Genomic DNA, 57,218 nt, shown 5'->3' on the forward strand with positions numbered 1-57,218 from the left:
CCAGCTTAACGCGAACCCAAGGGCTGAAATGGCAAGGCGCTGTGGGGAGGCCAGAGGCGGGCATGCAGGGTTCAGGAAAAATAATCAACCCTGCATGAGGCCAGAAGATGATTGAAACAAACCCTATCGTGAACAGTGCCGCTATTTTCCATTGAGAAACACCTGAAACTTTCTTGATTGTGCAGATCAAGAAGACGACTAAGGCGAACGACAGCAGCAGTGGCGTTACTATCTCTTCGTAGTAAACCTGAACAATTAATTGCGTATAAGCATTCATGTAATCTCCAGGGAAGTCGTTCCGTCTGCACGATCTACCGTACCCTACTTATTGAAGCATACATACCTGGCAATGAGCCTGACGTTTTCCGATCACCTGGTGGACCCATTCGAAGAGGGTATCGATTTGTTGGTACGGTTCGGCGAACTACAGGACACCAGCGGCCTGGTAGCGCGGCGATTGACCCGTCAACGCTGGGCCATCTGCGCATCCCCTGACTACCTTGCGCGCTTCGGCACCCCGCAAACCCTGGAAGAGCTGACTCAGCATCTTGTGCGCGCCTTGGCAGTAAAGGCTCTGCGCGCATTTAATCGCTGAACACGCAAAACGCCAGGGGGAGGGGAAATTACTTATGAAAGTGCGTGGGTGCGCGGACAGCTGAAGATGCAGTTAGAGTGGTCATCATTCTCCTGATTATTGTGTGACAAATGAATATTCCGTTTTTTGTTTCTCTGGATGGACCCAAAGGCACCGGCAAAACCACGCTATTGGAGGCCGTAACGGCAATGCTGAGGGCGGACAACAAGAAAGTCATCCGACTTTGCGAGAGAAAAAGCGATCCCTACAGAAGGGAAACCATGGCCCTGGTTAATGAACTTGCCAGAAATCCGTCAAGAGATCTGGAATGGGCTGTGTGCGAGCGCTTTGCCGACAGTCGCAGTTGGATATCCCGGAACGTACTGACTCAGCAGCCGTTGGACAGCATTATCCTGATTGATCGCTGGTATCCGTCTGATGCTGCGTTTCGACACACCGTTCCGTTTGCAGAGATTCTTCAGTTGAACCGGGAGCGCGACGTGCGAGTGCCGGATGTGCATGTCGGCGTTGTCACCGCGCCGGATATTTCGTGGGCAAGGGCAACTGCACGGTCGCGAGGATTGGGCGGTACAGTGATCCAGAAGTATGCAGAGCATGTTGCATGTACAGAGATATTCGAGCAGGCGGTCGCGGATCATGGCTGGGTGATGTGCCGTAATGAAGGTGCGATCGAAGACGCAGTGAAGCAGGTGGTGGCTGAGATCCTAAAAGTAGCTGGGTGACACGTAGTGTGACCGGTAAGCAAAAATGATAAATATAAAAATTAACTATTTTTCAGTAGGTTAAAAGGAAATGACTTTAAAAAAAATAGATTCCGAGTCGAATGTTAGGGGACTTATCATTTTTTGAGTCGTGATTGACCTGAGCAAATCACCATTTCGATGTAATGTGGTTCACATACTTGCTGATTTTTTCCCATCTTGCTGAACTGCATTCTGACTTGATGTTGCACCCGCCGAGGGCTTTTTGAGCACATCGAATTCAGCGATTTGAATCTGATGATTTCTTCGACCTGAACCAGCATCAAAAAAATGACCTGCTCAGCGGAAATGGCAGCTATCCGCGGAGGTTAGTTAAAGCCTCTGAGCAAGCCTACTTATTCAGGCAAGCACCGTGCTTCTATAAAGGCTTATCCCAAAAGCCTCATCGAATATTATGAGTATCGCGATTGGCTGGACCACTATGAATATAGGCCCGCGAAAGACCGTAATTGAAAGTTTTGCAGCCAATTTCAATCTGAATGCTCCTCCAATGTTCGTACATACAGGATCGAATGCGCATTTGAAGGCAAGCATGCTGACATCTTCAAACCATGATTCCAGCCAATGCTGGCACAACGTCAGGAGGCCAGCAGCGGCCTAATTCTCGGCAGACCATACATACAGGATGACGATAGCTGGAAGTTGTAATCAAAATTCATGATTACCTAAAAAAACAAAACGGATCAATACGTTGTGGGTTGATAAGATAACTTTCTTTAAAAACCTTTAAGAGTTTCGTCCTGTCTTGGCTAGCTGCACAAAATGATATGGAGTAAATATCCATATAGGGGGCATAGAAGAACCTCTCAAGGTCGATCATTAACCCGAGCGGCAATTTTCTCAATGTTGAGGAAAATGCTAGCTACGACCCTGAGAGCTAAATCACCGCGGCCATAAGCTTGCATTTGCGACAGACTACCCGCCGAAACCGGACGTCTGCAAGGTACCGCTAACGGCCGAGGCTGTGTAAAAACGTTTTTGAGCGCGTCAGGTGCTCAAAACCAGACTGGAAATTGCGTTTCTACGCGAAATCCACATCTGCAGATGTGCCGATAAATTTCAGATTTAACGTAGACGCGGGCACTTCAATTCTGGCGAAGCGTTTTTACACACTCTGGGCCGATTTCTGTCGGTGACGACCGACTAAAAACGGCAAAAACAGTCATTCCCAAGAGCTTTTTTCCGCCCCAAGATGGCGAATCTATAGATGCGTACCTACCGCCGCGCGAAGCCAAACCTCCGTTAGGGCTTGGCTCGCGCTCAGCTTGCACTTAGATCGTCGCCCGAAAGGTATCTGCATTATTGAATGCGCTGTTTCCAGTTCCCTGCTTGCGCAGTGACACCATTTTCAGTCGGCACGAGCGTCCAGATCTTGGCCTCAATCCCGTCGTTTTGCAGCTTGCGCAGGAAGTAACGCGCCTGCAGAGCATCATGGGTAGCGATCACGACCTGGAAACCATGATCAACGATGTAGTCACGCAGCAAATCGAAAACCGCAGAGGCATGCACCAGATCGTGGTGCTGAGTCGGGTCATCCAACAACAGTGCTTTCCAAGGAGACCACTGATGACTAATGGCCATCGAGAGCAGGAAGGTCAGTTGAAGATCTGTCAACTGTGCCTCACTCGCGATATCAGGTACCGGTACCGCTTTATTGCCAAGCGGTACAGAAACACCGGCACGATCTTTGTTATACGAGCTGAAGAACTTCAAGCTTGCCTCGTGGAATCTGGACTCCCGCACGACCCGTTTCAGCAGCGCCTGCCAGCGGGGTACCACCTTGCCGACATGCTTCTGAACGTTCTCAATTTCTTTCTTGAGTGAGCCGTCCAGCAAATCCATCGCGTCCGAGATCAGGGTCAATCGCAAGAAGCTGGATCGCGCCGCATTGATGCTGTCATTGAGAAAAGCTTCGAAGGCCTCTTCTGAACGGTCAAGACGCTGAGCATCAATCAGCCGCTGGGCCAGTTGTGATTCATTCAACTTGGCCCAAGCAGAAATTTCCACCCCAATGCCTTCTAGTGCTGAAACATAACCTTCTAGGAGGGTCAACGTAGCGCGCAGCGTCGCTTCACGGGCTTGCGCAGCTTCTGCAAGTGGGTCGCCGGTCAACTCCAGTTCTTGCCAGCTTGCCCGGAATTGAAGAAGGAGCGTTTGAACCCTTCTGATTTCTTCCTCAGTCCCCTGGACAACGGTTGATGACTCAAGCAACAGATGCTGTTGGGTGTCTAGGGCGGATTGCACAGTCCCGACCTTACCGTTTAGATCGCTGATATTCTGTTCCAGCTGAGCTTTTGCTGCAGTGAGTTGCTCGAGCGTACGAGCCAGCGGTTCCCCAGAGGTGAGCGCGGCCAGTGAGGCGACTGCTTGATCCAGCCGCGTGGCCGCTTCGCTCTGTTGAACTCGGGCCAAGTCAAGCATGTGCTGTGCCGAGTTGAATGCTCGCTCGGTTTGTTCAAAGGCTTCAGGGGTAGGGAAAGCGTCCAACGCCGCTCGCTGATCAGCCAAACGCTTTTTGGCAGGAACAATGCTATCGAGTTGCTGCCTGAGCGCCTCTCTTGCCAACGGGAGCGAGTCACTAGCCAAAATCGGATCTGTACGAAACTGCGTAACTTGCCTTCCCAGCTCCACGCGTCTGGACTCCAAAGCACCCAATTCCCCTCGACTGAGGTCTAGTGCTTGATGCACTTTCTCAACCGCGACCTCACTGGCCGTTACCGCTTCCACCGCAGCCCGCAATTGCTGCTCAGCTGAGGTCAAACTAGGATTGATCGCCTCAAGGGCTTGAGCCACACGGGACTGAAGTTTGGCTGCACCATGCGGCTCCAGGCAAAGCGGGCATTGATCTTGGTCAGCGGGAAGATGTTGCGCTATGGATGCAACAGCCTGACGGATTGCGTCGGCGGAAGAACTGAGCATCTCATAATGTGATCGGGCAGTGGCCTCCGCAGCTTTACACGTCTCATACGAGGACCGTTCGGCATCCCGATCGATGCCCTGTTTATCGATGATCACTTCGAGCGCTGTGATTTGCTGAACAACCTCGCTGATCCGCTGCTCAGTGGCCTGCCAGTCGGCAAGCATTAGTTGACCCGCGTCCAGGCGCCGCTCGGTCTGGCTAATGCCCTGAAGCTGGGCGTCAATCTGAGCATGCTGGTTCCGAACACGTTGGTTGTGCTCATGCTGCTCGCGAAGTACACGAGAATCTTTTTCGGCCTCACGTAGGGCGGCAATCGCTGATGTCAACGCATCATTACGGTGATCGATCTCCTGTTTCGCACTTGTTTCTCCGATCAGGCGCTCAAGTTGCTGCCCGATACTGGCGAGCTCTTGCTGTGCAGAGTGGATACTGGCCTGATGCTCGTGCAATGCGGCACTGCCTTGAGCCCTTTTAGTTGTGTGGTGGCCAAACGTTTCACTCGCTGCCGTGAGGTCTGCATTGAGCTTTTCAAGCTGCTCCCGCGCCGCAACGAAGCTTTCAACAAGATCATTTACCAAGGCGAGGTTTGAGATTTGCGTCCGAGCACGCTCGACCTTTCCTTGCAAAATTTCGAACAGTGCGGAGTGTGCAATCGTCAACTCCTCCTGGCTCACAGGCCCGGTCAACAAGCCAGGCGGAATCTGACTCAAGCTTTTCGTCTGGTTTGCAGCGTCAGAGAGAATGTCCGCAATTCGATCGCGCGGACGCAATGCACCTACTGCACCAGCAGCAGCGATGCCACGCTCGTCAAGTAGACGATTCCACTCGTTCAAATCAGCCTCATGCCCAATCAGCACTTCTTCTGCGCGGGCTTTTTGCTCCGTGAGCGACCTTCGCACAGCTGCGAGGTTGGCGCGAGCTTTAGAACCGTCGCGACCAATCGGCAGCTTTGCCAGCTGGGATCCGGCTTCCTTTTCTTCCGCATTGACGATCCACCCGTTCTCCCTTTGATCCAAAAGGTGGGTTAGGCGCAGTAAAAATGGGATGTCACTTGAGGACACATTAGGAAAGACGCTGCTTAAGTCCCCGTCCTGGTTGACCTTGCCAGCTGAAGTCACACGTGATGTCGCGGTCAGCTCAGAAAAATTCAAACTGACTGCCGCTTCGGTCTGATCATCACGAATGATGTGGGCAATGTCGTCACGGAGTCGTGCGACTTTCCCAGTCAGACCAAACTCGATCGCCTCAAATACCGTTGTTTTCCCCGTCCCATTTGGTGCGAGCAAAATAGTCGCACCAGGACTCAGATCGATGGTGACGTTAGCCCCGAATTTACGCAGGTTCGACAGGGTGATTGAATTCAACTTACTCACAGCTGAACCTCACTTTCACTCAGCGAACCGATGAGTACACGCACGACATCCGCTCCGTTTTGGTTGGTCAGAAGCTGCGTTCTCCAGGCAGCGATGTGTGGAACTGACCAAGGGCGCTCATTGGACAGAGTATTCAACGCCGACACCAAAGGGTCGCTAAGCATCTCGACATCGCCAGCAGGATCCAAAGTCGCCAAGAATGTCCGGTTAAGAAAATCACCAGCCGCTTCAGATTCGCGCACAACAACCTTGCGGCAGAATCTGTCATCAGTCTCAATCCGAGCAGCATCATCCTTGGCGATACCGCTGATCATCAGAAACATATAGAGGTCTGCAGTCTCAGGTTCCGGCAGCACATCCCGGACATCGGCGGCCCATTGGTTGGCTGCCTGCAGGGCCGTTAGTGGAAGCTCGATGAGCAGAACCGTCCGCCAGCCCGCCCGTTCGATGTGGGAGCGCTTGAGCCGAAGAACATGCGAGTCGTACTCGACCTCAGGCAGCATAAGTTCCGTTACGTCCCGGGGACACAAGTCATACCGACCCTCTACACGCTGAATGATTGCGCTAGTCAATTCCTGCAGTGTCAGCATGATTAGTGCCTTCCCCATAAGCTTCGATTGCTGCTTCGCGCGTGTCGCGCCAAGCATCCCAATGACGTTTAAATTGCCCTTGTAGCTGGGCGAGTGTTCCGGTGCGCAGGTACTTGAGCACCCCAAATCGTGTCACCAGCAACTTGGGTTGTCGCTCAGCTGCCATGCTGTGACTGGTTTCAAAATCATCAGCCATGCCGGAATCAAGCAGGCTCGTGGGAGACCCTTCTACGCCCGCAAGAATGACTACCGGTGCCGGTGAAGGCCCCAAAACAGCCATTAGCTCATCCGCAACAGGCCTCGCGCCGCTGTGATCGCCGGATACGCCTGACCAGTTTTTCAAAGCGATGCTGAGAACTTCCCCGATACTTGGGATTTCGCGCCAGTTGCCATCGTCATTACCGATCGCGACGCACACTAGAAGCAGCATCAAAATGGCGGTTTCCATTAGATCTGCAGTACGAGGCCCTACGCGCAGCGCGTGCTTCCCGTCCAAACCTTCTGTTTTGGGGTACATCATTTGCTCAAACAGCGAATCACGCGCAGCGGCGTCAGCTGTAAGCTCAGCGGCCCAAGAGCGCCACTTCGGTTCCAATGCTGCCAGTAATGGCGTGTCGGATACCGAGTTCAACCTGGCCGTGATGCGGGCTTGCAGCTGCTCCCACACAAGATCATTCATTGCCCTGTGAAGCTCTGAAGATTCATCTCGCGTCTCTAGGATCGTCGAGAGCTCTCGACCCGACGCACAGGACAGTGCTTCTGAATTGTCTATCCAAGGAAGCTCATCAAGATCATTGATGCTGATCCCTAGCGTCCTACCCAACTCGTTCCCGGCGCCTTGTCGCCAGAGCGGCTCACCCAAAAGCAGGCAATGGCTCCCGCTTTTCAAGTGCAGAGCTAGGCGAAGGATGGCCGAGGGGAGGGCCACTGTATTTGGTATGGGAGGGCAATAAGTAGCGTGCAGCCGCAGCTTTCTGTTGTTACCGCCCGCTGTCCAGTGGTGACCGACAACTTCCGTGGCAGCATGGAGTACTTGCAGGCTCGTCGTACCATTTAGGTTGTGGGTACCGGCGACCATCCAACTCGACCCAGCCTGCGGCTTAATTAGGTATTGCGTCCAGGTCACAGCATCTGACCGGCGTGCGTCTTTAAGATGGTTGGCTATCGCATGACAGCTGATGGCGTTAACATCCGTCGCACTTGTAGAAATGTACCCCACCAGCATCTCAAGGGTTGCCCGCGAATCATTAAAGTGTCGTCCTAACGACTCGCACGCACGATCTTCAAGGTTCTCTTCGCTCCCAACGGCATGAATCGTGAGTGTCCGCATCGTCTGTCGAACATGATTCCAGTCGGTAAAGCCGCACCAGGTCGTCAACCATTTGTAGACATTTTGCGTTGGGGTATCGGGGCGGCTGGAGAGGGCGGCCAAGTCAAGGCCATCCTGCTTGCAGAGTCGACAAAACTCATGCAAGTGGTTGGCGGTGATGAAGTCACTCCGCTTGCCCTTGAGGGCGACTTCCAGGCCAAGCAGGATAAGTGAAAAGGCACGGGCTGGCGGCTGCTTGGACTGGGGTGTGAGACTCCATGCAGACAAGCTCTTCATGGCCTTATCAAGCTCAGAGTCGATGGCGCTATCGGGCGGGACAACTGGCGTTGAACTTGCTGCTGCGTTGCTACCTGCCTTGGGTCTATAGGATTTGATGTAGTCGGCTTTATCGATGTGCTTATCGCAAAAGGGGGGCGTCTGCCGCTTGATCTGGAAGTGCTCGTAATGTTCATCCGCATGGTAAATGACCACGTCATCCCACTCACCGATATCGCCCTGTTCGGCGCCGATCAGCAACGGTGCAGTACGTCCAACCAAGTATTTGTCCAGCATGTCCGACAGATGCCGAGCAATTACCAACTTTTCGTAGCGGCCTTTTTGCTCAAGCCGGAACCTTCTTATCATTCTGAATCCCTTCAAGCATTTCGGTACCCAAGGCACCAATGGCAGGTGGCCACATAGTAGCGTGAGGGCTTGGCCGAAGGAACAGGGTTCCCGAGGTTCCCCGTATTCAGTAGCAGCTGGTTTTAGAGTCCAGCCTGCGAGCAGTCAACTCAGCGCTGTAAGAAAGCTGCCTGGTTCAGGCTTACCAGTTTTGAGTGCCTATCGCGCAAAAAACGTTTTTACACAGCCTCGGCCATTTTCTGCCCGTCCTGAGAGTCAGAAAACGACCGATTCTATTGAAAAAGTAGCTCCCCTGTTTGACCTGCGGCAAAATTGCTTCATTGGCCGGCGGGGGATCACAGAGCATGATGGGACAGTTATCGAGTGGGCAGGAGCGACTGTTTTACTCGTTCAACGTTGAAGATAACATCCCAGCCAATCATCTTCTAAGCAGCATTGATCAGTGTCTCGATCTGAGTGACCTGCGCCATTACCTAGCCGATTTCTATAGCCCTAACCGTTTTTGGCCGTTCTCTGCCGGTCATGTCTCCACAAGTCTTGCTGGTCAAATACGGTGCACATGACTGGTCAGGTCGAAAGCAAATGGGTGGTCATATGCAACGCAAACGGGTGGTCAAGTAGGGTGCAATTTCCCAACCCTGTTCCCGGATCTCCCTGAGCGGAACAATTGCGGGGATCCAGTGCGGTCGAGCGGCATCTGCGCGCTGACGCAGGAAGGCCTCGAAAGGCGCACGCACTCCGCGCGCGGGCCGTAGACGTTGGGCTTGTAATTTGAGGTGGCGTCGAATGGTATTGCGTGAGCAGCCCATTTGCCGAGCAATCGCTCGAATAGACAAAGCCTGATGAACAAGAACACTGATTTCCACGTGGTGCTCGTTGGACAGAATGGGCAGCACGCAAAAGCTGCATTTTGCCCAAGTGGGTCAGTTTTCAACCGGCAGAGTGGGTCAGTTTTGCATCGATACTGACACATAGGCCTCAGATACTCTTGAATGCTCTTTGAGTGGTATCCAGGATGCTGGTTGGTTGGTTGGCAGGCTGTCAGCATCAGCGAAGAGTTGATCGAATGGAGCCGGTTGCATGGGGCTCCCTCTGCCGCATTGCAATATGGAATCTCTCTTGCCGTCTTCCCAGGATGCATTGCCAGTACGTGATAGTGACTCAGCAAAGCGCATGGCTTGCCGGTAATGACCGGTGACATGATGAATTGAGGTCGACGAGACGAACTGTAAGGCCCAATAGCTGTTGTTTTCGTAGGTTATGCCTACCATTCGACATGGCTAGCCCTCAATCCCAAAACGGTGTCTTGAAAATGGACGTTTTCTGTCTTCATGCGATGCAATCGATATAAAACCGCGCAAAATCTTTAAGAAAAATCAAAATGAGTTATTCAAAAATCTCATGTAATACCAGTAGAGGCGGTGACTTGCTCGGGGCTGGAAAGAGTGTTCTGAATTTGAAATCACCAACCCAAAATGCATACACAAAAATCACCATTTATAGAGGTGGTGAACTAAAGCCTGAATTGAAAGGCAATCGCTATGCAATTCAGCTGGTCGTCGAGAGATCATGAACACTTAAAAAAATTTATTGCAAAAACCAATCGCTCTTTGATAAAAAAGGCCAAGCAAGTCATATCTTCGACAGGAGGATGATCCCGTGCCCATTGAGCTTGTAGAGGGTCTTCAGGTGATTGCGGCAGGCAAGGCTGCAGTTGTAACTCGTGCTCTTGGGGGTGAGCATGTCGAGGTTGTGCTTGTATCGACGTCAAAGACAGTGATTCTAAAGCTGTCCGATATAGAGTATCTAAAGCCAACTAATCGTCTTAATGTCGTTCCTTTGAGTACAGTTCGGCCGTTAGATGTGCCTGATCAGGAAATGAAAGAGGCATGCCGTCGTTTCGAAATACTGGAAAAGTTAAGAAGTGGCGAATTGAATTTTACAGAAGCATCTTTGGAATTGGGCGTAGCTAAAAGTCATCTGTACAAACTGCAAAAAAACTTTGACAAAGAACTAGGCCCTATAGGACTTGTAAGGAAGCTTCGAGGAGTAAAGCGAGGAGTGAGTAGGCTGTCGGAGCTCGCACAAGTTGAAATTATGAAATCCATCGCTAAATTCCAAAACGAGGAAAGTATTCCCCTGTCGACTGTCTGGAATGATGTGCAGATCGCATGCATGGAGAAGGGAATCGCCAGTCCATGTCAGCGGACTATTGTAAGAAGAATAAAGGCCACGCTCACCGCACGACAGGTAACCCGGTTGCGTGAAGGGAAGGCAGTTGCAACTCAAAAGCACGCTGCTAGACCCGGAAAACGCAAAACGGGACGCCCTTTAGAGCTAGTTCAAATGGATCACACGCTTGTAGATATTATTTTGCTTGCAAACGACCGTGTTCACATTATAGGTCGCCCATGGCTAACAGTAGTAATAGATGTCAATACGCGGGTGTTGCTGGGGTACTATTTAAGTCTGCATTCTCCTAGCGCTGTCTCTGTGGCCTCGGCTATGTCTCACGCAGTGCTAATGAAAAATGAATTTCTCGAAAGGCTTGATCTTGCTAAATACTCTTATCCTTTTTTTGGTGTGCCAGCGATTGTCTATATGGATAACGCCGGTGAATTCACGAGCGCTAAGTTTCTGTCGGCGTTAACCCGGGCGCAAATTGCTTACGACCACCGCCCCCTTGGAGCTAAACATTATGGAGGACATGTGGAGCGCTATATCGGCACGATGATGAACAAGGTTCATCTTTTAAGCGGCACAACAATGTCAGATTCAAGGGCGCGGAAGGATTTAAGTAAGTGTGCTGAGCCTACCATGACATTCAGAGAGTTTAGTCGCTGGTTTTGCCTGCAGGTATTTGAATACCACAACAAGGTACACTCTGGGCTAGGGGAGTCTCCAGCCGAGGCTTGGAATAGTTATTTTAAGCCAGCGGGTATAACTCCATATCCTCCGATCGTTACAGATCCGCATCAGTTCCGACTACAGTTTATGCCTACTGACACGCGAGACGTACATCCATACGGCATTCAATTCAAAGGAAAATTTTATTGGGATCCAATCATCGAGCCGCATATTGGGGCAAAGAAAGCAGTTTTTAAATATGATCCTTTTTCACTAAGCCAAATATGGCTCCGTGTTGATAGTAGCTACATCCCAGTGCCATTCTCGGATTTGAGCGAGCCTGACCTTACATTTGAAGAGTATCGCGCAAGCTTATGTTTTAGTGGTCGTAAGATCCCCGGGACGTTTACCGATCTGGCAGTAGTTGATTCTTATCGTGAGGCCGAGGGAATAGTAGGCGAGAGTAAAAAGCTCGCCGCGCGATCGAAGGCCCACAAGGAAGAATACCATCTTGCCCACCCAAGCCCTAATGTACCCGCTGAAAATGTATTAAATGTTGATTACACGCGACCACCTAAACCATTCAACGGAGGGAAGTGTCATGGCAGCTGATCATATTAGACAGGATCTTAAGCATTATTTAGATTTGGATGTTGATGCTAGGAAAGTAATAATGCTGCAAGATATATGGATAGACTATTCTCCGAGTGAAAAAATTTTCCAAATTATGAATAACATCGAGATGGCTCCGAAGCGGATTACTGCTCCAGCGTTATTAGTGAGTGGCGTGGGCGGAACAGGCAAAACGGCGATTGTCAGGCAAATTAAAAATAGGATCACGAATAGCAGCGGATTGATCTTTGTAAATATGGCCGCCGACCCTGACGAACTTGAGCGGAAAAAGGATTTAAAATCTGAAATATACAAAGAATTAGGCGTCCCTCTTTCATCTGCTGGTTTGCGCGGAAAATCATCAGTTTCACTGCCTAGAGAGCTTGTGGAAGTGCTAAGCCTAAGGTCCAAGTGGGGGCTTGTCATAGATGAGTTTCACGATCTTCTGCTCGTTGGCAAGCATGAGCAGAGAATGAACGGGTCGATGTTGAAAACCTTGCTTAGCGACCCCTACGGAATGAAACTGTTCGCATTTGGAGCAGTTGGGGCACGAAGAGTCCTAAATGCAAAAATCGAAACCAAAAGGAAGTTTACTGAGGTTCTATTGGATGATTGGTCGGAAAGCGAAAACTTCCGGTCATTTTTATTAGGGCTGGAGCAGTGTCTTCCGTTGAAAGAGCCATCTAGGCTTTATGAAAAAAAATTGACACAGTTAATATTGGTCTCTACAGGCGGTCGGATGGATAAGGTTATAGATTTAATACGCTCTGCTGGCTGTTATGCGTTGATGCGCAGACTTGAGCGTATAGATGAAGCCTGCATCGTAAGCGCTTCAGCTGACCCATGGGGCTTTTGATGAAGCACCTGAGTCAGTGTGTTAGTCCTTTTAAGGATGAGACTCTTAGCTCATGGCTCTACCGTATTTCTCTTCAGCGAAAAGTCATAGATATCAATCGGGTAAATATTCTACCCAAAGTAGAGATGCTATGGGACGGCCCGGTCCCACATAGTATTGATTTTGACTTCGATTTTTCCTCTGACTTTGCCAAAAATGCTGTTCTAATTACCGGCTTGAGCAGTAAGATAATTACAAAAACGTTTGCGCCACATACCCATAAATTAGTTAGCTGGGCGCGTCGTACGCTATTTTGTAAGAGTTGCCTAAGCGCAGACATTGCTTCGGGTCAATTGCCAGGGTGGCGTAAAAGCTGGTGTTATAGAGAATCCGTGCATTGCGTTTATCACAGAGAAGAACTTGTTAGCTTGGAACAAGCCCCTACCATCTCTAAATCATGGGATGCATTTGTACAGAACGTGCATGCCATGCACCCCAAGCCCACTATTAACGTCGAACGACTCTCTCTGTTGTGTTTTAACCTGTCGCATAGGATTTCCAAACGTAAAAAAGAGTGCTCACTTAGTGAATTAGAATTGTTTGCGAAATTATTTGACGTATTTCTAATGGCTCGTACGTTCAGATCCCGAGCAGGAGTGGCACATTACACGTTTGGCTCAAGATCGGTTCCGTTTCTCGAGCGCGTTACATCTTATGCTGATTCAATCAAATATGGGGCAGAGGTTTCTGGCGCAAGGGCTAAATATGGAAGTCTCTTCATGGTAGCGTATTTGATGGACCTATTGACAGATCGCGAAATAGATACCATCGCAAATATTGCCGAAGTGGTAAATATTTCATTTCCGTCCTCAAAATCCATTATTCCTACAATATATTTTGGGTGTGGTGATGTTTCTGATTATGAGTATCTACATGGCTATTTGGGAGGTTTTAACCGCATTCCTTGCAGCAAGATTGATATTTTGTTTGCTCGACTTGAAAGGGATGTCGGTCAGCGTATTTTTTGCCAAGACTTTAAATTTGGCTCCAGATAGCTGTTTAATTTCACTTGACTACAAATATTATATAGAATGCAGCATTATTTTATTTGTATATATTTTAGCGTTCGTTTATCAGTCTAATTTTCATAGAGTGTGCGGCCGATTATTCGCAATCTCGTTATTGATAATAAAGTTTAAGTTGCTAGGGGATCGGAACTCGGCACTTATAGCCTTGACTAACTTTGCGAGTTCCTGACGGAGCTGATCACTTCACCCTCCCCCGAGAGAGGACTGGCTTCTTCTTGTACCCCTACATCCGGATCCGGGTGGAGCTTTTCCTTATTTACTGTTGACGACTTAAATAAAGTTGTCGCTCGACTTTCGAGTAATGCACCCGCTTGAAAGTAGCCCATCACCGTAGTCACACTGCGGTGTTCAGTCATAGCCATCACTTCACCCAACGGAACACCCTGACGACCCGCCTCGGTCACGAATCCTGAGCGTAGACTATGCGCCGCCCAATCGCCCTCGAGGCCTGCCAATTTGGCTCTGCGCTGTACAATCCGCGCTACCTGGTCAGCGGACAGACCCGTCGGCCCAACTTTGTCTCCTTTATAGATACGTCGAAATAAGGGGCCTGTCTCCGCTGGTGCTGCCAACAGCCAAGCTGTAAGTGCCTCGCCTGCGGGACCGCGTAGCGGCTTTTCTCTGCGGACCCCGCCGGTGTTGGTTTTGGTCACACCCAGCGCATACAACCAAGTGTCGGTATCCAGTTGGCGTACATCGCTAATTTGTAAGTTCACCACCTCAGAACGCCGTCGGCCACCGCCGCTCCAGGCCAGTAGGAGGAGGGCGCGGTCACGCTGACCGCGAAGACCATCGGTGCAGGTGGCCAGCAGTGCCTGTAAAGATTCAAGTACGATGGCGGTTTTCTTACGCACCGATAGCCCGTGACGTGACTGCGCCTTGCGTGCCTCGCGTAGCAAGCTCTTGAGCGCCGGTGCATCGGTGGGGCTATCCCAGCTATTCAGTCGATGCCATTTGCCCAGCACCGAAAGTCGATGACTGACGGTGTTGTAGGCCAGCACACCCGGCTTGGCTTTGACCTTTGCGCGGATAAGCGCGGCATCAATGGACGCCGGCAATAAATGGACCCATTTGCCGTTGTCCGTCGGACGGGCTAGGTGATCAACCACAAACTGGACCGTCACTGCGGCGGGCAATGGCGCATCGCCTAGCGGGTGTCCGTAGCGCAGTTGTAACCACGCCGACCAATAGGCGAGGGCGCTGCGATAGCTACGCACAGTGTTATCCGCCGTGCCGGCGGCAATGAAAGCTGCAGCTGCTTCCTGTGCGTTGAGCGTCAGAAAGTGCAGGTCCAACGGCGCTTCGTCGACCTGCGAAATCTGGTTCGTAATATTTAATACGTCCAACGTATTTTAAATCCATATTGTGAAATATAACGTCGGATAACATTCTATTATCAGACCTAAATATACTCATCCAGATCAAGAATCACCACGCGAGCACCGTGCTGCGCGAACGTGATAGCGGTGGCGCGGCAAATGCCACGGGCGGATGCGGTGCCGGTAATGATCGCGATTTTGCCTTGAAGAAACATGGAGGATTACCTCGAATTGTTTTTATGGGTCGATTCAAAAAAATCGATAACTCAGCTTCTTCTTCACATCCTAGCTGAGCAATGGCCTGAAAAAAATTCAGCACTGGGTCCTTCGCGGCTGGCAGCTTGAGCAAAAAAGCTCAACAATCAGACGAATTATCGCGGAGCTACCTGCCATCCGTACCGATGTCGATGCACCTGTAATCCTCCCAACGCTGAAAGCAATTCAGGCGTTTGAACAAACGGCCCGGTTCAGCAACGTCGCGCGTGCCGCCGAAGTGCTGGACCTGACGCCTTCCGCGGTGAGTCATCAACTGGCGAAACTTGAGGCGATGATTGGCCGCCAACTTTTTGTCCGTGCAGCCCGGGGCTTAACGCTTACGCCTGTGGGGGAGCAATACCTCAAAGAATTCTCGGGGCAGCTTCATAGCTTGGCCGTCGCCACCGAGCGTGCGGCCAGTGATTTGAGCCTGGACTGTCTGCGCCTGCACTCGGCACAAAGTTTCGGACTGTTGTGGCTGATGCCCAGGCTGGAAGCGTTTCGTGCTTCTCATCCAGATATCCAGATCAACCTGTCGTGTTCCTACGAGTCGCTGCACTTCAGCCGGGACAAGATTGACGTGGATATACGCCACCGCACCGCGAACTGGCCAAGTTACGAAGTCCGCACAGTTCAAAACGAAACCTTGGCTGTGCTCGCTTCGCCGAAATTGCTTGCGCACTGTCCAATCCGCGCGGCATCCGATCTGTTGGACTGCGACCTAGTGCTTTCCGAAGCCACTTTGCTCAAATGGCCGCAATGGTTTGCCCAGCAAGGCCTGGCGCGCCCGGAAAAACCGTACGCGTTGAGTTTCGATCGCTCGTACATGTGTTGGAAGCGGCCAGCCATGGGTTGGGATTTGCCTTAGAAAGCACCTTGCTCGCCACGAAGTATCTGGCATCCGGCAGTCTGGTCGAAGTGGCGCCAGAGGCCCTCAGCACGCCGGTGGCTGCCCACCATCTGGTGTGTCCAAAAGCCCAATCCAGCTTCCCGCGAGTGCGGCGTTTCCTGGAGTGGATAGAGAGCGAGCTGGTGCACGGTTTTGCCTATTGAGCGGGCGCTTTCCAACCAATGCTCATGGTGTGTGCCTCGGCCGTCCCTGGCGTCCAAAACAAACAGCTACTTACCATAGCGACTCATGAAAATAGCCGCCCGTTTCGTAACGACGGGCAGAGAGTCCAGGTCGATGCTTTCATTTTCACTGTGAGCCGCTTCTCCCCACGCACCTAGGCCGTCCAGGCTCGCCTTCACATACTGGTTCACATAGGAAATATCAGCGCCGCCTCGCTCCGCTGACGGCGCGGATACTAGCGCGGGGCCCTCCAGGTCCACGCTGACTTGGCTATAGGCTTGCAGAAGCTGCCGATTGCTTTCGCGGTCAGCCATGACAGGCATGATGTCGTTGACTTTCAACTCGCTGCTGGTCTGTGGCAGCGGATGGCTTGCTATCTCTTCCAGTCGCGTTTGCGCGGCATTCTTCTGACCTTCACTGCTGAACCGGAGATCGCCATGCACGGACGCAACTTTGGCGACTGTTGTCTTCCGACCTGAAGCAATACCTTGTCCACCGGCTACATCCTCTACTGCAGTGGAGCCGCCCAGGATAAGCCCGGGGTTTAAGGTCAATCCTGGTTCGTTGGAGAGTTTGGATCGAATCTGATCCAGAACGCGGGCCGATTCATAAATCGCACCAAAACCTGTTTCAGGCTCAAAGACGGTTGCCGAATGTTTATCCCTGCCAGTGCTGGTCAGAAACCATTCACTTAATCCCCGGCGCTCGGTGATCAACTGATTGGGCGATAACGCAAATTCGAAACCCAACGCGATGTCGCTTTTTTTGGCTTCCCTAACCAGTACTTCTCTGGAGACACGGGTCGGCTTTGCCGCGAGCTCTTCGTCACCGATCAGGACCACTGTGATGTTCATGGTGTCCAGCGATCCGTTTTGCTTCAAGGCTTGCAGGGCGTATAGCAGGGTGACAATACCGCCTTTATCGTCGATGACGCCTGGGCCTATGGCTCCTTTTCCGTCATTGACATAAGCGAATGACTGGAACGCACTGGTTTTGGGAAAAACAGTATCCAAATGGCCTATCAATAAGAGCCGCTTGGCAGATTGTGCTCCGTTATGCACGGCTACGAGACTTCCGGCATGTTTCATTTCTGTAGGCAGTTCATGCCATCGGGTATCAAAGCCCAGCGCCTCAAGTTCTGGCTTGATCAGATTGCCGACCTTGACCACACCCTCTACATTGTCAGTTCCGCTGTTGATGTTGACGAGTTTTTCAAGCAGTGCGATCTGTGCCGCGCTGTGACTGTCCACGTACGAGATGATGCTCTGCTCATCGGGCGTCGGTATCGCCAGGGCTTCTTTCGAGAACAAGAGCCCGATGAGCAGGGGAAAGTATTTTTTCAGGTTAGGCATCGTCATTGACCATTCGATTGTTACAACCCGCGTGTCGATAGGTATTGAACTCTTCGAACGACCGTCGACAGGCACGGGTCAGGATTGGGGAGCGGTGCTGTTGGCTACCGCTGCGGACCTGTTTAACGTTGATCGATCCGCTCCGATTATATTGCCATTCATTCCATTACCAAAGCATGTACGAAGTCTGCGTAATGCAGATATCTTTCCCTGCTCTGCGCACTTATTTAAAGAGTCAATTCTTACGCCGGTGATTTCCTTGAGTAATGCCCCGGTAATCATTGCAATGAGTGCAGATGAATATCACGCCGCGGCCTCCCGAAAAGAGCGAACAATGGCTTCCAGCATCAGCCCGGCTGTTCTGCTCGACCCTTGCGGCTCCCGAACGATGGCGAACACCGGCCGTTCCACGATGAACTCCTGCAACGGCAGACGAAACAAAGCGCCGCGGTCCACCCAGGGTTGGGCGATATGGTCGGGCACGATGCCGACAAAGCCGCCGCTGAGCAGCAACTGGACCGTCCCTTCTACATGATGAGCGAGGGTATTTGCGTTTTGCAGAAAACTCGCCGGTGCGGTGTCCTGCACCAGGTAGCCACGACGCACGTAGTGTGCAGTCTGTTCGACAATCCGGCGCGCCTCGGCTGCGCTTTTGCCGAACGCTTCATGGTCCCGTCCGCAGTACAACGCTGAGGCTTCGGAGCCGATCACCTGATAGCTCAGAGACGGCAGGTCGGACTTGCAAATAGTCACGCCGACGCTGGCTTTCTTTTCGGCAACCGCACGCTCCACCGCATCCGGTGGCGCGACCCCAATACTGAGGTTGACCAGCGGATAATCGCGACGAAAATGCCGTAGCGCAGTGGCGATAGGGTTGCTGGGCGTGAAGGCACAGTGATCGATCAGCCACAGGCTCAGGTCGCCTTTAACCTCGGCTTTCGAACTGGCCAGGGTGTCGCGAAATTCATCAATCGAATCGAGTAAGCGCAGCACAGCGGTGTAGGCAACTTGTCCTTCCTCGGTCAGTTGGAAACCGCTGCGACCTCGATGGCAAAGTTGACTGCCGAGGCGACTCTCCAGGTCAGACAATTGCCGGCTGATCGCCGAGATTCCCATTCCCGTGGCTTCTTCAGCTGCCGATAGCCCCCCGCACTCGACAACGGCCTTGAACAGCCGCCAGTGTTTCAAGTCGATGTCGTGTAACGGTGGGACTGAGGCAGTGTTCAAAGTAGAGGCTCCAGGTGCGGGGAGTAGAGCGCGCGGGCCGGTCCTGGTCGCGCGCTCAGCTTTTGATGTGTTTTACACCAAGTCATTCGATCAGCGAAGTTGGCCATCCAAATAAATCAGGGTTTGCGCCAGAGTGCGAGTGCCGTCCAATAATTGCTGCGGCTCCAGCCATTCTTCGGGGCAGTGGCTGCGCCCGTTAAGGCAGGGCACGAACACCATGCCCATGGGGCCGGTGGCCCCAACGTAGACTGCGTCATGCCCGGCGCCGCTGGGCATGGTCATGTGTGGCAAGCCTAACTGTTCAGCCACTTCGCTGACGGCCTCGATGACAACCGTCGAGCAATCCGTAGGATCGGCATAGGTCAACGGTACCGAGTCGACAGTCAACCTCAGGTCGGCCAGTACGGTGGTGCAGCGTTCAAGCAGGTGTTCGGGAAAGTCGAGCAGTACTTGTTTGGAGTCGCTGCGCACCTCCAGCACCATTTCGACCTTGCCGGGCACGGCATTGGGCACATTAGGGCGCACATCCAACCGGCCAACGGTCGCCACCACATAGTGTGGGTTGCCGCTCATGTCGGCGGCCATGTTGCGCGCTTCGCGAATCAGCTCCGCCGCGCCGACCAAGGCGTCACGCCGCAGATCCATGGGCGTCGTGCCCGCATGATCCGGCAAGCCATGCACGGTGATTCCGACTCGGCGAATACCCACGATGTTGGTGACCGATCCAATGGGCAACCCCCGACTTTCCAGAACCGGTCCTTGTTCAATGTGCAGCTCGACAAACGCTGCAGTGCTGCCGCGTTCCCGCAGTGCCTGGCCGAGGCGTTCTGGGGCGCCTCCGATGCGGGTCATCGCCTGTGCCAGGCTTTCGCCCGCGCGGTTTTTTGATGCGAGCATCTCGGCAGTCAGAAGCCCAGCAAATGCGCGACTGCCGACGCAGGAAATGCCATAGTCACTCGGCTCCTCGGAGAGAAAATCGATCACCTGGAACGGGTGGCGCAAGCGTTGGCCGGCGTCTTTCAACGCGTGGGCGACTTCCAGCGCCGCCAATACTCCGATAATGCCGTCAAACCGACCGCCCCCGACCACCGTGTCACAGTGCGAGCCGCTGATCAGCGGCTTTAAATCAGGCTCACTGCCGTCAAGCTGACCGATCAGATTGCCACCGGCGTCCAACGTCACGCTCAGGCCCGCCGACTCGAATTCAGCCTTCAGCCACTGCCTGGCCTGCGCAAACTCAGGGGAGAAAGCGCGCCGGGTCCACGGCATGTCCGGCAGCGTAAAGCTCGACAGTGTATTGACCCGATTCCAAAGACGTTCGATGTTCAGTTCCAATTGAGGTTTGGTCATGTCAATTACGTACCTGTAGTCAGTGTGCGCGGGCGCAGGAATTGGCCATAGCCGGCGTTGTTGAGAATCTGCCCTTGGTCGAACACGCACTGGCCACGGCAGTAAGTCGTCTTGACCCGGCCTGTAAAGGGCATGCCTTCGAAGGAACTCCACTTCACCGCGCTCAGACTGGTAGAGGGGTCGTAACGATACTGCTCGTCGGCGAGCACGACGAAGTCAGCGTCCAGGCCGAGTACGAAGTCGCCTTTACGGTTATCGAGCAGAAAATGCCTGGCCGGGTTGCGACTCAGCTGTCGAACCACCAGCGATGGCGACAGGCCGCGCGCCATGGCGCCGGTCCAGAATGCTGGCAGTAGTGTCTCCAGTCCCGGTCCACCCGACGCGTTGCGAAACACGTTGGGATTGCCTTTACGGTCTAGCCCCCAACTGACGTGATCGGAGGACACAAAAGTGCATCGCTCCTGGGCGATGTGCTCCCAGAGCTTGTCGGACTCGGCTTTGGGCCTGATCGGTGGGTAATGCTTGGTTTTGGCGCCGAAGCGCCGCGTGTGCTCTTCATGGTTGAGCATCAGGTACTGAATGCATGTCTCGATGCTCGCGTGGTGTCCGGCCTGGCGATACATTTCGCACAACTCAAATCCTCGACTGGTTGACACGTGAACCGGATGGGCGCGTGCGTCAGTTTGTGCACCGATTTCATAAATCAACGCGGTCGCCAGGTCCTCCACCAGCGGTGGATGGGCACGCAGGAATGCATCCCAGCCGGTATCACCGGCTTCGATCAAGCGGCTGATATTTTTACGCGTCATTTCCTGCATCTGGTTGTGGACGCCACAGACCAGGCCCGACGGCTTGATCAGGGTGAAAAGTTCCGCCAGCAGATCCTCCTCGATGCGTGGAAATCGGCCCGGCGCCGCTTCAAAGGTCGAGAACTTGAACGCACAGGCACCGGCTTCGATCAGTCCCGGAATCGCTGCCAAGCCGTGGGTTTCATTGACAGTGGCAAACAGACCTACATCGACGTGACAGGTTTCCTCGACTTCCTGGGCTTTACGCAGCAGTTGTTCGGCGCAGGCTACCGGTTCCGGGTCGTCGTAAGGCATGTCCACCATCACGGTGATGCCTCCCGCGGCGGCGGCACGGCTGGCCCAACCCAGCCCTTCCTGGTTGGCCTGGCTTCCCGAATGGACCTGACCGTCGATGACGCCGGGTAAGATCCAGTGTCCGCGTTCATCTCGCGTGGTTTTGGCAGCAGGCGGCTCACCGGTGCCGCGCGCGGCAATACGTCCTTCACTTATGGCAAGCCAGCCGTTTTCGCGGGTCTGTACACTGTCGACGATACGTCCCCGTACCACCAGATCGAAATCACTCATTTGTCAGCCTCGTCATCGGGTGAATAAGCATGAGGCGAGTATCGTTGGGGCGTACCGAGCCATCCATGCGGAGAATGACAACTTCACTTGCGGTTTTTTGCATGGTTCTCCTCACGGTAGGTTTGAATAATTCGAGCCATACCAAAGGAAGCCTCTCCAACAGGCTTTCGCATTTACCTCAGCGAGAGTGGCCTCACATGACTCAGCAAAAAGCCAAACAAATCGTGGCTGCGCGTGGCAATACCCTGCGGTGCAAAGGATGGAAGCAGGAAACCATCCTGCGTATGCTCGAAAACAACCTTGAAAACGCTGAGGACGCCTCTCGTCTGACCGTCTACGGCGGTATCGGCAAGGCTGCACGCAACTGGGAAAGCTATGACGCGATCGTCGAGTCGCTGAAAAACCTAGAGAACGATGAAACCCTGGCCATTCAGTCGGGCATGCCGGTGGCCGTATTCAAGACCCATCGACTGGCGCCGCGAGTGGTCATGGCCAACAGCAACGTCATCAAGGCCGACTGGCCGAAGTTTTACGACCTGAGCGCACAAAACCTGACGGCGTTTGCCTCTTACACCGCCGGGCCGTGGCAGTACATTGGCAGCCAGGGCGTGATTGAAGGCACCTTTGAAACACTGGCGCTGGTAGCCGATCGGCATTTTGACGGAGCATTGAAGGGGCGTATTTTCTTCACCGCTGGGCTGGGTGGCATGGGGCGTTCGCAGCCCTTGGCCATGACCATGCACGGCGGCGTGAGTGTGACCGTGGAAGTCCGCCAGCAAAGCATTGTGGAGCGTCTGGCCAGCGGTTATGCCGACGTTCAGGCGGCGTCCTTGCAGGACGCCATCGACATGGCCGAGAGCGCCAAGCGGGAAGGGCGGGCACTCTCCATCGTGGTGCTGGGCAATATGGTCGACGCGCTGGAGCAGGCGCTTGACTGTGGCTGGAAGCCCGACATTGTCACCGAAATGTGCCCGTGCCATGACCCGTTCGCGCTGATTCCTTCCGGGCTAACGCTGGAGCAAGCCGCAGCATTGCTGGAGACCGACCGCGAGGCCTACATGGCGACGTCGCGCCAGTCGATGATCCGTATCGTGCGCGCGATGACACGCTTGCAAAAAAACGGCTCGATCGTCTTCGAGTACGGCACTTTCGTGCGCAAGGAGGCGGTGGATGCGGGGATGTCCAAGGAGGAAGCCTTCGCCTATCCAGGCTGTATCGCCGAGTACGTACGGCCGCTGTTTTTCCTGGGGCGTGGGCCGTTCCGCTGGACCTGCGTGTCCGGCGAAATCGCCGACCAGCAGCGTCTGGATGACCTAGCCCTGGAGATGTTCAAGGATGACAGCCTGGTCACGCGCTGGATCAGCACCGCGCGCTATCGGTTGCCGGTAGAGGGGTTGCCTGCGCGCATCTGTTTCCTCGGTTTTGGCCAGCGCCGGGCATTCGGCCTTGCGGTCAACGCATTGGTACGTTCGGGCGAGCTGGCAGGGCCGGTGGCTTTTTCCCGCGACAACCTGGATACCGGCTCAATCGCCAACCCCGCCTTTGAAACCGAAAACATGCTGGATGGGTCGGACGCGATTTCCGACTGGCCTTACCTGAATGCACTGCTGAATGTGTCGGCGATGGCGGACCTAGTGGCGATTCAGTCCAACGGCACCATGGGCATCTCGGCGCACACCGGTGTCACGATGATCGCCGACGGTTCGGAGGAGGCCGATCTGCGCCTGGATGCCTGCCTGACCACTGACGCAGGGATTGGTGTGGTACGCCATGCGCAAGCCGGTTACCCCATGGCCAAGACCGTGTCCAGAGGCGAGGGTCCGTTGACCGACAACGCGATTCAAATACCGCTCTGGTGGTCCCCTCACGCCACTCAGCACCGCGCGTAAAGGACATCGTCATGGCCCTTCTTCATTTGATCGAGCAGGTTCGCGTAGTCGGCATGGGCGGTGCGACCGCCCAGGTGATGGATGTGTTGATCGACGGTGATCGCTTTGTCGGCCTGGCACCGCGAATCGATCTGTCGACGGTCAATCTTGACGAGCGTACCGATGGTCGGGGCAAATTGCTGATACCAGGACTGATCAACGCTCACCATCATTCTCATGATCGTTTCGATAAAGGGCGTTTCTCCGGGATTCCCCTGGAGATCTGGATGGGCCTGTACAACCCACCTTCCTATCGACGTGGCTGGACCGCGCGCGAGGTGTACCTGCGCACCTTGCTCAACGGCATCGAGATGCTGCGCAATGGCATCACCACGGTGGTCGATGACATTCACTTCGGTGGCCTGCTGGAACCGGAGGTGGTGCATGCGGCATTTCAAGCCTATTCAGACCTCGGCATTCGCGCCGACGTCAGTGTGGCGTGGTCCGACAAACCGTTTCAGGAGGGCATTCCCTACCTGGCGGAGCGGTTGCCCGACCCACTTAAAGGCAGTGTCTCAGCCAAGGCTGCGGATCGGATGCTGGAGCATTGGCAGGAACTGGCGCGCAGCTGGAGCGGCCGGGTGCGCTTTGTATTCTCACCGTCCGGCCCGCAACGCTGCAGCGCCGATTTTCTGCAGAAAACCTGGGCACTGGCCGAGCAATACGACCGCCCGGTGCTGATCCATCTCCTGGAAACCCGCATTCAGGCGCTCACGGCGGCGAAGTTCTATGGCAAGCCAATGGCCGTGTACATGGACGACCTGGGGCTGTTGACACCTCGTAGCGTGCTCGCGCATGGCGTTTGGTTGTCAGCGGCTGAACTCGATTTGATCGCCGAGCGCGGCGCCAGCGTGGTGCACAATCCCGCCTGTAACCTGAAGTTGGGCAGCGGTGTGGCGCCGATCGCCGAAATGTTACGCCGTCAGGTGAATGTCGGTCTGGGCACCGACAACAATAACGGCAATGACCTGAACTCGATGTTTGACGCCATGCGCCTGGCAGCGCTTTCCAACGCACTGCTCGATCAGGACGAGGCTTGCCCGGTTGATGCACTGCAGGCGTTCAACATGGCCACGCTCGGCGGCGCCAACGCCATCGGGCGCGGTACGCAGACGGGGTCGATCGAGGTGGGTAAGCAAGCCGATTTCTGCTTGCTCGACCTCAAGACCAGCGCCTTTACGCCGCTCAATGATGCCTTGACGCAACTGGTCTTTTGCGAACAGGGCAACGCTGTGCGCGATGTGTACGTCGGCGGTCGCAAGCTGGTGGATCACGGCAGGATCACGCGTATCGATGAAGAGGCGTTGATGCTTGAACTGATGGACTGCATGCCCACTCTGCAAGGGCGGATTCAGGGCGGCCAAAGCGCCAGCGAAACGCTGCGTCCGTATCTGGAGGGCGCCTATAACGATTGCCTGACCGATCCGCAAATGGCGGGTATGCGCCATTCGATCAACCAATTCGACCGATCCAGACGCGGCGCCTGACCCATCTGGTCTGTTTCCACTCATTTACGAACAGCGAGAAAAACCATGAGCACAGTACAGAAAATTGTCCCAGGCGAAACCCGTATCGCCACCTGGCGTGCCATTTACAACGGTGCGCCGGCGCGGCTATGTGACAGCGCCCGGACCGGTATCGAGGCGGCGGCGAAGATGGTCGACACGTTGGTCGATAGCGGGCGCGCGGTGTATGGCCTGAACACTGGGTTCGGCAAACTGGCCAATGTGCGGATCAGCGATGCCGACCTTTGCCAGCTGCAAAAAAACCTGGTGATGTCGCATATGACGGGCTACGGCCAGCGCTGGATGCCGATGTGGTACGTCTGGTCATGGCCTTGAAAGTTGCCAGCCTCGGACGCGGTGCCTCGGGGGCGCAATACGGCACCGTGGCACTGTTGGAAGAAATGCGCGAGCGCGGTGTCATCCCGTTTATCCCCGCCCAGGGTTCGGTGGGCGCCAGTGGCGATCTGGCGCCGTTGGCGCACATGACCGCCGTGATGATCGGCATGGGCCAGGCCTGGTACGAGGGCGAGTTGCTCGACGGTTCTGAAGCCCTGGCACGCGCTGGCCTCACGCCGATCGTGCTGGCCCCGAAGGAAGGCCTGGCCTTGATGAATGGCACTCAGGTATCGACGGCCCTCGCGCTGACCGGCCTGTTTGCCCTGGAAAACGCCTTCATGGCGGCCATTGCAATCGGTAGCATGACCACCGAGGCGCTGGCGGGTATTGCCAGTCCGTTCGACCCGCGTATCCAGGCACTGCGTGGTCATCCGGGACAGATCGCCGTAGGCGCTGCGTTCAAGCGGCTGTTGGATGACAGCCCGATGCGTGCCATTTCCCAAGCGTCCGGCAAGGTTCAGGACCCCTACAGCATTCGCTGCCAACCCCAAGTGCTGGGGGCGTGCCTGGACCTGATTCGCAACGCCAGTGTCACGTTGGAGATCGAGAGCAACGCTGCCTCTGACAACCCGCTGATTTTCGTGGAAACCGGTGAAGTCATCTCCGGCGGTAATTTCCATGCTGAGCCGGTCGCCTTTGCGGCTGACATGTTGGCGATCGCCATTACCGAGATCGGCAACCTGTCCGAACGTCGTTGCAACCTGCTGCTGGACCCAGGCTTCTCCGGGCTGCCGCCAATGTTGACGGTCGATGCCGGCTTGCACTCGGGCTACATGACGGCGCACATCTCGGCTGCGGCCATGGCATCGGAAAACAAACAGCGCGCCACCCCGGCCTCCATCGACACCATCCCTACGGCGGGTAACCAGGAGGACCATGTCTCGATGGCCACCCATGGCGCACGCCGTTTGCTGGAAATGACGTGCACGTTACGCGGGATTCTCTCTATCGAGGCGCTGTGTGCGGCCCAGGGTCTGGACCTGCGCGGCGGTAAGTTGTACAGCGCACGCCTGGCGCCAGCGGTCGAGTGCATTCGTGCCAGCGTGCCGGCGATGAATGTGGACCGACCGATCGCGCCGGACATGGCCAGCGTGGCCGAGTTGATCCGCAGTCGTGAGCTGGTCAACGCCTGCCCGGACCTGCTCAGCCTGTTCTAAGTGCTCCACCCAGCGCCGGCTGGTGCTACCACCGGCGTTGGACAATAACAATGACATCGCTAATCCCTGAAATCTGCCAACTACCACATAGAGAATAATCATGAACAAGAATCTCGTTGTAGCTTGCGTAGTATTGCTTCTGAGTTCCACTTGGGCAAAGGCTGCGGATGTACTGCGCATGGGCGTCGACCCGACGTATCCACCACTGGAGTACCGCGACCCGCAGGGCAAAATGATCGGCTTTGATATCGACCTGGGCGACGAAATCTGCAAGCGCATGGCGGTCAAGTGTGAGTATGTTCAAAGCAGCTTTGACGGACTGATCCCGGGTTTGCTCGCACGCAAGTTCGACGGGGTACTGTCGAGCTTGTCCATTACCGAGCAACGCCTGAAGCAGATCGACTTCAGCAGCAAACTCTCTAACCCGTCTACACGATTGGTGGCGCGCGATGGCTCTGGTATCACGCCGACAGCGGCGGGGCTCAAGGGCAAGACCGTGGGGTATCAGCAAGGCACGATTCAAGAGTCTTATGCCCGTACCTACTGGAAAGTGCCAGGCATCAAATTGCAGGCCTATGCGAGTCAGGACCAGGTGTACGCCGACCTGCTGAATGGGCGTATCGACGCCTCCTTGCAGGATGAAGTGCAGGCAACCTATGCCTTTTTGCGCACCGACCAGGGTAAAGGCTACGCGTTTGCCGGCCCGATCATTGTCGACGACAAAGTATTGGGCAGCGGCACTGCGATAGGCGTTCGCAAAGAAGATCAGGCACTCAAGCAGCGCATCGACGATGCCATCGCCGCAATGCTGGCTGACGGCACGTATCAGAAGATCGCCGCCAAGTACTTTGACTTCGACATCTACGGCGGCTGACGGCGAGTTTTGTCCCGGTCATGACCGCGTGTCGCAGTCATGACCGGTACCGCGCGGCTTCTGTACGTCCACCTATTGCGAGTGATGCGCCATGCAATGGCTTGAATATTTACCCTTGATTGCCAAAGGTGCCTTGAGTACGGTCGAACTGGCGTTGGTGGCGCTGTTGCTGGCCTTGTTTCTGGGGCTGATCACCGCGTTGGCCAAGCTGTCGGGAACGCTCTGGCTGACGCTGCCTGCGCAGTGCTACACCACATTGATCCGAGGCATTCCGGACCTGGCATTGATGCTGCTGATCTTCTACACCATCCAGATCGGCGTGAATCAGCTCACCGATAAGCTCTCGCTCGGTCGATTTGAAATTGACCCCTTCGTGGCGGGCGTCATGACGTTGGGTTTTATCTACGGGGCCTACTTCGCCGAAACGTTTCGCGGCGCGTTTCTGGCTATCGATCCGGGGCAAGCGGAAGCCGCCAGAGCCTATGGTCTCTCAGCCCGCAAAACGTTCCAGAAGGTCGTGCTGCCGCAGTTGATCCGATTTGCCTTGCCTGGCATCAGTAACAACTGGCAGGTACTCGTCAAGGCCACTGCGCTGGTGTCGATCATCGGGCTCAGCGATCTGGTCATGGCGGCGCAAGAGGCCGGTCGCAGCACACACAACACCCTGATGTTCATGGTACTGGCCGGCGCGGTTTATTTTTGTCTGTCGGGGTTTTCCAGCCTGCTGTTGTATTGGCTCAAGCACCGTTCGGCAGCTTGGGTACGCGAGGCAGAGCTATGATCGATCTCTTGCAGACCTATTGGCAGAGCTTTCTTTGGACCGATGGGCAGCAGTGGAGCGGGGTAGTCGTCACGCTGTTGCTGTTGATCGTCGCGACGCTGGGCGGCTTTGTGTTGTCGATTCCACTGGCACTGGGGCGCGTATCTTCTTCGCGCTCACTGAGCGCCGTGATCTGGCTGTACACCTACACATTCCGCACGACGCCGCTCTACGTGCAGTTGCTGATTATATACAGCGGTTTGTACAGCCTCTCGTTCATCCAAAACACGGCGTTGCTCAATAGTTTTTTCCGCGATGCTTATTGCTGCACCCTGTTTGCTTTCGTACTCAACGAGTGCGCCTACATGACCGAGATCCTGGTCGGTTCGATTCGTGCCAGCAATCGCGGAGAAGTGGAGGCGGGCAGGGCGTTTGGCTTGAGTGCTACGGTACTCAATCTCAAAGTGATACTGCCCAGCGCACTGCGTCGAGCGCTGCCCGCCTACAGTAACGAAGTAATCTTCATGCTCCACGGCACCACGCTTGCGTTCACCGCCACCGTGCCGGACATCCTCAAAGTGGCTCGCGACGTCAACGCTGAAACCTATGCGACGTTCAGCACCTACGGTCTGGCGTCCTTGCTCTATCTGATGATTTCCTTCTGCATCATCGCCAGCTTCAATCGTGCCGAAAAACGTTGGCTAAGGCACCTGAAGCCACGCGTAGCGAAAAACACCCTTGAGCACCCCGTTCCTACGATAAAAGAAGGCCGCCTGGTATGAATGCCCTTACCGTTGAAAACATCCACAAATCCTATGGCAATCATAAAGTCCTGCACGGGGTTTCCTTGAGCGCCAAGCGCGGCGAAGTGATCAGCATCATCGGCTCCAGCGGCTCGGGTAAAAGTACCTTTTTGCGTTGTATCAATTTTCTCGAACAGCCGGACTGCGGCCGTGTCAGCCTGGACAATCTGACGATCGATCTGGGTGCAGGCAAGCCCTTGCGCCCGGAGCGCCGTGCACTGCAGGCGCTGCGTACACGGCTGGCAATGGTGTTTCAGCACTTTAACCTCTGGGCGCATATGACGGTGCTGGAAAATGTCAGCATGGCGCCCGTGCACGCGCTCAACGTCAGCAAGGAAGAGGCACGAGTCCGCGCGATCGGGTATCTGGAGAAAGTCGGACTGGGTGCGCGTTTCCACGACAGTTACCCGGCCCATCTTTCCGGCGGGCAACAGCAACGTGTTGCGATCGCGCGCGCGCTGGCCGTAGAGCCGGAGGTCATGTTGTTCGACGAGCCGACCTCTGCCCTCGACCCCGAACTGGTGGGCGAAGTGCTGAAAATCATGCAGGAGCTGGCGCAGGAGGGCCGCACGATGATTGTCGTCACCCACGAAATGGGCTTTGCCCGACACGCCTCCACCCAGGTGGTGTTTTTGCATGGCGGCAAGATTGAAGAACAGGGCAAGCCCGAGCAGGTGTTCGATAACCCGCAAAGCGACCGGCTGCGCCAGTTTCTGGCGTTGGACCTCAAGTGATCGCTGATCCAGCGACCGGAGTGGCGCCATGAGCAACACACACTGGATCAACGTACCTGAAGCGATTTACGCCCTGAGGCGTGATATTCATCGGCACCCGGAGTTGGCCTTCGAGGAGCACAGGACTGCCGACCTCATCGCCCGTGCACTTGAGTCGTGGGGGCTGACTGTGCACCGCGGGCTTGCGGGTACGGGCGTGGTGGGTATTTTGCGCTGCGGCACGAGCCCCAAGACTATCGGTTTGCGCGCGGACATGGACGCGCTGCCGGTACAGGAACTCAACCGATTCGAGCATGCTTCCGCCCACCCCGGAAAAATGCACGCCTGCGGCCATGATGGGCATTGCGCAATGTTGTTGGCGGCGGCATACGAACTTGCACGCACCCGCCAACTGGACGGCACGCTGTATTTCATTTTTCAGCCTGCCGAGGAAAGTGACGCCGGGGCCCGGCGCATGATCGAAGACGGCCTTTTCGAACTGTTCCCCATGCAGGCGGTATTCGGAATGCATAATTGGCCCGGGCTGGCGGCCGGACAGTTTGCGGTGCATGCGGGCGCGATGATGGCGTCTGACACTGAGTTTCGTATGAAGCTGATCGGCAAAGGCGGTCACGCTGCGTTGCCACATCAGTGCATTGACCCTTTGCAGCCGTTAATGCACATTGCGCAGGCTTTGCAGAGCATCATTACGCGCAATCTGGATACCCAGGATCCTGCGGTTATTTCAGTGACGCACCTGCAGGCGGGAAGCCAGGAAAGCCTTACCGTGGTTCCCGATGAAGCCTGGCTGGGCGGTACGTTCAGAGCTTTTTCCCGCGAGGCCATGCACTTGATCGAGAGGCGCATGCGGGAGATCGCCGACAGTGTCGGGCAGGCGTTCGGCTGCCGTGTGGAAACCGTGTTGAACTCGGATTATCCGCCCCTGATCAATCACCCCGGTGAGACACAGGTGTGCATCGAGGTATTACGCAAGCTGGTCGGAGAAGGGCATGTCATTACCGACGGCAAGCCGACGATGGCTGCCGAAGACTTCGCCCACATGCTCGAACATACGCCCGGTTGTTATGTGTTCATCGGCAACGGCGAGGGCGCGCATCGCGGTATCGGCCACGGCCCGGGGCCGTGTGTTCTGCACAATGCGAGCTTTGATTTCAACGACACTATTTTACCGGTCGGCGCGACGTATTGGGTTCGCCTGGCTGAAACCTGGTTGCCGGTGGGTCCCTGAAAACCTTGGCGGCGACCAAGCTGCAGCGTCGCCCAAATCAGCACTAAACCTTATCTATCTGGAGATTTTATGAAACTGGTCAAAAGCATTCGCCTGAAAGTCCTGCCCGAGCTTTACTCGATTTCCCGGCTGGACAGCAAAGATCCGATCCCCGCCTGGGCCGACGGTGACGGGTTCGTCAACATCGCGCGCTCCGCCGATGAACTGTCCATCGTCTGCCATCAGAGCCGCGTGCCCGAGGGCGTCAAAATCGACCGTGACTGGAATTGCATGCAGTTTGTCGGCCCCTTCGCGTTTGATGAGACCGGTATTGTGCTGTCAGTCGTGCGTCCTCTCACCGAAGCCGGTTTCGGTGTATTTGTCGTGTCGACGTTTGATGGCGACTTCCTGCTACTCAAAGCCGACCGATTCGCGCAGGGGCTTGCCGTGCTCAACGAGGCGGGTCATCAAATTCTGGACTGAACACCTGATATCAAACCAATCACCCGCACGCGTCAATCACGGCGCGTCACGCAAACGCTTCAAGTACTTGTAGACAGTGGCTCTACCCATCGACAGCACGTTGGCGATGTAGTCGCTGGCGCTGCGGCCTTCGAATGCGCCTTCGGCGAACAGGGCTTCGACCAGCAAGCGTTTGTCGTTGCGGGTCAGTCCCTGCAGGGACAGGTTATGGTCCTGAAGCCAGGCGTGGAGGAAAGTGTTGATTTGTTCCTGCCAGTCGTCCCGAAACAACACGTCGGGTTGCGCCAACAGGCGGCCGGGCTCGAAGAAGTTGTTCAAGGCGTCGCGTGCCATTTCGAGCACGCTGAAGTTCATGTTGATGCACAACAGGGCTTCCGGTTTGCCCGCGTCATCGCGCATCACGCTCGTGACGGAGCGAATTCGCTGTCCATTCCAGTTGAGTTTTTCATACGGTCCGAGATTATCGACGCGCTCAAAATCGCCCGGCAACTCGTGCAGGGCGGAGTCGTCGCCGAGCTGTCGCTTGGAGATGTTGTTGGCGATGTGCACGACGGTCTGCGTGTTGATGTCATGAATGATCACTTCCGCGTGAGGGAAATAGAGCATCGCGATGCCGTCGGCAACCGCTTTGTAATTGGCGAGTTTCTTCATGCTGGGCGATCGCAAGGTGTCCGTTCAGGAGGGGAATGTAGCAGTTACCCGCGACGACTACGAGGCGCGACGCGAGTGAGCCCTGCCTGCCAGACATGCAGGCAGGGCATGCACGCGGTCAACGTTGAGCGAGAAATTCCGAAACCTTCGCCAGCCCTTCTTTCAACACGCTGAGGTTATTGGCATAACCAATACGCACGTACCCTTCGATGTCCAGCGCGCTGCCTGGCGTGAACATGACGCTTTTGCTGTCCAGCAACTGGACGCACAAGTCGCGGGAGGGCAAGTCGATGTCAAACTTGAGCAAGGCAGTAGTACCCGATTTGGGTTTTACGTAGGAAACCTTGGGCTCTTGCGCTACCCATTGATCTAGGTACTCAAGGTTGGTACGGGTGATAGCCTGGTTGCGGGCCAGAATCTTGTCTTTGTTTTCCAGCGCGATGCAGGCGAAGTGATCGTTAAGCATCCCTACGCTGATGGTGTTGTAGTCGCGATGGACGGAGACGCTGTGGATCAGATCGGCAGGGCCGACGATCCAGCCCAGCCTTAACCCGGCGAGGGAGAATGCCTTGGACATGCTGGCAGTGCTGATGCCTTTTTCGTAAAGATCGACTATCGAGACTGTGGAACCGTCGCCGTGCTGGTCAATGCCGCGATACACCTCGTCGCTGAGCAGATAGGCACCGACCGAGCGGGCGATCGTCACGATCTGCTCAAGCATGGCCTGATCCATCAGCGCCCCGGTGGGGTTGTTTGGATTGTTGATCGCAATCACTTTGGTGTTGGGCCGCACCAGTGCGCGCAACGCCTCCAAGTCAGGCAGAAATGCATGTTCTTCGCGCAGTTTAAGAATCGAGACGTCGGCGCCGTAGCTTTCGGGAATTGAGTAATGCTGCTGGTAGGTTGGCGCGACAGAAATCACGTGGTCCCCCGGCTCAACCAGGGTTTCGTACACCAACGCATTTGCCCCGATGGCGCCGTGGGTGATGATGACGTTGTCTTTGCTTTGCTCTGTATACAGGGCGGCCACGTTGTTGCGCAGGCGATCGGAGCCTTCGATGGCGCCGTACGTCAGCTTCATCGGCAGCAGTTCGGCGAGGATGCTGTCTTTTTTACCGGCCATCTCCAGCAGTTGCTCCAGGGTCAGTGATTCGACGCAGGTTTCCGCCAGGTTGTAGGCGCATTTGGTTTCATAGGCGTTCATCCATATTTCAACGCCGAATTCTTTGATTTTCATATCAGGCCTGTGGTCGCGTGGGGTCAGTTATTGAGAGGGCTTAGTGTTGCGTCAGTGCTTTATACAGTTGCAGTGATACGGCGACGTCTTCCAGCCCCAGCCCGATAGAACGGAAGAACACGGGACGTTGATAGGCAGGCAAGGGCGCTGTCGCGTTTGACAATTCGGCCAGATCACCGGCCAGGTCTTTCACTGACCAAAGCTCGCGCTCAGCTGCGATCACCATCTCCCCGGCGGTGTGCGGAGTGGCCTGCCGGTAGTCGCAGTACACATCCATTTTGGACAGTTCATGCGGGGCAATTTCATGTGCGCGAAAGGCGTTGGTGCTGATGGACGTGATCAGCGCCGGCTGACCAAGGGTGTCCAGGTTCAACACGGGCTTGGGCGAGGACGTGCAGAGCATGATCACATCAGCGTTGGAGAGCGCCTGCGATTGCAATTCGCACAGGGTGACACGCGGGTCGAGTGCCTCAATCGCCGCCCGCTTGGCGTCATCCAGTGAAGCAATGCCAAGGGAGTAAATGGAGATCTTTTCCCACGACCTCAGATATTTCACTGCCTCAATGTGCGCAAGCGCAATCGGGCCGCTGCCGATTACCGCCAGGCGCTTGCTGCCTTGGGGGGCCAGATAGTCAATGGCCAACGCAGTAGTGGCCGCTGTGCGCAGGGTGGTAAGCAGGCCGGCGTCGGCAATCAACAACGGTGCGCCGGTGTCCATGGACATCAGCATCGACCAGGCAGTGACCAGTGGCTTGCCCTCGGTCTTGATATAGGGCGAGGTTTTGATCCCATACACCTTCTCATCACTCAAGACGCCCAGGTAGTTGATGAAGTCGCCTTGCCCGTTGGGAAAGTCCACCAGCTGTTGCGGCGGTTGTACGGCGGTGCCTGCTGCCAATGACTCAAATAGGCTGCGCATCGCCGCCAGTACATTGAGCTTGGACAACAGAGCCTTTACATCAGGTTCTTGAAGAATGAAAGGCGCGCCAGGCAGTAGAGTCATAAAGAGGGCTCTCCAATGCGATCACCCAGGTGATCGCGCTGTCAGGATTGACGTTGAAACAGGTTCCTTGAAGGGATACCCGCTATTTCCCATACACGTCGAAGTCAAAATACTTCGCGTTGATGGCTTGATAGATACCTTTGGCGCGGATTGACTTGATCGCTTCATTAAAGCGCTCAACTCGGGACGTATCGCCTTTGCGCAAGGCTATCCCGATGCCGTCACCAAAGTAGTGGGCATCCGTCAGTTGCGGGCCGGTGAATGAAAATGCCTGGCCTGTGGGGAGCTTGAGGAACGATTCGCTCAGGATGATCTGATCGGCCACCGTGCCGTCCAGGCGGCCGGCGTTCATGTCCAGGTAGATTTCGTTTTGCGAGGTGTAGCGCACGATCTCGGCGCCTTTGGGGGCCAGCACTTCGGTAGCGAAACGATCATGAATGCTGGAGCGTTGCACGCCGATACGCTTGCCTTGCAGACCGGAGAGGTCGTCGCCGACTGACTCACCTTTTTTCAATACCAGGCGCGCGGGACTTTGGTAGTACTTGTCGGTGAAGTCGACCGATTTTTTTCGCTCTTCAGTGATCGACATTGAGGAAAGGATGGCGTCGACTTTTTTCACCTTCAGTGCTGGAATCAGCCCGTCGTACTCCTGCTCAACCCATACACATTTGACCCGCATTTCGGCACACAGCGCGTTGCCGATGTCGAAGTCGAAACCGGTGATTTCTCCGCTGGGGGATTTGGATGCAAAGGGCGGGTAGGCCGCTTCGATACCGATTTTCAACGGCTGGTCCGCTGCCTGGGCGGTGGCCACGCTCAGGGCCAGTGCTAGGGCGCTGTACACGATGTGCATCTTCATTTTTCCGTGCCTCGGATTGATTGTTGGAGTTTTTGGGCAAGCGGCACATTGCAGCTCGCCAAGGCAGTTTTAAAATTTTCCCTCAGTGGTACTTCGATAGACGTGTGCGCCTATTCTTTTTAGAAATCTTTCATCAGTTGTCCGGTGATTCGGCCGGGGAGTGGTTCGGTGCCGGCGGCCATCCCGATCCGCTGCCCGGCGCGCACCAGTCTGATGTGATGCCGGGCCACAAGAATCCCCTGCACCGGGCTTAATACCGGCATACGGGGTGATCCCAGTTGCATGTCCAGTGGCAGGATTTCGGCGATGACCTCGCCGCGCGTCACACGTGCCCCAAGGGCTTTTTTCCAGGCGATAACGCCCGTGGCGTCGGCTTCCAGATGCGCGACGCCTTCCAGTGGATAGACGGTGACTGCCTCCGGGGTAATAGGCGGCTGCACGTCGCCGCTGGCCAGGATCAGTCCTTCGGAACACAGAAAACGGAGCAGGCCCTGCGCGTCCTGCAGGGCTATGTCGTCTTCCACATCGCTTTGGCCGCGCAATTCGACGGTGGCGGAAAAGCCCAGGTGCTCGGCGTCTACCAGCGCTTTGCCATACAGCACTTTCCAGGCCTTGGCGTAAGCCTCATCCAGCGGAAAACCGCCGGCATCCTCCTCGAGAAACACGGCCTCAACACCCATGCTGGCGGCCAGGCGCGTGGCACGCTCACGCTGATTGAGGTTGGCGTAGATGTGCAGAATGCTGGAAGTATCGCAGTGCAGGTCGATGAACAGATCGTGGTGCAGTGCTTCGTGCAATAGCAGGTGCTTGTTGGTGGCCACCGTTTCGGCAGGCACTGCACTGCCGAGCGCATCCAGCATCAAGGACTTCATTGCCTCGATGTCGTTATACGCGGGAGGTACTGTTGCCAGTGCGCTTTCAAGTTTGGCGCTGATATTGGGAAAGTTGCGGTTGAAGTTTTCGCCATTGGCGAGGTTGAAACGCCCCGGCAACTGGCCGAACACCTGCTGGCTCAAACCAACCGGGTTGGCGAAAGGCCGTATGACGATACGACCGTTCAGCCGGCCATCGCGCTCCATTTCCTGGAGCAGCACGAGCAGATGCTGGAGCACCAACAACCCCGGGTGTTCGTCGGCGTGCAGCCCGGCCTGGATATAAGCGCTACGCTGGCCCTGGCCGCCGCTGAATGTGTGCTTGTACAGCGTATGCACCACGCCAGGTGTTTGGGAGGGCAGTGTGATTGCTTCGGTAAGGGCCATGGCGAGGCTGCCTGATCGTGTTAATTAAGTCTATCGTGGACTTAATGTCTCTATCAGGCAAGGGGAGGGTGATGCGTCGTCGCAAATAAGCCAGGGATCGGCGCATGGACGACAATCGGTCGGAATCAATAGCCGCTCAGGTGTTTCATCGCGGCCCTGCGCACTGTGGCAGGCAGCAGCTTATTCATCGCGCGCAGCAGGCGAGGGCGCCAGGTGTCGACTTCCCAATGCACACGTCGCCGGTTCTGCACCGCTCGCCATAGCGTCTGGCTGACATCCTCGGCGGTGAGCCGAATGCCAATCGAGTCGACGATTTTTCCATGGGCCTCTTGCATCATCGGGGTTGCGACGAAATTGGGCATGATGTCGCAGACATAAATGCCGTGCCGTTCCCATTCAATATTGAGCGCTTCGGTGAAGCCTTTTACCCAAAACTTGCTCGCTGAATAGGAGGCTTCGCTGGGCACGCCGTATTCCGAGCTGAGCGAGCACATGTTGATCAAGCTGGGGCGCGAGCTTTTCTTCAGGTAGGGCAGCGCGTGATAGGTGCCTATTTGCACGCCTTTGATGTTGACTTCGGTGACGGCGAGGTGTTTTGCGAGCGGCACCTTTTCGAAGTCATCGATAAAGGCGATCCCCGCGTTATTGACCAACACATCAATGACACCCTTATTTTCAGTCGCAAAATCGTGGAGTACGACGGCAAAATCGTCGGCCTGAGTGACGTCCAGCCGGCGATAGAAATGCCCGGGGCCAAGTAGTGCCTTCAATGCTTGCAGGTCATGTTCATTGGCATCCGTCGCGCCTACCCGGTAGCCATTCTTGGCGAACATCAAAGCGGTTTGTGCGCCGATGCCCTTGGCGGCACCTGTCACGAATACGCTGGGTTTAGGGTTCATGGTCATACCTTTCTTTGAATGCGGCGATGAAGGTTCAGGGGCAGGCGAGTGAAAGCGACGTCAGACGCGCCGCTTCAGAAATGAGATTTGCTGCTCAACCACTTGCTCGAAGGCGTCTCCCACATAAATGCCGAAATGCCCAGCTTGATATCGATGCATCTCGGCATCCCTGGCTTTTGTTGCATAACGGAGCGTCGGCGCGGCGGGCGCGACGCTGTCGGCATCGCACACGCAGAACAAGATGGGGCAGCGAAGGGCTGAGGCTTTCTTGCCCGGTCGGTAGAAACCAATCTTCAAGGCAAAGCGCGCGGACACGTAATTCTTGAAGGGGTAATCAGTTGGAACTAGTTTGAGGTATCCGGGCTCGGCATCGGGTGCCGTCATCAGTGCAGCGGAGCCCTTGGGGCCAGCAATTTTCACGCGCACCGGTGCCAGCCCAAAAGCCGCGCTTGCCATGTCCGCAATGCCTAAGGCGGTCAGTTTGAACGAGGTTAGGATGTCCACCTGCCTCAGCGAAGCAAGGCCGTCGGTGAACGGGCACTGCGCGATGACGGCTGCAATGGCGTTGTCAGCCGCTGCGGTATGCAACACATGCCCACCGCTGAAAGACGACCCCCACAGGATGACTTTTTGCGGATTCAACGCCGGGTGGCTACGAGCATAGGCGACCGCTGATCGCCAGTCCTGCTGCTGGCTCGGGATGTCGAGCAATTGCCGATGCTCGCCTTCGCTTGCGCCGAAGTTGCGGTAGTCGAAGACCAGGCAGGCATAGCCCGCTTCGCAGAATCGTTGCGCGAAGACATCTAGGCGCATCTCCCGAACGCCGCCCAGGCCGTGCGCCATAACGATCACCGGCGGCGCCGACACGGCGTCGGGCAAATACAGCCACGCCGCGCAACGCGCATTCGCGGACGCAAATGAAACATCCAGACGTTGAGACATGGCGGTATTCCTTGTTGTTTTTTTTGATGCTATTCCAATATTGGATGTGATTACAATATTTATCCTTCATGTAGACTGTCACCATGACTAAAATTACATCCCCCACGCGTACCCAACGCAAGGCTCAGGCCACGCGGACGGCGATCATCGAGCATGCCGAAAGCTTGATTCTTGAGAGCGGCGCGACGGTGTTGACGCTTGAGATCGTCGCCGAGCGCGCCGATGTTGCCGTCCAAACCATTTACAACCGAGTTGGCGGGCGTTCGGCGTTATTGATGGCTGTCGCAGAAAAAGCCTTTGAAGAAAACAGGGCGTACATGGACGCGGCCTATCGAACCCCAGGTACGCCTCTGGAGCGTCTGCAGGTGGCCGCCAACGGTTACTTCCGTTTCGCTATGGAGCGTCCGACGGCGTTTCGCTTGCTGGCGGACCCGCCGAATGATCCTGAAGCGCTCTTGCGGGTGAGCGAACTGGTCAGGCACCAGAACGGCAAAATGGAGGCAGCTATTACCGATGGTATTGCGGATGGTTCGATTGACCCAGGCGTAGACGCCCACCTTGCAACCACCTCGTTGTGGGCAGCGGCCAATGGCATCCTGAGCTTGGCGTGGCGCGCGGATTCAGCGCCGATCGAGGCGCAAATGATGGAACGTCTGTGGGCGCAGTGGATGGCCATTGTGATAAAGGGGCTGTACCCAAAGTCATAAGGGGCCGGAGTGTTTATCTGCTTGATTAGCGCCGATGACCCCGAACCGCCGTGGGTGCAAAGCCGAACCGGTCACGGAAACGCACAGCAAATTGCGAGGGCGTCTGATAGCCCACGCACAGTGCTATTTGCATGACCGTCTGGGCGGAAGATTGCAGCAGCTGCAGGGCGAAGGTCATGCGTGCATCGATCAATAAGCTGCTGAACGTCGTGCCTTCTTCTGCCAGCCTGCGCCGCAGCGTGGCCTCGCTGAGTGCAAACGCTGACGCAACAGCGTGAGCGCTCCAGTCGTTAGCCAGGTCGCTGGCGATGAGCCGTCTTACTTTAATCGCCATTGTTGGCAGCCGTGACTGTTCGAGTCTTCCACCATTCACGCCAATCCACGCCAACAGTTCGTGTAGTCGGTGCCGGGCGATAAGGCTCGGCAGAGTGCTGTCTTCTATTGCCTCAATCGCACGTTGAAACGCTGCGGCAAAATGCACCGTATCGCGGGTAATGGGCTGGGCGTATTGAATGACCGCCAAATGCGCATAGGCTTCGGCGGTGGCTTCGATCAACGTCTCGTCCCACACCAGCCAGTGGGCTCGGTAGCTGCCGTCTTGCGCCAACCTGTTGGTGATATCCAGGGATTGGCCACCCGCCACCGCAATCGCTTCGCCTGGCTGGATCACGTACTCGCCACCCGCCCACCGCACGCTTTTAGAACCCCGCTCGACGTAGATCAATAAGGGGTTCTCAATATACAAACGCTTGAACTCCAGGTTTTCCTGCTGAAGCACGACGCCCGACGTACCGACGCCAGGCCGATGAATGATGCGCAACGCGTCGTAAGCGTTTGTCAGTGACATCAGCGGGCGCCTTGTACCGTGAGCGTGGCTTTGCCAAGCGAACTGCCGGGCACCATGAAACCCAGCATTGCGGGGGTGACGGTCGGCGGCAATGTCACTTTGTCGACGTTCATAGCGTATACGCTGATCACGTAATTGTGCGTCTGCCCTGCTGGAGGGCAGGCGCCGAGATAGCCTGGCATGCCACTGTCACCGCGAACCTGCAGCGTAACGTGGGGCAATTTGCCGCCTGCGCTACCCGCGCCTTCCTTCAATTCACTGACCGTTGCAGGTACGTTCGCCAACACCCAGTGCCACCAGCCGGACCCGGTTGGCGCGTCGGGATCGTACATCGTCACGACAAAGCTTTTGGTGCCTTGCGGGGCACCGCTCCAGGACAATTGCGGAGAGAGATTCTTGCCGCTGCAACCGAATACGTTGGCGAATTGGCGTTGTTGAAAATGCCCATCCAGGATGCTGGTGCTTTGTACTGCGAACGTTTGAGCATGTGCGCCCGTTGCGATCAGCGACAGCGCTAGAACGCCTGCGGCTAACAATGATTTATGCATACTGATTTCCTCTTGGGTTGGAGAGGAGAGTGTGGGGTGCAAGCGGCACCAAGACTGTTTGCTATCGCTCGATTTTGATCGCCATCCAGTCAATTTGACTGAGTCGAACGCTCCGTCAGTTCGCGAGTGACGTGTAGGCCTTCCATCAGCAGGGCAGAGGTGGTCTGGATGTGTTGCTTCAGCAGTTCGCTGGCCTTGGAGGCATCTCTGGCCAGAGCCGCCTCGAATAGCGCCTGGTGCTCATGGGCGATATCCCTTTGTTCGGCAGCCATGGCGATTGACATTGCGCGGTAGCGCGCCGTCTGCTCGAACAACATCGAGCGAATTCGCAAGAGCCAGGTGTTCGGGCAAGCACCGACCAGCGCCTCATGAAACGCCGCATGCGCTGACGTCCAGGCGTCAGCCCTCGCGTGATCGCCATCGTGTGGCTCTTCAAGCCGTGAAAGGCGGTGATGGGCCGAGACCAACGTCGCCTCCCAGGCAAGATTGCCGTGTTCCAGAGAATGGCGCAGGCAGCTCGTTTCTATCTCAATCCGGGCCAATGTGAGGTCATTCAGATCGGCCAGCGAAATGGCACAAATGCGAAAGCCTTTTTGTGGCTCTGCCAACACCAGGTCTTCGGCGACCAGTCGTGACAAAGCTTCCCTCACTGCGCCGGCGCTAGCCTGGTAGCGCTCGGCCAAAGCCTTCAGGTTGACTCGGTCTCCGGGGCGCAAAACGCAGGATAAGACATCTATGCGCAGACGCTCATAGGTGGCCTGGGTGAGGCTTTGAGCGGAGCGTTCAAGCATGGAAGAATTCCTTTGATAAAAATATATTTTGTTGCAAAAAATGTATTTTATGCCATAGGATGAATTTGTTCAAACGGGCCTGCCTGATCTCTCGCGCCGGTGTCCTGGGCCTGAATATCGCCTGCGATTTCGTGGCTTTACCTGAGTTAATAGACAACATTCGAGGTAGGTATGAAACTGTGTCGTTTTGGGCCGCAGGGGCAGGAGCGCCCTGGTGTGATAGATGCTGCAGGCCGCGTGCGCGATCTCTCTGCACATGTCACCGACATCAATGCGACGGTGCTTGCGCCGTCGGCGCTGGCTGAATTGTCGCAGCTTGATGTCGCGCATTTACCGTTGGTCGAGGAAGGAGTCCGTTATGGCGTCCCCATTGCCCAGGTGCGCAAATTCATCGCAATCGGCCTTAATTATCGCGACCATGCCGAAGAGGCCGGTATGCCGATTCCTGTCGAGCCCATCATCTTTCATAAGGCAATCAGTTGCCTGAACGGCCCTGATGATGACCTCCTGCAACCGCGTGACGCCTCCCGGATGGACTGGGAGCTGGAACTGGGCGTGGTGATCGGCAGTGAAGCCAAGTATGTGTCCGAAGCCGAGGCGCTGAAATACGTTGCCGGCTACTGCGTGGTCAACGATGTGTCGGAGCGAGCATTTCAGATGCAAAGTTCGCAATGGGACAAGGGCAAGGGCTGTGACACGTTCGGCCCGATCGGGCCTTGGCTGGTGACCCGGGATGAGGTACCCGATCCGCAGAACCTGGACATGTGGCTGGACGTCAATGGTGAGCGACGCCAGACCGGAAACTCGAAAACCATGATTTTTTCCGTTGCACAAATCGTGGCGTATTGCAGCCGCTACATGACGTTGCAGCCGGGCGATGTGATTTGTACGGGTACGCCGCCGGGTGTAGGGATGGGCATGAAGCCGCTGCCGCAATGGCTGTCACCGGGTGATGAAATCCACCTGTGGATTGAGGGCCTCGGCGAACAACGGCAAAAGGTTGTGGCGGCTGTTTGAGCCTGATATTCACGTTCGTGATCTGCAGTTCTCATCGACGTTCGGGTGCTTAGAGTGTTAACTGCTTGTTCAATGACTCCGATCTGCACCACGTCAGGATCCTGATGTGGAACACATGCAGCCAAACACCCGTACAAACGGATGATGGATTACGAGACGCTCTGCATGAGGGCTGTGCACTGTCAACTCAGGGATGACTGATTTATGATGGCCGATTGATAAAATCTGGATGCTTCATCATGAGTACACGTTCCGATCTTCTGAGCAGCGCCGAAATCCTGTTGCGTACCAAGGGCTACGCAGCCTTCAGCTATGCCGACCTGGCTGCTGAAATCGGTATCAAGAAGGCGAGTATTCATCACCATTTCCCGACCAAGGAAGGCCTTGCGATTGCCATCGTCGAGAGCTACCTGTTCCGTTTCAAAAAACAATTGGAACAGGTCAATGACGAAAATACTGACATCGTCGGGCGCCTGAATGCGTTTGTACTGATGTTTGCGCAGAGTAGTGAAAACGGCTTGTTGCCGCTGTGCGGCGCGCTGGCTGCCGAGTTAATGGCCCTGCCGGAAAGCCTTCAGGAACTGACTCGGCACTTTTTCGAAATTCATCTGGAGTGGCTTCAGGCCAATATCGCTCTTGGTCAGTCGAAAGGGGAGCTCAAGGCTCAGTTGGACGTTAACAAGGTTGCCAGGCTGATCCTGAATATGCTGGAAGGCGGCAGCTTTGTGGCGTGGGCGATGAACGATCAGTACGAACAGGCTTCCGGTTTCGACTTCATTCTGGATGGCATGCGCACAGCATCAACGCATCACTAAAGCTCAAGCAGTTGAAAAGCCTCGAGTATCGAGGCTTTTTTTTGCATGAAAATCGGCTGAGGAGTAAGTATTAACGAAATCTCTTGAATGAATACCTACTAGTTGGTAGGCTTGTTTCTATTCCGAGGCGCTCGCCCGGTCCATCCGAAGAGGAACAGACACATGAGCACTAACTTGAACGGTATCGATGTTGCCGCACTCCAGCAGTTTGCCCAAGGCGTTGCCGAAGATGCGACCAAGCGTCATGCAAGCTTTAACGTCAAAACCGAATGGAAGGGCCAGACCCGCTCCGTAGCGAAGGTCAACCGCTACAGCCTGGCCGGCGAAACTCACTCGCGCAACTTTGAAATTGTTGCCGACGAGCCAAACGAATTGCTGGGCCAGAACACCGCTCCTAACCCGCAGGAACTGCTGATGGCTGCCTGAACGCATGCATGTCGGTCGGCTACGCTGCCAACGCGGCAATGATGGGCATCAAGATTCATAGCCTGGAAATTGAAACTGATGGCACCCTCGACCTGCGAGGCTTCCTAGGCATCGACGAAAGCGTCAACCCAGGCTACGACGAAGTCAGTGTTGTGATTCGCCTGCACACCGACGCCTCTCGTGAGCGTGTTGAAGAGCTGCATAAAGTTGTGCTGAAAACATCGGTGAACTACGCCAACTTCTCGAAAGCCATTCGTATGGTGCCGACTCTGGAAGTGCGTGAGGGCTGATTCGCCCGTCAAATAGATCACACCTTGCGTGCACCAGACAGCTCGTAATTGCGCTGGTGCCACCCTCACGAAACATAGAAGTCCGGAGTCTGTAATGAACGATTACTTCAAAGGCAAGAAACTGTTGGTCGTCGGCGGCACCAGTGGCATGGGCCTGGAAACCGCGCGCATGGTGCTCAAGGCCGGTGGCAGTGTTGTCCTCACCGGCAGCAAGCAGGACAAGGCTGACGCCGTGCGCAACGAGCTAAGCCCGCTGGGTAACGTGTCGGTGATTGTGGCCAACCTGATGACGGAGGAGGGCATGCACACCGTTCTCAAGGATATCAATGCCAACCACAGCGATATCAGCCTAATGGTGAACTCTGCAGGGATCTTCATTCCCAAGCCATTCACCGAGCACGACGCTGCCGAGTACGACATGTACATGTCCCTCAACCGTGCGACGTTTTTTATCACTCAGGCAGTGGTCAAGAACATGCTTGCTGCCAAGCGTGAAGGCTCGATTGTCAATGTCGGCTCCATTGGCGCTCAGGCTGCACTGGCCGGTTCGCCAGCCTCAGCCTACTCGATGGCGAAAGCCGGCCTGCATGCACTGACACGTAACTTGGCCATTGAATTGGCGCATTCGGGCATTCGAGTCAACGCGGTTTCACCGGGTATCGTGCACACCTCGATTTACGAGGGTTTCATGGACAAGGACGCGATCCCGGAAGCGATGAAATCGCTCAACGCGTTCCATCCGCTGGGGCGCGTTGGTGTGCCGGAAGATGTCGCCAACACGATCGTGTTCCTGCTGTCGGACAAAACTTCCTGGGTGACCGGCGCTATTTGGGACGTGGATGCGGGTGTCATGGCAGTACGTGCCTGACCGACCTGGCAGCAAGGCCTGCATGAAACCTCCCGCATCGAGATTCATGCCGTCGTCTGCCAAGAGTGAGAAGTGGCTGAACGCTGGTTGCAGGGGTCCTGAATGTCTATCACGACAAAAGCAGCGCTGTTGAATGCTGCGGAAACACATATGCGTTCCAAAGGCTATTCAGCGTTCAGCTACGCCGATCTAGCGGTGCAGATTGGAATCAGAAAAGCCAGTATTCACCATCACTTCCCCACCAAGGAATGCCTGGGGGCGGAGCTGATCAAGGATTACATCCAGCGCTTCGAAGAGACACTTGGTTCAATCGAAGCCATACATTCCGATCCGTTGCTACGGCTGCGTGGGTTTTCTCGTCTGTTCGTGATCAGTGCCAACGATGGTTTGCTGCCGCTATGTGGAGCATTAGCCGCAGAAATGTCTGCACTGCCACTGTCGTTGCAAGGGCTCACTCGGCGATTTTTTGAATCCCAGCTCAACTGGCTGCAAAGCACGCTCAGCGACACAGTCCGGCAGCACCACTGGGTGCTGGACAAACCCCTTGAAACCTATGCCTTCATGTTGCTGAGCGCGTTGGAAGGCGCAAGCCTCATTGATTGGGCATTAGGTCGATCAAATGACCCATTGGCGGGTTTCAACCATTTGCTTGAAACGCTGGCGACGCGGTCTTCACTTATTTGTGCAGGATGAATTATGCAAACCCCTTCAAAAAAGTACGTAGTCGATATCTGGTCTGATTTTGTATGTCCCTGGTGCTGGATTGCCAAACGACGTTTTGAAAAAGCGCTTGAGCAGTTTTCCGACAAGGACAGTGTGCAGGTCAATGTCCGGGCTTATCGTCTGGCCGCCAATCAGCGGGCGCCAGAACCGATGATCGCGGCGCTCAAGCGCAAACTTGGCAACCCGCACTCTGCCGATGCCATGATCGACACCGTCACCAAATACGGGCGGGCAGAAGGGCTTGATTACCGTTTCAGCACTATGCAGTTTGGCGATACTGCCGAGGCCCACGTGCTGGTCAAGGCGGTTCAAGACACTGCAGTAAAAAAGCGCCTCGTAGAGATGCTTTATGAACAGAGCACTACCCACGGTAAATCGTTGTTCGATCGCACCAGCCTTGCGGCAATTGCCAAGGCAGCCGGTGTATCGGACGAGTCAATCGAGCTGGCATGGTCATCCGTTGGACTACGCGTCGAGATGCAAGAAGACGAGCATTTTGCCGCGCAATTGGGATCTGGTGTGCCGCTGTTTGTTTTCAACAATGCGTTCTCTGTATCCGGCGCTCAGCCTGAGGCAGGCTTTATCGAGGCGCTGAACAAGATGCAGGAAAAAGCGCGAGTCGATGATGATGCTTTTACTGGCCAGGTTTGCGGTATTGATGGTTGCAAAGTTTGATCAACAATGAATAGGCAGCGCTGTCCTGCGTAACCTTGAACATGAGGTCCCGATGAGCCGTATCGTTGAGTTGAGTGCCCCACAGTTCGCCCGCTTTGTTGCCAAAGGCAGCAGCGTTGTGTTGTTTTCGGCCTCATGGTGCAAACCATGCCAGGCGATGAAACCCGTGTTCCATGCACTTGAGGAAAAGCTTCACGCGCTGTCTACCTTTGGAAAGATTGATGTCGCAGTTTCCCCCACGATTGCGCAAATGTACGGTATCCGCTCAGTGCCTTCCCTGGCGGTATTTCATGAGGGCCGGCTATTGCGTGCGATGCCCGGCTCCCGCTCGATTGGCGCAATGAAAAAAGCGATTCTCGAGTTGCTGGAAGAGGCGGTTTAAACGGCAGTATCGGTCTGCGAGCACGCTGTCAGTATTTGTCCAAGGGATAGACATCGCACACGCCAACCATGGGCGCGCGCGGTCCTCATTGCAGGTCTTCGTGAACTGCGCGTCGGACCGCTTTTAGGCAGCAGAACCACACTGATTATTGCGCTTTATATTGCTGAAGACTTATCACGCCAAAGATTCCCCGCACTGCATTAAATGCTATCTCCTAGGCCACTTATTCTCGTGCTGACTGCTTGGCGCTTAGCACCATTCCAATCCCTCCCAATACGGCCAACGACGTCAGGATCAAGCGAGAGGTGAGCGGTTCATCGAGGATGAATACGCCGGCCAACGACGCCAATATGGGCACACTCAACTGCAGGGTCGCTGCCCGAAACGATGACAGTGAGCGAAGGGCTGCATACCAGATGGCATAGCCTACGCCTGACGCAAGAGTTCCAGAGGCTATCGCGTACAGAACTCCTGACATGTCGATCGAGGTGTCAGGGATAAACGGAACTGTCGCAATCAACATCATGGGTACCGCGCGCATGAAATTGCCGGTTGTAGAGGCCAATGGGTCATGCGCACGCTTGCCAATGAGCGAGTATGCCGCCCATGCAATGCCAGACAGCAGCATGATCGCCGCACTCCCCGGTGCGGGCGCGCTTGCGCCGGGTAATAACAACGCGATGAGGCCGCCAATCGCCAGGGCAAGTCCTGCAACTGCAGGACCTTGCATCCGCTCGCCATGCCAGTATCCGAATCCCAACATAGAGAGTTGGACCGCCCCAAACAGCAGCAGCGCGCCGGTGCCCGTGTCGAGATTCAGGTAAGCGTATGAAAAGGCAAAAGCATAGATAAACAAGGTGCAACCGCCCAGCCACGTGCCGGTAGGGCGTTCAGTTCGGCTTTTGCTAGCCATGATCAACCAGAGCATGATCGCTCCGCTGAGTAGGCGAATCAGAGTAAATGAGGCTGGATCAATTTCGGTATAGCGAAGCGCAACTCGGCACAAAACGGAGTTAGCGGCAAAGGCTACCATCGCCAGCCCAGTCAGCAGCGCCACGTGTCGGGTGGTTGATGTATTCGGCGCTTTGGATGGGTGCGTCACGGTGTTCTCCAGAGAAAAGTCGATAAAGGCCCCGACCATGCGTTAGGCTATCTATGGCTCGTCATTGTTTGAGCGTAGTGGCCTTGAGGCAATCAATTCGCGGCACTGCCCCTGGCGGTATTCCACCAGAGACGTCATTTAGGGGCATGCCAGGGTTTCGCTCAGTCGCGGAGCTAGAACAAGCGCGCTGACCGGCGCTTGTTCCTTGCGCTTAATCTGTCTGACGTACCTGCGTTGTCGATTGAGACTTACCTGGCCCGTTATCAAAAGGATGGGCACGGTCTTCATTGAAGATGTCCGTCAGCAGCGCATTGGCGCGTTTGTAGGCATCGTATTTGTACTCGGTGTCTTCCAGCGGTTGCGCGGCCATTTCTTCGAGCATCGCTAAGTTCAGACGGCGAAAGCGATCTGCACGCTCACGGGCTTCGTAACGTCCGATACCCAGCTGCTCCAGTGCTTTGCGCCCCAGGGCCAGCGCGCTCTCAAAGGTTTCCCGCTCGACCGCCTCAATGCCCATCTGGCGCAACATAATGATGTGCCCCATGTCGCGGGCACGCACCACCAGTTTCAAGGATGGGAAATGTTCCTGAGCCAAGCGCGTGAGTGTCAGGTTATCGTCTTGATCGTCAATGGCGTTGATCAGCACCACGGCCTGGTCGGCTCCGGCGGCATGCAATAAGTCGAGGCGGGTAGCATCGCCGTAGAAGACCTTGACCCCGAACTTGCGCAACGTCTCTATATGGTCGGGGTCATGATCTAACACGACAACTTCAAACCCACACGACATCAAGAGGCGCCCTGCGATCTGGCCGAAGCGACCGAAGCCGGCAATGATCACCCGAGGATTGCTCTGGTCGATGTCATCTGCCTCATGGTTGTCTTGCTTTTTCGCGGACTCCAGGCGATTGAGCACGAGGATCAGCAGGGGCGTTACGCACATGGATAACGCCACCGCCAGCGTCAGGCTTTTACCCCAAGGATCGACCAGGATGCCGGCCACCGCTGCTGCGCCGAACACGACGAAGGCAAACTCGCTGCCCTGTCCGAGAAATACCGCTTGCCATGAGCGCTGCTCTGCCGGGACATTCAGGAAACGGCTGAGGAGTTTGATCACCAGCAGCTTGATGACAATAAAACCCAGCGTCAGCGTAATGACGGTCAACGGTGCATTGATCAACGTGCCGAAGTCGATCGACATGCCCACGCCGATGAAGAACAACCCGAGCAATAAACCCTTGAACGGCTCAATGTCACTTTCCAAGGCATGCCGGTATTCCGAACTGGCTAGCAGCACGCCGGCCAGAAAAGCCCCCATGGCCATGGACAGCCCCGCTTCTTCCAGGAGCAGTCCAAACCCGAATACCAGAAACAGCGCCACTGCACTGAAAATTTCACGCAGGCCCGAGCGTGCGACGAAACGCAGCACTGGGCGCGAGACGTACTGCCCCAGAAGCACCACCGCAACGATTGCACCGACGATTTTTGCAATGGACAGTACTAGCTCAATGCCGGATGGCGTGCTGCCATTGGCGGCCAGCAGCGGAATCATGGCCACCAGCGGAATCGCAGCGATGTCTTGAAAGAGCAGAACCGCAAAGCTGCTGCGCCCCACGGCGGTCGGCGTCATATTGCGCTCGTTCATGGCCTGCATCGCGATCGCGGTTGATGACAGGCTCAGTGTCAGGCCCACCAGCAACGCGGCGGTCCAGTTCAGGCCCAGAGCGGCGCAAAACACGGCAATCGCTACACCACATACCAGCATCTGCAATGCACCGCCGCCGAAGACCATCCGACGCATCGCCCAAAGGCGCTTGGGGTCGAGTTCCAAGCCAATGATAAACAGCATCAGCACCACGCCGATTTCAGCAAAGTGCAGGATGGATTCCACATCGGTTACCAGTTTCAGGCCCCAAGGCCCGATCAGGCAGCCGGCCAGCAGATAGCCCAGCACCGGGCCCAGCCCTAATCGCACCGCGATAGGCACAATCAAAGCCGCCGAGCCCAGGTAAACGAGCATTTCAATCAGGCTATGCGTCTCCATATCAATCTTCCTTCCAGGAGGCCAGGCGTGTGCCGTAATGGCGTACTTGAGAGAGCAGGGCGCTGTGATCGGCGCCGTACGCGCCATGCACGGTCACGGGCTTCAACCAGCGCATCTGGCAGTAGCTGGCCGTGGCTTGCAGCGGTTGAGACAGCACGTCGAAGCCTGGGTAATCGCCGATGTCGAAATGATCGTGATCGCCGCCGGTGGTCACGGCCCACAGCATGCTTTTGTCTTTAAGCCCGGTAGCGCCTTTGCCATAGGCCCAGCCTTGGGTGAAGACTCTGTCGATCCACAACTTCAACAGCGGAGGGTAGCTGTACCAATAAAGGGGATGTTGCAATACCAGCAGTTGTGCCTGTTCTACGGCATTTTGTTCAGCCTCGACATCAATATTGAAGTCGGGATACAGCGCGTACAGAGAACGGACGGTCACTTCTGGATTATTGGCCGCCTGCCTGAGCATCAATTGGTTAACCTGGGACTTATCGGGGTATGGATGGGCAAAAATGATCAGAATCATGGAGGTGCACTCCGACAAATGTGGATATCCGTGATAACGGAAAAACTCCCGGCCGCTGAGCACATAGGCGCTCAACGGGCGGGAGTTGTGGAGTTTAAAGCTGAAACGGATTATTGACCGGCTTGCAGCTTCAAGACTTCCTGAGCCGTTATGGGTTTACCAGCAATACCCCAGTCTCCGCTCTTGACCTCTTCGAAGATGACCCATGTGAGGGCGCGCATGTTTTCACCCTCCACCGAGACCATAGCGTCGGTTACCTTGCGAATAACCTCCGCTTTTTGTTCGTCGGTGAAAACGCCTTCGATGCCTTTGATGGTAACGAGTGGCATGGTGTGCTCCTTATGTTTGAAGTGAGATCAGGCTTGGGCTGCTGCGTATTCCGGGTAGTCCGTATAGCCTTTGGCACCGATGACGCCGTAGAACGTAGAGTGGTCCGCTTTGGTCAGTGGCCAGCCGTTCTTCATGCGCGCCACCAAGTCCGGGTTGGAGATGAAGGCGGTACCAAACGCGATCAGGTCAAGTTCACCCTTCTCCAATTCCTGATCGGCAAGCTCCTGCGTGAAGCCGCCAGCGCCAATCAGGGTGCCACGGTAGGCATTACGGAAAGCTGCCCCGAAGCCTTCAGGCGTGCCAGCGGCGGAAATAGTGGTCTGATAGTTCAGATGTACATACGCCAGATTGCGTTCGTTTAAAGCTGACGCCACGCTCATCCACGTCTCAGCCTCGCCGTCGAAGGCTTCCATGTCATAGATTCGACCGAATGGCGAAACCCGGACACTCACTTTCTCTGAGCCAATTTCAGCTGCCATTGCATCGATTGTTTCAAGCAACAGCCGTTGGCGATTGGCGATGGAGCCGCCGTACTGGTCGGTACGCGTGTTCAATTTGCTGCTTAAGAACTGATCGAACAAGAACGCGTTGGCACCCATCAGCTCGACGCCATCAAAGCCCGCATCCATTGCCCTGCGGGCGGAAGAAACAAAGTCCTGGATGACACGTTGGACTTCATCGGTTGTCAATGCGCGGGGTTTGCTCGGGAGGACTGGTCCTTCTTTGCCTGGTTCGGCCCATGCATAAACCATGGTCGTGGTCGCGGGAATGGTGCCCGATGAAACCGGCGCGGCGTTACCCGGCTGGAGCGACACGTGGGACAGCCGGCCGACGTGCCACAGCTGAGCGAAGATTTTGCCGCCTTTTGCGTGCACGGCATCGGTGACTTTGCGCCATCCTGCAGTTTGCTCATCGGTGTAGAGGCCCGGTGTATACAGATAGCCACGGGCTTCCTCCGACACTGGCAGGCCTTCGGTGATGATCAAACCGGCCGACGCACGTTGTGCGTAGTAGAGCACGGTCAGATCGCTGGGAATGTTCTCGGGGGTGCGCGTCCGGGTCATCGGAGCCATCACCACGCGGTTGGCCAAAGCCAGGCCGGACAAATTGTAAGGAGTAAACAGCTTATTCATGAGTCATCTCGAAGTCGTAAAGGGTTGAAAGCAGGCGGGTTATGACTTATCGAACGCGTCCAGCACGTGGGTGCTGTAGACCAGCGCGGCGCCGGCGTTCATATTGATAGCCACACCCAATGCTTCAGCGACTTCCTCACTGGTTACACCGACTTTCTTGGCTTCGGCGGCATGGAAGGCAATGCAACCGTCACAGCGAGTGGTCACCGCAACCGCCAGGGAGATCAACTCGCGGGTCTTGGCATCCAAATGGTTGGTTTTGGCACCGGCGCCGCCGAGCGCTGCCATGCCTTTCATGGTTTCTGGGGTCAGCGCATTGAGCTCCATCAAGCGGGCGTTGATGTCTTTACGGGTTTGCTTCCAATCTTGCATGGCAGTTCTCACAGGGAGGAGTGGGATGAGAGCGTTGTTTAACTTTGATATACGCTACCATCCAGTTGGTAGGTATTCAATGTTGTTCCGTCGATATTTACTATCAACGACATTTAGGGGCCGAGTCGTTGTCGGGCTGGCTCCAGCGAGCGGTGCTCCGAAAAACCTTAGGCGCATGCCTGAACCTCCTCAGCCACTGACGGGCTGAGCATTACTCGCGCATGCGGTTGAACCGCTCAAAGCCGCATTCCAGATCTGCAATAAGATCCTCTGGATCCTCCAGACCAATATGAAGGCGGACGAGGTGCCCCTCTGCTGCCCACGTCGTTGCACTTCTTACTGCCCTAGGATCTGCAATCATCGCCAGGCTTTCAAAGCCACCCCAGGAGTAACCAATCGAGAATAGTGATAAGTCGTCTAAAAGCGCATCCGCCGCCGCCTGCGAGGATGGTTTAGTCAGGAACGAAAGCAGGCCCGAGGCTCCCTTGAAATCTCTTTTCCAAAGGTCGTGCTGAGGGTGAGACTCCAATGCTGGATAGTAAACCGCCTCTACTTCCTCCCGGGTTTCTAGCCACTTGGCCACACGGATCGCATTTTTGAAATGACGCTCAAGCCTCACATCAAGTGTTCGCATACCTCGAAGGGCCAGCGACACGTCGTCCGGACTCGCAAATAAGCCCATATTGAAGTGATATTTCTTGAGGCGATCCCAGGCTCGTGCTGAAGCCGAGACGGTCCCCAGGACTGCGTCGGAATGGCCGACGATGTATTTCGTTGCCGCCATGATCGAAAGGTCCACGCCAAGCTCCAGCGACGGAAAGTAGAGCGGAGTTCCCCAGGTATTGTCTGCAATAACCAGAATGTCATGTTCACGGGCAACCTTGGCGATTGCGCGAATGTCGGGGATTTCCAGGGTTAAAGAGCCGGGAGACTCGGCGTAAATGGCTTTTGTGTTCGGCTGGATAAAATCAATGATGCCAACACCGATTGTCGGGTCGTAATACGAGACCTCGATGCCTAGCCGGCTGCCGACGTGTTCAGCAAACGCTCTGATACACACTGCTGGTTATGTGCATCGAATCACTGGTTCAGAAATTTGATGGACACGAACCCCAGTGGTCGGACATTCCCGAAGAAAAGAGGCGAGGGGGGGACAAGGCTTTGGATCGTATCGATCACGACTCTGCGCAAGCGGTGAAGGACGCGGTACTAGACGTCATTCATCCACGCCTGAGTTATCGGTTTGGGCAGTTTATCCTGGCTCACCTTCCGGCCGATTACTTCACCGTACAAGCAGACGCACAAAAACACCCGATTGGGCGTCGCGATTTGGAAGCCGCACTACAAAACCTCTATGGCGTGCGCTCCGGCTACGTCCACACGCTCAAGCATTTGACCAAAGAATTTCTTCATTTCGCCAGTCACCGGGAAACCTGTGAAGACGATGACAAGCTCACCTTTACCTTTCAGGGGCTATTTCGCCTCACACGTGCGGTGATCATTGAATACGTCCGCAAGGCGGAGAAGGTCGATCATGATCCATCAAGCCGACACCCTGAGCAAGTTGCTGGCGGAGCAGGAGGCGGTGAAGGCTGCCCGGAAGAAATTTCGCTACGTCGAGGTGGTGGACGTTAAGTCGATGTAGTCGCTGACGCCGGCATGATCACTTGATGCTCGGTGGTTTGAGCCTGAGTGATTGTCCACGTGCGACGCTGGCCCACATCAGGGTGGTCAGGTTCATCTCCATCCCTTCTTCCATCCTCTTACGAGATCAATCCAACGATCACGCTTGGTACTCCGCCTGTAGATCGGCAACTTGAAGTTGATAGGGTCTCTGGATTTCTCGTTGATCAGCGGTAATCGCCTTGGCCCCCACCGGAGTCGAGCCCAAGCGTTCTTTTTGCACTTGATCAACCCAGCGGCGCAGGGCTGTGGGGCCGATATCCAGGCTGGCACAGACTTCGGTAACCGGCTGACCTTCATCCAACACCATGCTGGCAGCCTTGAGCTTGAACTCACTCGAATAAGATTTACGCATATCCAAACACCTCAGATTTGGGCGCTATCATAGCGCCCGATTGAAGTGTCCAAAATCATTAGGCCAGTTCACGAGCACTCCTTCATGCACTCAAAGTCTTGAGGGGGACTGGGCGTGGAGTGTGAGAAATCACGATGAAATGCGGGTTTGATCATGTCAAAGCACATCGCAACACCTCTGGAAGGAGATCCAACGGTGGTATTACGATGAAGCCGGAAACCTCCGCACATGTCGGTGTACGATATCGTCTAAAATATTTCGGTCGAGAACGGAGCTAGCACCCAATGAGTGATGCATTGCCAACTACTTTGATATGCCGGGATCCAGGTGATAGCAGCGGGGACATCGTCATAGATCTCCCACCGAATATACTAGCGGCAATGGGCGTCGGTTTGGGTGATTTCTTAAGCATCGAGTTGGTCGACGGATCGATAGTGCTAAAGCCAATTCGTCGAATCAAAGCTGAAGGTCGGGTTGACTCAGATTGAGCAGGCCGGTAGCTCGCCCATCTGAATCTCAGGACGTTCGAGTAGCACTAAGATGGAAGGAAATATCCAAATGCAGGAACAATTCCGCAATTTAGATTTTTACTTCTCTGAAATTTCGATCTTCACTTCCGGGTACCAGAGCGTAGAATCAGTTTTATCGGCGGGCACCTGATTCCATTATTTAACATAATATACATTATGCGTACCCACGAATATCCGACTGAGGGCTCTTCCGCTCAGCTTTGTAGCCTGCAACGCCATCAGCCTAACCATGGCGGCGGAAACGCTACCCAGCAGACACCGCACAACCCTGGTGCCAGAAACTGTCCTCCTGCCTGCTTACCCTGTATCGACAAGGCAAAACCCAGGACGAATTAGCGCACAGGAGTCAGTTATCGCCTTGGCAACTGAATCAGTATCCAATTGAGGAGATAGATCATGTCCAGTGTTGAGCCTCTCGATCCTTCGTTCCCGTTAAGCCAGCAAATGGGAATCGACGCCGCCCCTATAGTGCTGGTCAACCTGTGCACGGTAGCGCCTGCCGACGAGGCGGCTTTTTTAGTGTCTTGGGCAGCTGATGCCGCTTTCATGAAAAGGCAACCTGGCTTTATTTCTACGCAGCTTCATCGGGCGTTGGGAGACAGCCCAACTTACCTCAACTACGCGATTTTCGAGTCTGCACAAGCATGGCGCGCCGCCTTCAAGCAACCAGAATTCCGCGAGATCGCCAAGCACATCCGGCGTCGGCTGTGTTCCGTCCCCACTTGTTTCAGAAAGTAGCTGTTGAGAATTTATGTACGGCCTAGCGATGAGGCCGCCTGAACCAATGGACGCAAGCATTCGAACTCAACTGTAGTCGGGTCTGTATAACGCCATTTTAAAAGGTATCGATATGAAAGCCGTTCAGTTTAATCAATATGGTGGCACTGAAGTCTTGAACATCGTCGACGTAGACCCGCCGCACGCCGGCCCCGGTGAGGTGCGCATTAGAGTGCAAGCCGTAGGCGTTAATCCCATCGATTGGAAGTTGCGTGCGGGGTATGTTCATGACTTCATGCCCGTTACCTTTCCAGCGGGTGTTGGCAGCGAGGCAGCAGGCATCATTGATGAGGTCGGCGATGGTGTTTCAGGTGTCGCAGTCGGCGATGCGGTGTTTGGCTACGGTCGGAATACGTTAGCGGAATACGCGGTCTTGAGGTGCTGGGCGCGAGCTCCGTACAACATGCCAATGGAGGTGGCAGGCGGCTTGGCGGTCATCGTCGAGACGGCGACACGCATCCTCAACCATGTCGGTATCAAGGCTGGCGAGACCCTGCTGATAACGGGTGCTGCGGGTGGAGTTGGTACCGCCGCGATTCAATTGGCACGCCATCGCGGCGCAATTGTGATCGGTACAGGCAGCGCACCCAAACATGAATATATCCGCAGTTTGGGCGCTGTTCCGACCACCTACGAACCTGGCTTGGCCGCACGCGTGCATGCGTTGGCGCCTGCAGGCGTTGACGCAGCGTTAGACCTTGCTGGGGCCGGCACAATAGCCGAGTTAGTTGAGATCGTTGGCGACCCGACCCGAGTTGTTTCCACTTCCGATGTCACGGCCCATCAATATGGCGTGGTGTTTTCCGCTACATCGCTCGAACATCCCGAGACCGCGTTTGCAGAAGCGGCGCGCCTGTATGACACAGGAGCGTTTCGTCTGCACATCGAGCAAACCTTCTCGATTGAGCAGATCGCGACTGCGCAAGAAATAAGTGCCGCCGGGCATGTTGCCGGCAAGCTCATCATAACGATGCCTTGATCGCAACGCCGACTCGCGGCTTCTATCAATGGGCCGCGACAGGTTTAAACGCTGACCCATTATCCGGTCGCCGTGCATTGATATTCTGGATAAGCTTGCCAACGCGGCAAGGCGTTGAAGCCCTCATCGAGATGGAATAGCAATGGCCAGAAGTGACCGATTGTTTGAGCTGATGCAAGTGCTGCGGCGACACCGCATAGCGGTATCGGGGCGCACACTTGCCCAAGAACTGGGGGTGTCACTTCGCACCATACGTCGAGATGTACTGACATTGCAGGGCATGGGCGCCGATATCGAGGGTGAGCCTGGTTTGGGCTATGTTCTCAAGCCTGGGTTCCTGCTTCCCCCGCTCTCGTTCACCGAAGAAGAAATACAGGCGCTGGTAGCCGGCGCCTTATGGGTCAGTCGGCAGACGGATGACAAGTTCGCCTTCGCCGTCAAAAACGCCTTGGCCAAGATCAATGCCGTGTTGCCATTGGAAATGCGTCCGGCCTTCGACGATGAGACATTCTACGTAAGCAGCCCCTCTGCGCCTCTCAGCCCGATCGACCTCAGTGAGGTCCGTCGTGCACTACGCGATCAGTGCAAGCTGCGTATCTCGCTGGCGCTTGCGCATGCAACGATTGAAGACCAGGTTGTCTGGCCGATTATGCTGGGTTTTATAGACGCAAAACGTTTCTTGGCGGCCTGGTGTGAGGCAGATGACAAATTCAGAGTGATTTCCCTGGATGACATTTCGCAACTGGAGGTATTGGCCGAGCGTTACAGTCGTAACCGGCGCCAGCTGATTAAACAATGGCGTACTCACGAGATCTTGCCCTGTAACGCCCGTGGTGAGACGTGCTGACAACGGATTTGGAGCCACTGACGGGCTCCAAAATCGTCTCTGGACTACCTCCTCACGAAAATGCCGAAACCTTCTGCGCTCCAAAATTCCCGTCCCGCAGGATAGGCTCCAGAAAATCCTGATACGCCTGCCAGGTACTGAACATCTTGATTTCAGCGCCTGGAGCATCTTGATTACCGGTTAGCTTGAGCAAAAAAACGCCGCCACCTTCGCTCAAAATTCGACGTGCTGTTGCGC

At 55.3% G+C, this 57,218-nt stretch carries 54 protein-coding genes and 5 pseudogenes (2 of these 59 cut by a window edge); 29 read left to right on the forward strand and 30 right to left on the reverse strand.

Features of this window, described 5'->3' with window-relative positions; translation table 11 throughout:
- Positions 1-277 carry the 5' portion of a hypothetical protein gene (locus F0169_RS09720; RefSeq protein ID WP_152746367.1) on the reverse strand. Its footprint begins 116 nt before the window's first position, so 277 of the gene's 393 nt are visible here — the first part of the coding sequence; its start codon is at positions 275-277; the stop codon falls past the left edge of the window.
- A gap of 72 nt (positions 278-349) precedes the next feature.
- On the opposite strand from F0169_RS09720, the pseudogene F0169_RS09725 reads away from it, so the two are divergent.
- A pseudogene (locus F0169_RS09725) lies at positions 350-547 on the forward strand (LysR substrate-binding domain-containing protein); the annotation flags it as partial.
- A 158-nt stretch (positions 548-705) separates the two neighbouring features.
- Entirely contained in the window at positions 706-1,317 is a 612-nt protein-coding gene (locus F0169_RS09730; RefSeq protein WP_152746368.1) for a dTMP kinase, read from the forward strand.
- A gap of 1,338 nt (positions 1,318-2,655) precedes the next feature.
- Here the strand turns inward: F0169_RS09730 and F0169_RS09735 are convergent.
- The 3 genes from F0169_RS09735 to F0169_RS09745 are packed head-to-tail and all read right to left on the reverse strand — an operon-like array spanning position 2,656 to position 8,193.
- Positions 2,656-5,649, reverse strand: a complete 2,994-nt coding sequence (locus tag F0169_RS09735) for an AAA family ATPase (protein WP_152746369.1) — start codon at positions 5,647-5,649, stop codon at positions 2,656-2,658.
- Positions 5,646-6,239 carry an ABC-three component system middle component 1 gene (locus tag F0169_RS09740; protein WP_021492903.1) on the reverse strand — a complete coding sequence of 198 codons (594 nt, stop codon included), beginning with the start codon at positions 6,237-6,239 and terminating at the stop codon, positions 5,646-5,648. Before F0169_RS09740 ends, F0169_RS09735 begins: the two co-directional genes overlap by 4 nt.
- Positions 6,214-8,193 carry an ABC-three component system protein gene (locus F0169_RS09745; protein ID WP_152746370.1) on the reverse strand — a complete coding sequence of 660 codons (1,980 nt, stop codon included), beginning with the start codon at positions 8,191-8,193 and terminating at the stop codon, positions 6,214-6,216. The genes F0169_RS09740 and F0169_RS09745 overlap by 26 nt, the downstream gene beginning before the upstream one ends.
- A 344-nt stretch (positions 8,194-8,537) precedes the next feature.
- Between F0169_RS09745 and F0169_RS09750 the strand changes: the two are divergent.
- Positions 8,538-8,687: pseudogene (locus F0169_RS09750) on the forward strand (IS5/IS1182 family transposase); the annotation flags it as partial.
- Between the two features lie 96 nt (positions 8,688-8,783).
- Here the strand turns inward: F0169_RS09750 and F0169_RS28375 are convergent.
- Positions 8,784-9,089, reverse strand: a complete 306-nt coding sequence (locus tag F0169_RS28375) for a helix-turn-helix domain-containing protein (protein WP_152746371.1) — start codon at positions 9,087-9,089, stop codon at positions 8,784-8,786.
- 763 nt (positions 9,090-9,852) lie between these two features.
- Here F0169_RS28375 and F0169_RS27830 point away from each other — a divergent pair.
- From F0169_RS27830 to F0169_RS09775, 3 genes are read left to right on the forward strand one after another with little or no spacing between them, the layout of a single operon-like run.
- A complete protein-coding gene (locus F0169_RS27830; protein WP_152746372.1) occupies positions 9,853-11,652 on the forward strand; it encodes a Mu transposase C-terminal domain-containing protein in 1,800 nt (599 codons plus the stop codon).
- Positions 11,642-12,508 carry a TniB family NTP-binding protein gene (locus F0169_RS09770; protein WP_172979391.1) on the forward strand — a complete coding sequence of 289 codons (867 nt, stop codon included), beginning with the start codon at positions 11,642-11,644 and terminating at the stop codon, positions 12,506-12,508. The genes F0169_RS27830 and F0169_RS09770 overlap by 11 nt, the downstream gene beginning before the upstream one ends.
- Complete coding sequence (locus tag F0169_RS09775; RefSeq protein WP_172979392.1) at positions 12,508-13,542, forward strand: TniQ family protein; 1,035 nt, start codon at positions 12,508-12,510, stop codon at positions 13,540-13,542. Before F0169_RS09770 ends, F0169_RS09775 begins: the two co-directional genes overlap by 1 nt.
- 182 nt (positions 13,543-13,724) lie before the next feature.
- Here the strand turns inward: F0169_RS09775 and F0169_RS09780 are convergent, their stop codons facing one another.
- Positions 13,725-14,921: a site-specific integrase gene (locus F0169_RS09780; RefSeq protein WP_241679090.1), complete on the reverse strand. Its 1,197-nt coding sequence runs from the start codon at positions 14,919-14,921 to the stop codon at positions 13,725-13,727.
- Positions 14,922-14,986: 65 nt separating this feature from the next.
- Positions 14,987-15,109, reverse strand: a pseudogene (locus tag F0169_RS09785) (short-chain dehydrogenase); the annotation flags it as partial.
- A 224-nt stretch (positions 15,110-15,333) separates the two neighbouring features.
- Between F0169_RS09785 and F0169_RS09790 the strand changes: the two are divergent.
- Both F0169_RS09790 and F0169_RS28040 read left to right on the forward strand, forming a co-directional pair.
- On the forward strand, positions 15,334-16,017 hold the full coding sequence (locus F0169_RS09790; RefSeq protein ID WP_341869095.1) for a LysR family transcriptional regulator: 684 nt from the start codon (positions 15,334-15,336) through the stop codon (positions 16,015-16,017).
- Positions 15,909-16,202 carry a LysR substrate-binding domain-containing protein gene (locus F0169_RS28040; protein ID WP_277753010.1) on the forward strand — a complete coding sequence of 98 codons (294 nt, stop codon included), beginning with the start codon at positions 15,909-15,911 and terminating at the stop codon, positions 16,200-16,202. The genes F0169_RS09790 and F0169_RS28040 overlap by 109 nt, the downstream gene beginning before the upstream one ends.
- 66 nt (positions 16,203-16,268) lie before the next feature.
- On the opposite strand, the gene F0169_RS09795 is transcribed toward F0169_RS28040, so the two are convergent.
- The 4 genes from F0169_RS09795 to F0169_RS09810 all read right to left on the reverse strand — a co-directional run bounded on the left by F0169_RS09795 (position 16,269) and on the right by F0169_RS09810 (position 21,523).
- Positions 16,269-17,579, reverse strand: coding sequence for a M20 family metallopeptidase (locus tag F0169_RS09795; protein ID WP_425274288.1), 1,311 nt, complete (start codon positions 17,577-17,579; stop codon positions 16,269-16,271).
- Between the two features lie 297 nt (positions 17,580-17,876).
- Entirely contained in the window at positions 17,877-18,800 is a 924-nt protein-coding gene (locus F0169_RS09800; protein WP_152746375.1) for a LysR family transcriptional regulator, read from the reverse strand.
- A gap of 90 nt (positions 18,801-18,890) precedes the next feature.
- The gene (locus tag F0169_RS09805) at positions 18,891-20,150 is read right to left on the reverse strand and encodes a Zn-dependent hydrolase (RefSeq protein ID WP_152746376.1); all 1,260 of its coding nucleotides are present in this window, start codon (positions 20,148-20,150) and stop codon (positions 18,891-18,893) included.
- 5 nt (positions 20,151-20,155) lie between these two features.
- Complete coding sequence (locus F0169_RS09810; protein ID WP_152746377.1) at positions 20,156-21,523, reverse strand: dihydroorotase; 1,368 nt, start codon at positions 21,521-21,523, stop codon at positions 20,156-20,158.
- A gap of 197 nt (positions 21,524-21,720) precedes the next feature.
- On the opposite strand from F0169_RS09810, the gene F0169_RS09815 reads away from it, so the two are divergent.
- The 9 genes and pseudogenes from F0169_RS09815 to F0169_RS09855 all read left to right on the forward strand — a co-directional run bounded on the left by F0169_RS09815 (position 21,721) and on the right by F0169_RS09855 (position 31,370).
- Positions 21,721-23,412, forward strand: coding sequence for a urocanate hydratase (locus F0169_RS09815; protein ID WP_152746378.1), 1,692 nt, complete (start codon positions 21,721-21,723; stop codon positions 23,410-23,412).
- An 11-nt stretch (positions 23,413-23,423) separates the two neighbouring features.
- Complete coding sequence (locus F0169_RS09820) at positions 23,424-24,938, forward strand: amidohydrolase family protein (protein WP_152746379.1); 1,515 nt, start codon at positions 23,424-23,426, stop codon at positions 24,936-24,938.
- A 45-nt stretch (positions 24,939-24,983) separates the two neighbouring features.
- A pseudogene (gene hutH / locus F0169_RS09825) lies at positions 24,984-26,509 on the forward strand (histidine ammonia-lyase).
- A gap of 100 nt (positions 26,510-26,609) precedes the next feature.
- Entirely contained in the window at positions 26,610-27,383 is a 774-nt protein-coding gene (locus F0169_RS09830; protein ID WP_069787705.1) for an ABC transporter substrate-binding protein, read from the forward strand.
- 91 nt (positions 27,384-27,474) lie between these two features.
- Positions 27,475-28,164 carry an ABC transporter permease gene (locus tag F0169_RS09835; RefSeq protein ID WP_069787704.1) on the forward strand — a complete coding sequence of 230 codons (690 nt, stop codon included), beginning with the start codon at positions 27,475-27,477 and terminating at the stop codon, positions 28,162-28,164.
- A complete protein-coding gene (gene hisM / locus F0169_RS09840; protein ID WP_152746380.1) occupies positions 28,161-28,925 on the forward strand; it encodes a histidine ABC transporter permease HisM in 765 nt (254 codons plus the stop codon). The genes F0169_RS09835 and hisM overlap by 4 nt, the downstream gene beginning before the upstream one ends.
- Entirely contained in the window at positions 28,922-29,680 is a 759-nt protein-coding gene (locus F0169_RS09845; RefSeq protein ID WP_152746381.1) for an ATP-binding cassette domain-containing protein, read from the forward strand. Before hisM ends, F0169_RS09845 begins: the two co-directional genes overlap by 4 nt.
- A 28-nt stretch (positions 29,681-29,708) precedes the next feature.
- Positions 29,709-30,908, forward strand: coding sequence for a M20 aminoacylase family protein (locus tag F0169_RS09850; RefSeq protein ID WP_152746382.1), 1,200 nt, complete (start codon positions 29,709-29,711; stop codon positions 30,906-30,908).
- 69 nt (positions 30,909-30,977) lie between these two features.
- A complete protein-coding gene (locus tag F0169_RS09855; RefSeq protein WP_152746383.1) occupies positions 30,978-31,370 on the forward strand; it encodes an ACT domain-containing protein in 393 nt (130 codons plus the stop codon).
- A gap of 36 nt (positions 31,371-31,406) precedes the next feature.
- Here the strand turns inward: F0169_RS09855 and F0169_RS09860 are convergent, their stop codons facing one another.
- The 7 genes from F0169_RS09860 to F0169_RS09890 all read right to left on the reverse strand — a co-directional run bounded on the left by F0169_RS09860 (position 31,407) and on the right by F0169_RS09890 (position 38,220).
- Entirely contained in the window at positions 31,407-32,021 is a 615-nt protein-coding gene (locus tag F0169_RS09860) for a helix-turn-helix transcriptional regulator (protein ID WP_152746384.1), read from the reverse strand.
- A gap of 118 nt (positions 32,022-32,139) precedes the next feature.
- Positions 32,140-33,258 carry an aminotransferase gene (locus F0169_RS09865; protein ID WP_152746385.1) on the reverse strand — a complete coding sequence of 373 codons (1,119 nt, stop codon included), beginning with the start codon at positions 33,256-33,258 and terminating at the stop codon, positions 32,140-32,142.
- 40 nt (positions 33,259-33,298) lie between these two features.
- Positions 33,299-34,261, reverse strand: coding sequence for an ornithine cyclodeaminase family protein (locus F0169_RS09870; protein ID WP_152746386.1), 963 nt, complete (start codon positions 34,259-34,261; stop codon positions 33,299-33,301).
- A gap of 82 nt (positions 34,262-34,343) precedes the next feature.
- Positions 34,344-35,120 (reverse strand): ABC transporter substrate-binding protein, encoded by a 777-nt coding sequence (locus F0169_RS09875; protein ID WP_152746387.1) that lies wholly within the window; start codon positions 35,118-35,120, stop codon positions 34,344-34,346.
- A 119-nt stretch (positions 35,121-35,239) separates the two neighbouring features.
- The gene (locus F0169_RS09880; protein ID WP_152746388.1) at positions 35,240-36,379 is read right to left on the reverse strand and encodes a M14 family metallopeptidase; all 1,140 of its coding nucleotides are present in this window, start codon (positions 36,377-36,379) and stop codon (positions 35,240-35,242) included.
- 125 nt (positions 36,380-36,504) lie between these two features.
- Positions 36,505-37,278 carry an SDR family oxidoreductase gene (locus F0169_RS09885; protein ID WP_152746389.1) on the reverse strand — a complete coding sequence of 258 codons (774 nt, stop codon included), beginning with the start codon at positions 37,276-37,278 and terminating at the stop codon, positions 36,505-36,507.
- 60 nt (positions 37,279-37,338) lie between these two features.
- Complete coding sequence (locus F0169_RS09890; protein ID WP_152746390.1) at positions 37,339-38,220, reverse strand: alpha/beta hydrolase; 882 nt, start codon at positions 38,218-38,220, stop codon at positions 37,339-37,341.
- Between the two features lie 83 nt (positions 38,221-38,303).
- Between F0169_RS09890 and F0169_RS09895 the strand changes: the two genes are divergently transcribed.
- Positions 38,304-38,927 (forward strand): TetR/AcrR family transcriptional regulator, encoded by a 624-nt coding sequence (locus tag F0169_RS09895; RefSeq protein ID WP_172979393.1) that lies wholly within the window; start codon positions 38,304-38,306, stop codon positions 38,925-38,927.
- A 25-nt stretch (positions 38,928-38,952) separates the two neighbouring features.
- Here the strand turns inward: F0169_RS09895 and F0169_RS09900 are convergent, their stop codons facing one another.
- The 3 genes from F0169_RS09900 to F0169_RS09910 all read right to left on the reverse strand — a co-directional run bounded on the left by F0169_RS09900 (position 38,953) and on the right by F0169_RS09910 (position 41,113).
- The gene (locus tag F0169_RS09900; protein ID WP_152746391.1) at positions 38,953-39,774 is read right to left on the reverse strand and encodes a helix-turn-helix transcriptional regulator; all 822 of its coding nucleotides are present in this window, start codon (positions 39,772-39,774) and stop codon (positions 38,953-38,955) included.
- Positions 39,774-40,322 carry a YbhB/YbcL family Raf kinase inhibitor-like protein gene (locus F0169_RS09905; protein WP_152746392.1) on the reverse strand — a complete coding sequence of 183 codons (549 nt, stop codon included), beginning with the start codon at positions 40,320-40,322 and terminating at the stop codon, positions 39,774-39,776. Before F0169_RS09905 ends, F0169_RS09900 begins: the two co-directional genes overlap by 1 nt.
- Positions 40,323-40,411: 89 nt before the next feature.
- Positions 40,412-41,113 (reverse strand): FCD domain-containing protein, encoded by a 702-nt coding sequence (locus tag F0169_RS09910; RefSeq protein ID WP_152746393.1) that lies wholly within the window; start codon positions 41,111-41,113, stop codon positions 40,412-40,414.
- Positions 41,114-41,284: 171 nt separating this feature from the next.
- On the opposite strand from F0169_RS09910, the gene F0169_RS09915 reads away from it, so the two are divergent.
- The 7 genes and pseudogenes from F0169_RS09915 (at position 41,285) to F0169_RS09945 (ending at position 46,309) form a co-directional block, all read left to right on the forward strand.
- Positions 41,285-42,130: a fumarylacetoacetate hydrolase family protein gene (locus F0169_RS09915; protein WP_152746394.1), complete on the forward strand. Its 846-nt coding sequence runs from the start codon at positions 41,285-41,287 to the stop codon at positions 42,128-42,130.
- Positions 42,131-42,369: 239 nt separating this feature from the next.
- The gene (locus tag F0169_RS09920) at positions 42,370-42,945 is read left to right on the forward strand and encodes a TetR/AcrR family transcriptional regulator (RefSeq protein ID WP_152746395.1); all 576 of its coding nucleotides are present in this window, start codon (positions 42,370-42,372) and stop codon (positions 42,943-42,945) included.
- Positions 42,946-43,107: 162 nt separating this feature from the next.
- A pseudogene (locus tag F0169_RS09925) lies at positions 43,108-43,661 on the forward strand (OsmC family protein).
- Positions 43,662-43,755: 94 nt separating this feature from the next.
- A complete protein-coding gene (locus tag F0169_RS09930) occupies positions 43,756-44,529 on the forward strand; it encodes an SDR family NAD(P)-dependent oxidoreductase (protein WP_152746396.1) in 774 nt (257 codons plus the stop codon).
- Positions 44,530-44,631: 102 nt separating this feature from the next.
- A complete protein-coding gene (locus tag F0169_RS09935; RefSeq protein WP_152746397.1) occupies positions 44,632-45,222 on the forward strand; it encodes a TetR/AcrR family transcriptional regulator in 591 nt (196 codons plus the stop codon).
- A 3-nt stretch (positions 45,223-45,225) separates the two neighbouring features.
- Positions 45,226-45,927 (forward strand): DsbA family oxidoreductase, encoded by a 702-nt coding sequence (locus tag F0169_RS09940; protein WP_152746398.1) that lies wholly within the window; start codon positions 45,226-45,228, stop codon positions 45,925-45,927.
- A gap of 52 nt (positions 45,928-45,979) precedes the next feature.
- Complete coding sequence (locus F0169_RS09945) at positions 45,980-46,309, forward strand: thioredoxin family protein (RefSeq protein ID WP_152746399.1); 330 nt, start codon at positions 45,980-45,982, stop codon at positions 46,307-46,309.
- A 223-nt stretch (positions 46,310-46,532) separates the two neighbouring features.
- On the opposite strand, the gene F0169_RS09950 is transcribed toward F0169_RS09945, so the two are convergent.
- From F0169_RS09950 to F0169_RS09980, 7 genes are all read right to left on the reverse strand, one after another.
- Entirely contained in the window at positions 46,533-47,411 is an 879-nt protein-coding gene (locus F0169_RS09950) for a DMT family transporter (RefSeq protein WP_482822450.1), read from the reverse strand.
- A 211-nt stretch (positions 47,412-47,622) separates the two neighbouring features.
- On the reverse strand, positions 47,623-49,452 hold the full coding sequence (gene kefC / locus F0169_RS09955) for a glutathione-regulated potassium-efflux system protein KefC (protein WP_152746401.1): 1,830 nt from the start codon (positions 49,450-49,452) through the stop codon (positions 47,623-47,625).
- Between the two features lies 1 nt (position 49,453).
- Complete coding sequence (gene kefF / locus F0169_RS09960; RefSeq protein WP_152746402.1) at positions 49,454-49,975, reverse strand: glutathione-regulated potassium-efflux system oxidoreductase KefF; 522 nt, start codon at positions 49,973-49,975, stop codon at positions 49,454-49,456.
- 110 nt (positions 49,976-50,085) lie between these two features.
- Positions 50,086-50,304, reverse strand: a complete 219-nt coding sequence (locus F0169_RS09965) for a tautomerase family protein (protein ID WP_057725565.1) — start codon at positions 50,302-50,304, stop codon at positions 50,086-50,088.
- Between the two features lie 27 nt (positions 50,305-50,331).
- Entirely contained in the window at positions 50,332-51,438 is a 1,107-nt protein-coding gene (locus F0169_RS09970) for an alkene reductase (RefSeq protein WP_152746403.1), read from the reverse strand.
- A gap of 39 nt (positions 51,439-51,477) precedes the next feature.
- On the reverse strand, positions 51,478-51,810 hold the full coding sequence (locus tag F0169_RS09975) for a carboxymuconolactone decarboxylase family protein (RefSeq protein ID WP_152746404.1): 333 nt from the start codon (positions 51,808-51,810) through the stop codon (positions 51,478-51,480).
- Positions 51,811-52,021: 211 nt separating this feature from the next.
- Positions 52,022-52,870, reverse strand: coding sequence for a trans-sulfuration enzyme family protein (locus F0169_RS09980; RefSeq protein ID WP_341869092.1), 849 nt, complete (start codon positions 52,868-52,870; stop codon positions 52,022-52,024).
- A gap of 101 nt (positions 52,871-52,971) precedes the next feature.
- On the opposite strand from F0169_RS09980, the gene F0169_RS27360 reads away from it, so the two are divergent.
- Entirely contained in the window at positions 52,972-53,445 is a 474-nt protein-coding gene (locus F0169_RS27360; RefSeq protein WP_172979394.1) for a hypothetical protein, read from the forward strand.
- Positions 53,446-53,593: 148 nt separating this feature from the next.
- On the opposite strand, the gene F0169_RS09985 is transcribed toward F0169_RS27360, so the two are convergent.
- On the reverse strand, positions 53,594-53,848 hold the full coding sequence (locus tag F0169_RS09985) for a transposase (RefSeq protein ID WP_241679092.1): 255 nt from the start codon (positions 53,846-53,848) through the stop codon (positions 53,594-53,596).
- 926 nt (positions 53,849-54,774) lie between these two features.
- On the opposite strand from F0169_RS09985, the gene F0169_RS09995 reads away from it, so the two are divergent.
- The 3 genes from F0169_RS09995 (at position 54,775) to F0169_RS10005 (ending at position 56,981) form a co-directional block, all read left to right on the forward strand.
- Positions 54,775-55,116, forward strand: coding sequence for an antibiotic biosynthesis monooxygenase family protein (locus tag F0169_RS09995; RefSeq protein WP_241679093.1), 342 nt, complete (start codon positions 54,775-54,777; stop codon positions 55,114-55,116).
- Between the two features lie 112 nt (positions 55,117-55,228).
- Entirely contained in the window at positions 55,229-56,134 is a 906-nt protein-coding gene (locus tag F0169_RS10000; protein WP_152746405.1) for an NADP-dependent oxidoreductase, read from the forward strand.
- Between the two features lie 142 nt (positions 56,135-56,276).
- The gene (locus F0169_RS10005; RefSeq protein WP_152746406.1) at positions 56,277-56,981 is read left to right on the forward strand and encodes a helix-turn-helix transcriptional regulator; all 705 of its coding nucleotides are present in this window, start codon (positions 56,277-56,279) and stop codon (positions 56,979-56,981) included.
- Between the two features lie 52 nt (positions 56,982-57,033).
- Here F0169_RS10005 and F0169_RS10010 read toward each other — a convergent pair whose 3' ends face one another.
- Positions 57,034-57,218: the end of a hypothetical protein gene (locus tag F0169_RS10010; protein ID WP_172979395.1), read on the reverse strand. Its footprint extends 295 nt past the window's final position; 185 of the gene's 480 nt are visible here — the last part of the coding sequence; its start codon lies beyond the right edge, outside the window — the gene reads right to left on this strand; it ends in the stop codon at positions 57,034-57,036.

Origin of the sequence: Pseudomonas kitaguniensis, assembly GCF_009296165.1 — a bacterium.
Lineage (GTDB): Bacteria > Pseudomonadota > Gammaproteobacteria > Pseudomonadales > Pseudomonadaceae > Aquipseudomonas > Aquipseudomonas kitaguniensis.

Coding starts and splice junctions, on each gene's coding strand:
- F0169_RS09850 (WP_152746382.1), top strand. CDS start 29,709: ATGAGCAACACACACTGGATCAACGTACCTGAAGCGATTTACGCCCTG.
- F0169_RS09920 (WP_152746395.1), top strand. CDS start 42,370: ATGAGTACACGTTCCGATCTTCTGAGCAGCGCCGAAATCCTGTTGCGT.
- F0169_RS09810 (WP_152746377.1), bottom strand. CDS start 21,523: ATGAGTGATTTCGATCTGGTGGTACGGGGACGTATCGTCGACAGTGTA.
- F0169_RS09905 (WP_152746392.1), bottom strand. CDS start 40,322: ATGCATAAATCATTGTTAGCCGCAGGCGTTCTAGCGCTGTCGCTGATC.
- F0169_RS09910 (WP_152746393.1), bottom strand. CDS start 41,113: ATGCTTGAACGCTCCGCTCAAAGCCTCACCCAGGCCACCTATGAGCGT.
- F0169_RS09970 (WP_152746403.1), bottom strand. CDS start 51,438: ATGAATAAGCTGTTTACTCCTTACAATTTGTCCGGCCTGGCTTTGGCC.
- F0169_RS09820 (WP_152746379.1), top strand. CDS start 23,424: ATGGCCCTTCTTCATTTGATCGAGCAGGTTCGCGTAGTCGGCATGGGC.
- F0169_RS09805 (WP_152746376.1), bottom strand. CDS start 20,150: ATGACCAAACCTCAATTGGAACTGAACATCGAACGTCTTTGGAATCGG.
- F0169_RS09770 (WP_172979391.1), top strand. CDS start 11,642: ATGGCAGCTGATCATATTAGACAGGATCTTAAGCATTATTTAGATTTG.
- F0169_RS09815 (WP_152746378.1), top strand. CDS start 21,721: ATGACTCAGCAAAAAGCCAAACAAATCGTGGCTGCGCGTGGCAATACC.
- F0169_RS09845 (WP_152746381.1), top strand. CDS start 28,922: ATGAATGCCCTTACCGTTGAAAACATCCACAAATCCTATGGCAATCAT.
- F0169_RS09895 (WP_172979393.1), top strand. CDS start 38,304: ATGACTAAAATTACATCCCCCACGCGTACCCAACGCAAGGCTCAGGCC.
- F0169_RS09860 (WP_152746384.1), bottom strand. CDS start 32,021: ATGAAGAAACTCGCCAATTACAAAGCGGTTGCCGACGGCATCGCGATG.
- F0169_RS09940 (WP_152746398.1), top strand. CDS start 45,226: ATGCAAACCCCTTCAAAAAAGTACGTAGTCGATATCTGGTCTGATTTT.
- F0169_RS09730 (WP_152746368.1), top strand. CDS start 706: ATGAATATTCCGTTTTTTGTTTCTCTGGATGGACCCAAAGGCACCGGC.
- F0169_RS09995 (WP_241679093.1), top strand. CDS start 54,775: ATGTCCAGTGTTGAGCCTCTCGATCCTTCGTTCCCGTTAAGCCAGCAA.
- F0169_RS09870 (WP_152746386.1), bottom strand. CDS start 34,261: ATGACTCTACTGCCTGGCGCGCCTTTCATTCTTCAAGAACCTGATGTA.
- F0169_RS10005 (WP_152746406.1), top strand. CDS start 56,277: ATGGCCAGAAGTGACCGATTGTTTGAGCTGATGCAAGTGCTGCGGCGA.
- F0169_RS09945 (WP_152746399.1), top strand. CDS start 45,980: ATGAGCCGTATCGTTGAGTTGAGTGCCCCACAGTTCGCCCGCTTTGTT.
- kefF (WP_152746402.1), bottom strand. CDS start 49,975: ATGATTCTGATCATTTTTGCCCATCCATACCCCGATAAGTCCCAGGTT.
- F0169_RS09880 (WP_152746388.1), bottom strand. CDS start 36,379: ATGGCCCTTACCGAAGCAATCACACTGCCCTCCCAAACACCTGGCGTG.
- F0169_RS28040 (WP_277753010.1), top strand. CDS start 15,909: ATGGTTTGCCCAGCAAGGCCTGGCGCGCCCGGAAAAACCGTACGCGTT.
- F0169_RS09745 (WP_152746370.1), bottom strand. CDS start 8,193: ATGATAAGAAGGTTCCGGCTTGAGCAAAAAGGCCGCTACGAAAAGTTG.
- kefC (WP_152746401.1), bottom strand. CDS start 49,452: ATGGAGACGCATAGCCTGATTGAAATGCTCGTTTACCTGGGCTCGGCG.
- F0169_RS09830 (WP_069787705.1), top strand. CDS start 26,610: ATGAACAAGAATCTCGTTGTAGCTTGCGTAGTATTGCTTCTGAGTTCC.
- F0169_RS09930 (WP_152746396.1), top strand. CDS start 43,756: ATGAACGATTACTTCAAAGGCAAGAAACTGTTGGTCGTCGGCGGCACC.
- F0169_RS09855 (WP_152746383.1), top strand. CDS start 30,978: ATGAAACTGGTCAAAAGCATTCGCCTGAAAGTCCTGCCCGAGCTTTAC.
- F0169_RS09965 (WP_057725565.1), bottom strand. CDS start 50,304: ATGCCACTCGTTACCATCAAAGGCATCGAAGGCGTTTTCACCGACGAA.
- F0169_RS09935 (WP_152746397.1), top strand. CDS start 44,632: ATGTCTATCACGACAAAAGCAGCGCTGTTGAATGCTGCGGAAACACAT.
- F0169_RS09985 (WP_241679092.1), bottom strand. CDS start 53,848: ATGCGTAAATCTTATTCGAGTGAGTTCAAGCTCAAGGCTGCCAGCATG.
- F0169_RS09975 (WP_152746404.1), bottom strand. CDS start 51,810: ATGCAAGATTGGAAGCAAACCCGTAAAGACATCAACGCCCGCTTGATG.
- F0169_RS09775 (WP_172979392.1), top strand. CDS start 12,508: ATGAAGCACCTGAGTCAGTGTGTTAGTCCTTTTAAGGATGAGACTCTT.
- F0169_RS10000 (WP_152746405.1), top strand. CDS start 55,229: ATGAAAGCCGTTCAGTTTAATCAATATGGTGGCACTGAAGTCTTGAAC.
- F0169_RS09740 (WP_021492903.1), bottom strand. CDS start 6,239: ATGCTGACACTGCAGGAATTGACTAGCGCAATCATTCAGCGTGTAGAG.
- F0169_RS09915 (WP_152746394.1), top strand. CDS start 41,285: ATGAAACTGTGTCGTTTTGGGCCGCAGGGGCAGGAGCGCCCTGGTGTG.
- hisM (WP_152746380.1), top strand. CDS start 28,161: ATGATCGATCTCTTGCAGACCTATTGGCAGAGCTTTCTTTGGACCGAT.
- F0169_RS09835 (WP_069787704.1), top strand. CDS start 27,475: ATGCAATGGCTTGAATATTTACCCTTGATTGCCAAAGGTGCCTTGAGT.
- F0169_RS09900 (WP_152746391.1), bottom strand. CDS start 39,774: ATGTCACTGACAAACGCTTACGACGCGTTGCGCATCATTCATCGGCCT.
- F0169_RS09875 (WP_152746387.1), bottom strand. CDS start 35,120: ATGAAGATGCACATCGTGTACAGCGCCCTAGCACTGGCCCTGAGCGTG.
- F0169_RS09865 (WP_152746385.1), bottom strand. CDS start 33,258: ATGAAAATCAAAGAATTCGGCGTTGAAATATGGATGAACGCCTATGAA.
- F0169_RS09795 (WP_425274288.1), bottom strand. CDS start 17,579: ATGACGATGCCTAACCTGAAAAAATACTTTCCCCTGCTCATCGGGCTC.
- F0169_RS09885 (WP_152746389.1), bottom strand. CDS start 37,278: ATGAACCCTAAACCCAGCGTATTCGTGACAGGTGCCGCCAAGGGCATC.
- F0169_RS09890 (WP_152746390.1), bottom strand. CDS start 38,220: ATGTCTCAACGTCTGGATGTTTCATTTGCGTCCGCGAATGCGCGTTGC.